Below are 57369 nucleotides of genomic sequence, written 5' to 3'. Positions count from 1 at the left end.
CTGTTTGAAGAGCTGAGCAAGAAAGACTGACCCTCGCCATTCCGGCCCTTTCGGGGTAGGGGAGGGATATGCAGATTTTCGACAATATCCTGACCGACCGTGGCTCAAAATACGCGGTGTCGGGTGGCCCCGTTGCGTCGCGCGCCGAGGCGCAGGATTTTATCAAGCAACTTTGCAAGCAAAAGAAATTCGCGAAGGCGACCCATAACACATGGGCCGTGCTGCTGGGGGACACCCCGCTAAAAAACGATGACGGAGAATCCGGCTCCGGGATGATTATTCTGCGGATGCTGGAGCGTGAGGGCCTGCAAAACCACATCATCGTCGTCACCCGCTGGTACGGAGGCAAGCATCTGGGCGGAGATCGCTTTCGCCACGTGCAGGAGGCGGTACGGCACTATCTGGAAAACAGGACGGGCTAAGCATACCCGGCCAAACGCCCCACCTAGCTTCAAAGTAGCCCAAGGCCCGCCCACGCCCCCCACGGGGGCGGGCCTATGCTCTGACTGTGTCAGATCATTTTTCTACTTTCAGTAAATCGGCTTGTGAGAGGATTGGTACTTGAAGTCCATTAACATTGATCCACTCGCAATTTGATAGCGAAGTTTCAAACGAAAGTGGTTCTAGCGAAAATAGTATGTCTATTTTTGTCTGTTCGTTGATTCTTAACAATTGGTTCTTGTCATCTATAACTGACACATCTGTGTCGGGAAACATGATCTGTGTTTTTTCCGTCAAACAAAATGGCTGTGCAATGGGTCGCGCGGTGCGGTTGGAAAATCGTGAAGACCACTTCTCAAGCGCGCTCTTAACAGTCGAGTTTTGTGAGTTATCTGTGGGCATCCAGATGTCAAGATCACGAGAAGTCGTACCAAGATAGTGCGATCTGGCTTGACCACCGATTAAAAGGAATGGAGTTGAAAGGTTATCTAGGTGTCTCAAAAATTCGAGATGGTACCAAGTTAGATTCAAACAACCCGACCCCACAAATCATACTCACTCGCCTCATCAACTTCAACGCGAACGATATCCCCCGGCTTCAACTCCTCAAACCCTTCATCGATGAACAGGTTGCCGTCGATCTCTGGTGCGTCGGCTTTTGTGCGGCATGTGGCGGCTTCATCGTCCACTTCGTCGACAATTACCTCCAGCCGCGAGCCAACCTTTGCGGCTAGTTTTGCCGCCGAAATCGCCTGACTTCTTTCCATAAACCGATGCCAGCGCTCTTCTTTCACCTCTTCGGCCACATGGTCCGGCAGCGCGTTTGACCGCGCGCCATCGACGTTCTCGTATTTAAAACATCCAACCCGGTCGAGCTGCGCTTCATCCAGCCAGTCGAGCAATGTCTGGAACTCTTCCTCCGTCTCGCCGGGGTAGCCAACGATGAAGGTCGAGCGCAGCGTGATATCGGGGCAGACATTCCGCCACGCCGCGATTTCATCCAGCGTTTTTGAACCCGCCGCAGGCCGCGCCATCCGGCGCAGCACATCAGGGTGGGCGTGTTGAAACGGGATGTCGAGGTAGGGCAGCACCAGCCCATCCGCCATAAGCGGGATAAGGTCGCGCACATGCGGGTAGGGGTAGACGTAATGCAGGCGTATCCATGCGTCCATGCCGCCAAGTTCGCGCGCAAGGTCGGTGATATGGCTGCGCACCTCGCGGTCTTTCCAGGGGTTCAGGTCATATTTCCGGTCAAGCCCATAGGCGCTTGTATCCTGCGATATCACCAGCAGTTCGCGCACCCCGGCCTCGACCAGCTTTTCCGCCTCGCGCAGCACCGCGTGGGCCGGACGGCTGGCAAGCTTGCCTCGCATATCCGGGATGATGCAGAACTTGCACTTGTGATTGCAGCCTTCTGAAATTTTCAGATAGCTGTAGTGGCGCGGGGTCAGGCTGATGCCCCGTGCCGGCAGCAGGTCCATAAAGGGGTCAGGGCTGGGCGGCACCGCCTGATGCACGGCATCAAGCACCTGTTCGTACTGATGCGGGCCAGTCACCGCCAGCACGCTTGGGTGGGTGCCGCGAATATAATCTTCCTCAGCGCCCAGGCAGCCCGTCACGATGACACGGCCGTTTTCATTCAACGCCTCGCCAATCGCTTCAAGGCTTTCGGCCTTGGCAGAATCAAGAAACCCGCAGGTGTTCACGATCACCGCATCGGCCCCGGCGTAATCTGGCGAAATCGCGTAACCTTCGGCTCGAAGCCGCGTTAGAATGCGCTCACTGTCCACCAGCGCCTTGGGGCAGCCAAGGCTGACCATGCCGATTTTCGGCTGACCGTCGCGCACGTCTACGCGGTCATTTGCGTCAATCTTCGCCTTTGGGGCGAGGTCGGGGCGGAGGTTTGGCGGGTTCAGGCTCATCCGCGGGATATAGCTGAGCCTTGCGCGCAACAAAAGGGGTGTCGCGTTCTACTTGTTGTTCGCCCGCGAAGTCCTTAGATTCCAAACTAACCATTCTGCCCGGAGGTTTGTGGTGCGCTGGATTATCCGCTTTATTCTGACACTTATTGTTCTGGTGGCCCTTCTGGTAGGCGTCTTGTTCATTGTCCCGGGAGAGCGGATTGCCGCCATCGCCGCGCGTGAGTTTGAAACTGCAACTGGGCGGGCGATGAAAATTGAGGGCGAGGTTCGCGCCTCGATCTACCCAAAACTGGGCGTACGCACCGGGCCAATTGAAATTGCCAATGCCGATTGGTCTGATGCCGGACCGATGCTGAAAGCCGAAGGGATGCGCGTGGGCGTTGACCTGATGTCGCTTCTGAGTGGCAATATTAAGATTGATCAGGTCGAGGCGATCGCGCCTGATATCCTGCTTGAGGTTGCAAAGGACGGGCGCGCGAACTGGGAATTTGAGCTTGCGTCTGAAACACCTGCCGCAACGGACCAGGCCGTGCCTGAAAGCGCAGGGGGGATTCCTGCGTTTACCCTTGACCACGGGTTAGCGACGGGTGGTTCATTGCGGTTCCTTGATCATAGCGGTGGAACTGACATTGTCCTGACCGAGATGGATCTTGATCTCAGGGTGCCGGATTTCAACGGCACCTCGCAAATCGAGCTTTCTGCGCGCATGAACGGTCAGGTTAATCAGGTTTCTGCGGAAGTGAGCAATTTCAGCACCCTTCTTGCAGGTGACATCGTTGGGTTTGAGGTAACCGCAAAAAGTGGTGGCTCAAACATAGGCCTGTCTGGCCGTGGCGGGTATGAACCACTTACCTTTGACGGGCAGTTGGATGCTGATCTGAAAGACATGGCTGCGCTGTTTACGACCATCGGTCAGACGGTACCGGATGTGTCCGAAGGGCTCGGCCAGCAGGCCAGCCTGTCTGGAAAAGTGACCTACACCGCCGAAGGGACGGCGCATTTGCGCGATGGAATTATTCAGCTGGATCAGAACACGTTGAACGGCGAAGCCGACCTTGATCTTTCGGGAGACAGGCCAAAGCTGAACGCGCAGTTTACTGCTGAAGCCCTTGATTTTTCATCACTCGCAGCCAGTGCAGACGGCAACAGCGGCTCTGGCAGCGCCGGTTCTGGCACGGGTTGGTCTAAGGATATGATCGATGCCAGCGGGTTTGGTTTGCTTGATGCGCAAATCGCGTTCAGGGCGGCCTCCATTGATCTTGGAACGCTGAAGCTTGGCACATCGCGGGTATTGGCAACGCTGGATCGGTCTCGTTTGGTTTTCGAAATGAGAGAAATAAATGCCTATCGGGGCCTCGTAACCGGCAGCTTTGTAATGAACAATCGCAACGGTCTTTCGGTGGGCGGCGATCTGAGTGCGCGGGGCATGGCGATGCAGCCTATGCTAATCGACCTTGCAGATTACGAACGGCTGATTGGTCTGGCGGATGTTGACCTGCAATTTCTGGGTGTTGGGAACACAGTTGATGCGATTATGCACAGCCTGTCAGGGCAGGGGGCATTCAGTATTGGATCGGGCGAGCTTTTGGGCCTCGATCTGGTGGGAATGCTGCGAAACTTTGATGCCTCCTATCAGGGGGAGGGCAGCAAAACGATTTTTGATTCGATCAACGCAACATTCCAGATCGCAAACGGCGTACTGACAAATGATGATTTGGTTTTTCTGGGGCCGCTGGTGCGGGCAACTGGGGCGGGGCAAGTTGGCATAGGCGAGCAAACCCTGAACTACCGTGTAACGCCTGTTGCGCTTAGCAACGAAGACGGAACAGGCGGTATCACCGTACCCGTTCTGATCACGGGAACATGGGCTGATCCGAAATTCCGCCCTGATCTTCAGGCGCTGATCGATCAGAACCTTGCAGAAGAACGCGCTGCAATCGAGGCGCGGATTGAGGCAGAACGCGATGAAGCAGAAGAACGGCTGCGCCAGCAAGCAGAAGAACGCCTTGGTGTAACGCGTGAAGAAGGTGAAAGTGCGGAGGATGCCTTGAAGCGTCGTCTGCAAGAAGAAGCCACCCAAGGATTGCGTAATCTTCTGGGCGGCAACTAGCGAGGGTTTCCGAGCAGAGCGGGCAGCGCCTACATTTCCAAACTGGTAAAGTCCATATCCTGCCGTTCCACGAGAAGTTGGAAGGAGTAGTGAGTTCGCCGACTATTACGTTGTTTTGTTGGTTGTTCAGTAAGCCTTATAAACGCTTGGGACTGCCAGCAATCGAGCAGTGGTGATTTTGGCTTCTTCAAAGAACGTTTTGGTATGAGGTGCGTGAATTTTTTTAGCCGTTTTCACAAAATTTCGTGCGGGAGCGAATTGCCTTCTCTACAATTCTAGATAGAGTAACAGGAAACCTTTTATAGTAGATTTTCACGTGAAAACAGCTGGTAGATATATTCTTTTTTGGGTTTGGCTGTTTACGCTAGCCTTCGTTCCTTTGAGCCTGTCCGGTGTTGCAAGTGCGGAAGAACAAACGATTACCTTCCAAAACGCCTGCGAAGGAACCGAGTTTAAACCACCTTTAGAAATTGTTCACTGGATGGAAAACGATAACTTCTTCAACATTAACTATACGGAGTTTGGCTGGCTTGATTGGGTTCCCAAGCTAGAAGAAGATCTTGGTTTACGACGAACTGCAGGCCCTAGGTTGAGTGGTGCCGTCCCAGTCTTGGGTTTTCACGACATCCTTTATGACCAACTGGCGTGGATAGAAGCAGACATAAATGCCGACGAAATACCTGACAGAGTGGTTGTGACTACATTCTTGCAAGGAGCTAGCTATAACCACCACACACTATATGCGTTTTGCGGAGAACCGACAAGGGACGAGTCGAACGGTGCGTTTAGCTTTTGCGGTGCGATAAGTTATGGCCTGGAAGCTTCTGTTCCTAGCCAAGCACCAAACTCCGATGGATCTGTCTCCACACGTAGGAATGAGGCGGTAGCACGCCATTCAAGTCGAGTTTTCGTTTTGCTCAGACCCGTGGATGGCAAGAGTGCCATTGCAGTTGTGAGCTCTGTAAAGGATGAGACGGGTCATCGAACCTATTTTGGCGATGTCTGGAGATTTTACGAAACGGGTTTCGCATATTCAAGGCTATGTAAATAAACATTAAAACCGTTATATAGGGGACTATCCGATGGCTATCACAAATATTCATGGGCTTTAAAGCGGCTCTTATTCTTGCACTAAGTGTTTTAGGAGTTACTCAAGCAAACGGACGGGAAGTCGACAACAAGCATATGCAGAGTTGCGATTTGTCAGATGAGTGTCCAATCCCTTATGTTCGACTTGCTGGTATAGAAACGACGCCGTTTTTGTGGCGTGGGCAGGTATTGCCTGACACAAGCCAATACCCGAAATCCAGAGCGACTATTCGCCGTTATCGGCGCGCATTGGCGCGTTTTCCGGACGTTTTAAGGTGCTTGAATCCTAACGAGCGGCAAAAAGATGCACCTGACTTACGAAACATTGATTGGAGGCGAATTGGCTCGAAAGAACAAGTTGAGGTTTGCATGTTTTGGGTTTTTTCAAGCTACGGGAACTTGGAGCGGTCACTCCTGTGGTTCGAGGCGCAAGGAATGAGTAATGTTCGAAACCGTCAAATTCGAGTGCGAATTGATTTTACGAGCAACGAGCGACGCGATTTGACAGTCACTCAGGCTGGTAACATTGTGGGTGAAACAGGACGTGTTTTTGGCACTTTCGGAGAAAGAGGCACTCTTTTTTCCAGGTTACTTTTCCATGGTGAATCCTTCTCGGTCACTCGGCTTGAAGACGGCTCCATACATGGGACAAACTACGAACAATCCGCATTTTAGCCCAACTTCCGGAGCACAACATGCAAACCATTCGTCTTGCTGCCAATTGTATCGACTCAACAAATTACTTGCACACCGATCCAAACGGACTTCTGTAAGAAGAACCATGCCATTGAAATCAAGCCGTATTGTCCCTTCCCACTGAAATGGGAAGGGACCTGTACTGTTAGATTTAGAGAGTTTATCGGCGTCTGTCCCGGCGCGAAGACATCGGCTGGAACGCAACGCCCACATGGGCTTCGCAGTAAGGTTTGCCCGGTTGCGAGGCGAGGCCACAGAACCAGAACTCCTCTGTTGCGGGGTCACCGATTGGCCATTTGCAGGTCCGTTCTGTCAGCTCCATCAACGACAATTTCTTCGCGGTCTTTTCAACTTCGCGAACAGAGGCCAGCGCCTCCGGGCTGATTTCGTTGGCAGAGGGTTGCGGAGGCAGCGGCTGACCCGCAGGAATAATGGCTTTGCGCGCAGGGCTTTGGTGCGCGGCAAGCGGGCTTGTTGTTTCTGGTCTTGGTTTTGCAGGCGCGGACGGTTTTGCAGCCACTTTAGGTTTGGCTGCTGGTTTAGCGGCAGCTTTATCCTTGGCTGCTGGTTTCGCGGCAGTGCCGGCACGGTTCGACAAACCAAGGCGATGCACTTTGCCAATCACAGCATTGCGGGTCACACCACCCAGCTCTTTTGCGATCTGGCTGGCCGACTGGCCTTCGCCCCACATCTTCTTCAGAACTTCGACGCGATCTTCGGTCCAGGACATCTGGTTTCCTTACTTGAAGCAGCGAACGGGCGCGTGACCCGAAAATATTTTACAGCCGCATGAGAGAAATTAACTGACCCCCTATTTTATACATGGGAGAGCAGGATACAAGGACCCCGTTGCAGGCTGCATAAAAAAGCCTGTAACAGGTGCACAGAGGTGGGACATGCAGAGTTTTGACGAAATGGGATCGCGTCGCTTTAGTGGGGTGAACTGGCTGGGGCTTTACACGCTTGCTTTGCGGGAAGTGCAGCGTTTTCTGGTGGTCTGGACACAGACATTGCTTGCACCATTGGTAACGGCCGGGCTGTTCCTTGCGATTTTCACGCTTGCCATCGGGGCGCGGCGCGGCGACGTGATGGGGGTGCCTTTCCTTCATTTTCTCGCGCCCGGTATCCTTATGATGACGGTGATCCAAAACGCATTTGCCAATACGTCTTCGTCCATCGTGATCGCTAAGGTGCAGGGCAATATTGTTGACACTCTGATGCCACCGCTTTCCCCACTGGAACTTGTGCTTGGCTATATTGCAGGTGGTTTGCTGCGCGGTGTTATGGTGGCGCTGGCCCTTGGGACTGTTATGGTCCTGGTGCTTGGAATAAGCATCGCACACCCTGTCTGGGCCCTGATATTCGTTGTACTGGGCGGATCCTTCATGGCAGCGCTTGGGGTGCTTGCGGGCGTCTATGCCAACAAGTTTGACCAGATGGCGGCAATCACGAATTTTATCGTGACACCTTTGTCATTCTTGTCTGGAACCTTCTATTCCATCGAAAACCTGCCTCCTGCCATGCAGATAATTTCTCGCATGAATCCAATATTTTACCTTATTGACGGTGTCAGATACGGGGTGATTGGCCAATCAGATTCTTCACCATGGCTGGGCATGTTGGTCTGTGTGTCAGCCGTTGCATTTGTGACGTATCTTGCTTGGTTCCTGTTTCAACGCGGATATAGGTTGAAACCCTGAAACTGCGGCAAACGAGAGTTTCTAAGCGATACGTCTATGGCATCGGCTGTCCAAGGTTCCGCAAAGGCGAAGTGCTGACCAAGGTTGAACGAGGCCAGATAGAGCCTGCTTTTAGAAAACGGGTGTTTCTTACATTGATTTCGGGTGCTGCTTTTTGACGATTATGTAGGAGTAACGCTGCGAAATGATCATTGTGAGCCCCATTTTCATGGCCACAAATGAACTGTCGCGGGTACCAAGCCAGATGGGTTTGCCGGAACGACCCGCCGATCTAATTAACGGCTGACGGTGCAGGTGTTCTGCAGTAGGATTACCACATGACGCAAGATCGGTTTATCGCCAAAGGGGCCGCGAGCTTTAACATCAGCTATGATGCCCCGCCGAAAGATTTTTACTTTCTGCTGCTGCCTAAACTGACAATGTTGGCTTTTAGCGCAGCTGTGGAACCTTTGCGTATTGCCAATCAGGTTACGAAGAAAAACCTCTATCGCTGGTACACGATGACAGAGGACGGAGAGCCGATCAGTTGCTCTAACGGGGTAAGAATCATCCCAGACATGGCGCTTGAGCCGTTACCTGCCAGCGCGAATGCATTTGTATGCGCAGGGGTGGAGCCACGGGATGCCGCGAGTGATGTTACTCTGAACTGGCTGCGGCGTCAGCGCGCCTTTGGCAGTACCGTAGGTGGCATATGTACCGGGGCCTTCGCCTTGGCTGAAACCGGCATGCTGAAGAACCGCAGGTTCACATTGCACTGGGAAAATCAGCCCGCCTTTCAGGAATATTATCCTGACCTTGAGCCGACACCGAACCTCTATGAAGTGGACGACAAGCTGTTGACTTGTGGCGGGGGCAGTGCCGCGACAGACATGATGCTTGGCTTGATCGAGGCGGATCATGGCAAGGATCTTGCGATCATCGTGGCCGATATGTGTATTCACGGGCGCAGCGGCAGTCAGCAAGCCCCACAAAAATCTGTGTTTTCCGTGGCAATTGGCAGCCGGAACCAGCGGTTGATAAATGCAATACAGATCATGCAGGCCAATATTGAAGACCCGATGGAAATTTCGGAACTATCTGAACAGATCGATATCTCAAGACGCCAGCTTGAGCGGTTGTTCAAAACCTATGTCGGGATGTCACCCAACCAGTATTACCTTGATCTGCGCGTCGCTCGTGCGCACGCCTTATTGATTGAAACCAATCTCGCCATCTCCGAAATTGCTGTCGCAACGGGGTTTGGCAGCACGACGCAGCTTGCTGCAAAGTTTCGCAAGAAGTTTGGGGTTTCTCCGCAGCTGTTTCGTAAAAGCTGGAGCACGGGCAGTTGATGGCCCTTGCCTGACCCTTTGGACCCCCCTAGACAGGCCCCGTTATCTCCCCTAAACGCAACTTATGAACAAGAGTCGCCATATCGCTGCAATGACCCGACGCCGACGCATCCGCGCCTGACGTCCGTTCGCCTGTTCTTTTGCACCATGTGGCGCACCCCCCTTTCAATACATTGACCTGCCCCCGCCGCTCTGGCACCACTTGGGGCTTCTGATAAGGAAACCTGACATGATCCCGTCTGTTCTGCCGACATATGCCCGTGCACCGCTTACCTTCGTTAAAGGCGAAGGCAGCTGGCTGATCGAGGCTGATGGCCGACGTTTTCTGGATCTTGGTGCCGGAATCGCCGTGAATGTGCTGGGCCATGCGAACCCAACGCTGGTTGCGGCGTTAAATGAACAGGCGTCAGCGCTTTGGCATGTTTCGAACCTCTACAACATTCCACAGCAACAGGCTTTGGCGGACAAGCTCGTGGATGCGACTTTTGCCGATACGGTGTTCTTTACGAATTCTGGCACCGAAGCGTGCGAACTGGCCGTCAAAATGGCGCGTAAATATTGGTACGAAAAAGGCGCGCCGGAACGCGTGAATATCATTACCTTTGACGGCTCGTTTCATGGCCGGTCTGCTGCTGGCATCGCCGCCGCCGGGTCCGAAAAGATGACGAAAGGGTTTGGTCCGCTTTTGCCGGGGTTTGTGCATTTGACCTTCGGTGACCTTGATGGTGTGACCAATGCGATTGACGCTGAAACCGCCGCGATCCTGATAGAGCCGATACAGGGCGAAGGTGGTATTCGCCCCGTGCCTGACGCAGAGCTTAAGGCCCTGCGCCAGATTTGTGATGACACGGGCATCTTGTTGATACTCGATGAGGTTCAATGCGGTGTTGCCCGTACTGGTAAGCTGTTTGCCCATGAATGGGCAAACGTGACGCCAGACATCATGATGGTGGCCAAAGGTATTGGCGGGGGTTTTCCGCTCGGTGCGGTCCTCGCAACAGAAGAGGCCGCTGCGGGTATGACTACCGGCACTCACGGCTCGACCTATGGCGGCAACCCGTTAGCCTGCGCTGTCGGATGTGCGGTTATGGATACGGTCAACACACCGGAATTCCTGGCAGATGTGAACCGTAAGGCCGGAATGCTGCGTCAGAAGCTCGAGGGTTTGATCGCGGCCCATCCGGATGTTTTTGAAGAAGTGCGGGGCACGGGCCTGATGCTCGGGCTGAAATGCAAAGCGCTGAATGCAGATGTTGTTGCCGCGAGTTACGCAAATGAGTTGCTGGTCGTACCTGCGGCGGACAATGTTATCCGTTTGCTGCCCGCACTCAACATCACCGACGAAGACTTAGCCGAGGCCGTTACGCGCCTTGATCACGCGGCAATGGCCGTGGCCAAAGGATAATTGAGATGAGCCATTTTCTGGATATTCACAAAACTGACCCGGCAGATTTACGCGGCATGATCGACAATGCAGCGACTATGAAAAAGTCACGCAATGGCCGCCCAAAGGGTGCGCTTGACGATGAATTGCCCCTTAAAGACCACATGGTTGCGCTGATTTTTGAAAAACCCTCAACCAGGACGCGCGTCAGCTTTGACGTTGGTGTGCGCCAGATGGGCGGCCAGACGATGCTACTGTCCGGGGTGGACATGCAGCTTGGTCACGGCGAAACCATTGCCGATACCGCGCGTGTGCTTAGCCGGTATGTCGATCTGATCATGATCCGCACGTTTGAAGAACAAACCCTGCTGGAACTCGCTGAATATGCAACTGTGCCAGTGATCAACGGCCTGACAGACCGCACACACCCTTGCCAGATCATGGCGGACATTCTGACGTTCGAGGAACACAACGGCCCGATCAAAGGCAAAAAGGTCGTCTGGTCTGGCGATGGGAACAACGTATGTGCAAGTTTTATCCATGCAGCCGGCCAGTTCGGGTTTGATTTGACGTTCACAGGCCCCGAGACGCTGGACCCCGAGCAGGGGTTCATCGATCTTGCGCGCTCAAAAGGTGTAAATATCGAGATTGAGCGCAACGCGCAAAAAGCTGCCGAAGGGGCTGACCTGATCGTGACGGACACCTGGGTGTCGATGCATGACCCGCAATCCGCGCGGGAGCGCCGCCACAACCAGTTGCGCGGCTATCAGGTGAACGAAGAGCTGATGTCGCATGCAAAACCAGATGCCCTGTTCATGCACTGCCTGCCTGCCCACCGCGACGAAGAAGCGACAAGCGTCGTTATGGACGGTCCGCAATCGGTAATCTTTGACGAGGCTGAAAACCGTCTCCATGCGCAAAAGGCGATTATGCGCTGGTGCTTGGGGCGCTAGCGTCTTGTGGCCTGTCCAGCCCTCGATAAATTACGCGTTCACAATCACGTGCATTCCTGCCGACATAGGGCGGGAGTGTGATCTGGGCTTGTATCTTCCTCAGCAAAGCCTACGCTTATTGCAAAAAGTGGGGTGACAATGACAAAGACTAATATCGGGCTGGTTGGGCTGGGAACCATGGGCAGCGCCCTGACTTTGAACATCGCTGAAAAGGGCTATCCAATCGCGGTGACGACGAGGCTCGCGTCGCGCACTGATGAGTTTCTGGAAAAGGCACGCAAAGAATTGGGCGATGCCGCCGACAAGATTACCGGGTGTGGCGATTCAGCCGAAGAATTGGTCAAGGCACTCAGCACACCCCGAACAATCATTTTTATGGTGCCAGCCGGGCAGATCGTTGATGACCTGATCGAACAATATAAACCCTTGCTTGCGCCCGGTGATACGCTGGTTGACGCAGGCAATGCCAACTTCCACAACACCCGCAGGCGCGGCGAGGAAATGGCCGCCTCTGGTATGCACTTCATTGGTATGGGTGTGTCAGGTGGCGAAGACGGCGCGCGCCACGGCCCCTCCATCATGGTGGGGGGAGACCCCGAAAGCTATGCGCATGTACGCGAAATGGTGGAAGCCATTTCAGCGAAATTCGAAGGCGCGCCATGTGCCGAACATCTTGGCCCTGACGGTGCCGGCCATTTTGTGAAGACGGTGCATAACGGTATCGAATACGCTGATATGCAACTGATTGCAGAGGTTTATGGCCTGCTGCGCGACGGTGAAGGCAAGAGCGTTAGCGAAATTGGCGCCTTGTTTGAAGGCTGGAGCAATGGCCCACTTAATTCCTATCTGGTTGAAATAACGGCCAAGGTTTTAGCGGCCATAGATTCAAAGACGGGCGATCCCGCAGTCGACGTCATTCTGGACCGTGCCGGACAAAAGGGAACGGGGCGCTGGACTGTGATTGAGGCACTTCAGCTTGGCCAATCCGCCTCCACGATAGAGGCCGCCGTTGGTGCGCGGTCGTGGTCGTCTGACATTGAAGCCCGCAAGACAGGAACCGAACTGCTGGGCGGGGACATCAAGGATGGTACAACTCTTTCAGAGCCCATTCTTGAATCTGCTCTGCTTGTTTCACGTATTCTGGCCTATGCGCAGGGGTTCCAGATACTGTCGGCGGCATCGGACAAATACGATTGGAACGTAGATATGGCGCGCGTTGCTGAAATCTGGCGCGCGGGTTGTATCATTCGTTCAGCCTTGCTCGATGATATTTCGGCGGCATTTCGTGCCGACCTCGCTCATGGAAACCTTTTGTTTGCCCCGGCCTTTGCGGTCCGCCTTGAAAACGGGGTGAAGGCACTTCGTGCGCTTGTCGCGTCTGCTGTTTTGCGTGGCATCCCTGTGCCTGCGTTTAGCGCGGCTCTGGCGTGGTTTGACACAATGAGGCAAGCACGTGGAACTACCAATCTTGTGCAGGCGCAGCGTGATTTCTTTGGCGCGCATGGGTTTGAAAGGCTGGACGCTGAAGGTGCGCACCACGGCCCGTGGTGGGACTGAGAAAACTCAGCTTGGTAATGTGTTCGGGATCAGGAAGATAACCGCTGAAATCGCAGCGGCCGCAGGAACGGTGGTGAACCAGACCGCAACGATCGTCATGAAATGTGACCTGGTTGCAGGCTAGCGTCGCTAACGCTCTTTCCGCGCAATTGGCAACTGCGAAAAATTGGTTGTCGCATATTTGAACTGGGAAATCTTTTCAGGTCTTTATCGAGTGGTTTCTACCAATTCCCCTTGCGCCAGTCGTCGCAGTGCGCGCCGCTTTTGAACTTCTAAAAATTGTCCAGAATATTGCGCAAACCCGGCTCGTCGACCAGATTGGCAGCCTCAACAGGTGTCATCCATTTGCGAGTACGCTGGTGGGCCTCTGGAAAGGTATCTTCCAGTTTTTCAACTTCGACCGCAAATACCTCTGTTACGCAGGTGGCATGGCGGCCAGTGTCGAGTTCTTTCACATAGTCAAAGCTGCCAACTGCGTCCTTGTTGATAGTGCCTTCGCGCACACCAGCTTCTTCCCAGGCTTCCCGCATCGCGGTACTGCTGGCGTCCAGACCTTCGATGGGCCAGCCTTTGGGCAGAATCCACCGACCGGTATCCCGGCTGGTAATCATCAGAACGTCTTTGTTGGTGCCGTTTTTGCGATAGCAAAGTGCTGCGACTTGTAACAGCCTTGGGTGCGGCAACAGCGGTCGAACCAGTTCGGCCCATGCCCGCTTCGATGCGTCTGTCATTTAACCTGCTCACGTTTCGCGTTTTTATATGCGCCCAGATATAGGTTCTTTTGCTGAAAAAGCCAAATTGCAGAGGAATCGATCCAAAATTGAGGCGCCGGCGGCGCCACTATTTCTGGCACTTCGTGCGGTTTTGCGCTTCGCGCGGGGATATTTAAGGGATAAAGAAACAGCTCGGTTTCATAAATCGGCTTGTTTAGTCACCGCGCCTTTTTGCACGCAATGTTGGATTTGCTTTGGTTGGGTCTTCGGGCCAGGGGTGGCGTGGGTAGCGCCCCCGCATGTCTTTTCGCACATCGCTGTAGGACGCTGCCCAAAAGCCGGGCAGATCCATTGTGACCTGGACTGGACGGCGGGCGGGGGAAAGGAGTGTGATGCGAAGCGGCGTTCTGTTGGGTCCGACTGTTGGATGCCGGGTGAGACCAAAGAGTTCCTGTAAACGGATTTCTATAGAGGGGTCTTCACCGCTGTAGTCCACCGGAATGCGATTGCCGAGGGGCGTGGTGAAATGAGACGGGGCGAGTTGATCCAGCAATTTTGTCTGATCCCAGTCAAGGCGCGCTTTGAGGGCAGGGAGCAGATCAATAGATTTGATGTCTTCGGCAGTTCTGGCTTTACCAAGATGAGGAAGCAGCCAATCGTCCAGAGCATCCATCAACGCCGTGTCAGACATATCAGGAAGGCGATCACTACCCGCACGCACGAGTTCTGCACGCGCTTGAAATCTGCGCGCTGTCGTGTTGAAAGGCAGTCCAAGGTCCGCGATACCATCAAGCGCAGCGCGTGCGACCTGATTGTCCGGAGCATCGCGCCAAAGCCTGTCACTGAGGATGAGCGCACCAAGGCGTTCCTGTTCGCGCGCAACCACGCGCCGGTCGCGTTTTGACCATTCGCAGAACCGATGCCATTGAATTTGTTCGCCCAAAAGCGCGCGAATCTCTGCTTCTGTGATTTCTATCGCCTGTCGGATTTTGGCTTCGCGCGTGTCACCATCAAGGTCGGTCGCAACGATAAACCTTGCCCCGGCGAGCGGATCGTCTTCGCTCATGGCGGCACCTTTGCCTCCTGAGAGAACCCAGCGGGGTGCCTCGCCTTTTCGGCGCTGGCCAATACGGTCCGGGTAGGCGAGCGCGGCCTGTTCCGCGAGGCTCAGCACCTCTGTTTGTGTCGGCTTGGTGAGTGACGCGAGCCGACGCGCCTCGGCCTTGATGCGTTCAATCGTGCCACGGTTTGCACTGTGGCCGCGTGTTGCCTGGAAGTGGTCGGGGTCGCGCAGGGCTTCAGCGCGCAATGTGAGATCAACAGGGGCGTTGCGCGCCAATGGGTCGCGATCAGCGAGGAGAGCCGCCAAAAGCGCAGCATCTCGTCCGGCACGTGCAAGCATATGCGCAAGTCGTGGGTGAAGCGGCAGGGTTGCGAGCCTGCGTCCGTGAGGTGTGATGCGCCCCTTTGTGTCAAGTGCACCAAGGTTTTGCAGCAATGACTGCGCTTCGGCATAGGCGCCGGGGTTTGGTGCGGTCAGGAACGCCATTTCAGAAGGGTCCGCCGTTCCCCAGAGCGCGAGTTCCAGAACAAACCCGCTAAGGTCAGCCGATTGGATCTCGGCGGGTGGAAAGGGTTGCAACCCGCCTTCTTCGCCTTTGGTCCAGTGTCTGTAACACTGACCCTTGGCAACGCGCCCGGCGCGGCCCTTTCGCTGTTCGGCCTCGGCCTTTGTCACCCGTTCCGTGACGAGCCGTGACATGCCGGAGCCCGCGTCAAACCTCGCCCGGCGCGCGCGACCGCCGTCAACAACCACGCGTATATCCTCTATCGTCAGTGAGGTTTCGGCAATTGCTGTGGCCAGCACGATTTTGCGACCTTCACGCACTGGTGCAATCGCCTTGCGCTGGGCGGCAAAACTCATTGCGCCAAACAGGGGATGAACCGTGCATTCATTGGGTAAACGGCCCTTGAGCCGAGCTTCGACCTGACGGATTTCACCTTCGCCCGGTAGAAAGACCAGCACGCCGCCGGTTGTTTCAGCCACCGCCTGTTCAACAAGCGCAGCAACGCTGGCGTCAAACCGCGTTCCCTTGGATATTGGCCGATCAAGCCAATAGGTTTCGACCGGAAAGGCGCGCCCTTCGGATGTTATGACCGGGGCATTGGCCATCATCTTTGCCACGGGTTCTGCATCAAGTGTTGCTGACATCACGAGCAAGATAAGATCTTCGCGCAAAGCGCTGCGCAATTCCCAGGCAAGCGCGAGCCCAAGATCTGCATTCAGGGAACGTTCGTGAAATTCATCGAAAATTACCGCGCCGACACCGTTAAGTTCGGAGTCAGACTGGATCATCCGGGTCAGGATGCCTTCGGTTACAACTTCAATCCGGGTTGCGGGGGAAACCTTCGATTCACCCCTGATCCGGTAGCCGACAGTTTGCCCAACCTTCTCGCCCAAAGTTTGTGCCATGCGTTCAGCGGCGGCGCGTGTTGCAAGGCGGCGTGGCTCCAGCATCAGGATGCGACCTTTACACAGCTCGGCTTTATGCATTGCCAGGGGAACACGCGTTGTTTTACCTGCGCCGGGTGGGGCTTGCAGCACTGCACGCCCATCGGCGCGAAGGGCGGAAATGAGCGCTGGAAGCGCCTCGTCTATCGGTAATTCCTGTATCACGTGTCCCTTATCGGTGATCATTCACCACACCAACAGACCAAAAGCGGTCTTTTGCACCAGTCTTTCTGTTTGTGGGCACTAGACATAACCCCCCCGGACAAGGCAAGACACCAGCCAAATCGCCAATTCTTCTGGCACGACCTTTAAAAGGGCCGAAAGCGTAATGGACATACAAGAACTCGCAGAAAAGGTACTTGCTGGCGAACGTCGCGCGCTGGCACGGGCAATCACTTTGATAGAAAGCCGACGCCCTGACCATCGCGCAGAAGCTGCCGAATTGCTTGATGTTGTCAAGCGAAGCGACAGGCAGGCATTGCGGATTGGTCTGTCGGGCACACCTGGTGTCGGGAAATCCACATTTATCGAATCTTTCGGTATGATGCTGACGGCAAAAGGTTTGCGTGTGGCGGTACTGGCGGTTGATCCGTCTTCAGCCCGATCAGGAGGATCAATTCTGGGTGACAAAACCCGGATGGAGCGGCTGAGTCGTGATCCGCGCGCCTTTATCAGGCCATCCCCAAGCCAGAGCGAACTTGGTGGTGTCGCAAGACGCACGCGCGAAGCTGTAGCGCTTTGCGAGGCAGCGGGGTACGACGTGGTGCTGATTGAGACCGTTGGGGTAGGGCAATCTGAAACCGTTGTCGCGGAAATGTCAGATCTGTTTGTTCTTCTGCTTGCACCTGCGGGTGGGGATGAACTGCAGGGCGTGAAGCGCGGGATCATGGAAATCGCCGATATCATTCTGGTAAACAAGGCAGATGGCGAGCTTAAGCCAGCAGCCATGCGTACCTGCGCGGATTATGCCGGGGCGTTGCGCCTGCTGCGTAAGCGGCCGCAAGACCCTGACAATTTTCCAAAGGCAAGAACCGTATCCGCACTGCAAGAAGGTGGCCTGGAAGACGCCTGGGCTGATATGATAACTTTGTCTGACTGGCGCCGCGAAACGAGCCACTGGGACGCGCGCCGCGCAAGCCAGGCGCGACACTGGTTTGAGGAAGAAGTCCGCCTTGGTGCGCTTGCACGCCTGTCGCAGGACAAAGAGCTAAGCGCGTTGATGGATCAGCTTGGAACTGAAGTGGCCAAAGGTCTTACCTCGCCCCGGGCTGCCGCAGAGCGGGTAATTGCAAAGCTGAATGCTGTTTAAATATAGCAGCATGAATCGCTTGACGGCACGGGTGAATGGACGTAAACCGCAGCTTCAGAATTCAAGGTGCCGCGCTAGCGGTGCCTCTTTTACTTACCGAGGCCCGTTTGGGTTTCTTCGAGACGAGGACAAAATCATGTCGCGCCGCTGCGAATTGACCGGAAAAGGCCCTATGTCTGGCAACAACGTCAGCCATGCTAAAAACAGAACCCGTCGTCGGTTTCTGCCAAACCTGAATGATGTGACCCTGATGTCTGATGCTCTGGGTCGGTCTTTCAAACTGCGTATTTCCGCCGCTGCGCTGCGCACCATTGACCACCGTGGTGGTCTGGACGCGTTCCTGGCAAAAGCCAAAGACGTTGATCTTTCAGACGGAGCTCTGAAAATCAAAAAAGATATCGCAAAGGCACAGGCAACCGCCTAAGCCCTTTCACTGGACGGATTTGAACACGGCCTCGCCTTTTGGTGGGGCCGCTTCTTTTTGCCTGATGACACTCTGAAGAACGCCGCTTATATCAGGCATATGGTAAGGCTTCGATTCATATCGGCGATTGCACTGTCGCTGTTGATCGCGCTCACAAGTGCTTCGATGGCGGTTGCGCGCGGGCAAACCTTGGTTGCAGGTCAAATAGTGATCTGCACAGGATATGCCTATGTCACCATTGATGTTGATTCCGAAGGTCAGCCTGTTGGGCCTCGTCATGTTTGCCCGGATTGTGCGCTTTCGTTGCTGAACGCGCTAAACACGCCTTTCGTGTTTGAAATGCCCGAGTTTGAATTTGGACAAGCTTTTGTCGTCGAGGCAGAAATTGGAATGTCTGGTGCCGCGCTTTTTGCGCTGCAAGCCCGCGGCCCGCCCCGCATTGGTTAAGAAATCCATACTTTCCCAAAACCAAACTCAATAACAGGAGAGACAAATGTCTTTCAAATCTATCCTTATGGCCGCAATTGCTGCGGTAAGTTTAGCCCTGCCTTCCTTAGCGCATGACACTGGTACAATCGTTGTCGAAGATGCCTACGCCCGCGCTGCAGGTGCTAACGCCAAGGCGGGTGCCGCCTTTATGGAAATCAGCAACCACACACCCGACGACGACAGGCTGCTTTCAGTCACCTCTGATGTGGCGGCGCGTGTTGAATTGCACACCCACAAAGACATGGGCAGCGGTGTTATGCAGATGTCCCATGTCGAAGAAGGGTTCGTGATTCAGGCAGGTGAAACTCACATGCTGGAACGTGGTGGTGACCACGTCATGTTCATGGGGTTAAACCGCAGCCTGAATAACGGCGACGTTGTGACCGTTACCCTGACATTTGAAAAGGCGGGTGAAATGGTGGTGGAAATTCCGGTCGATCTGAACCGGTAAACCATTTCACACATTTAACAAAACGGGGTTGCGTCAAGGCGCAGCCTCTTTTCGTTTCGCGGGTTTCCCTGTTCTCCGGTCGTTGCGCGCATTAAGACTGCGTGTGTCGATCAGGAGCAAACCCAATGACGCATCGTGTTCTCTTTGTCTGCCTTGGAAATATCTGTCGCTCGCCTTCGGCTGAAGGGGTGTTTCGCACGCTCGCAAATAGCGCTGGGGTAACTGTTGACGTGGAAAGTGCTGGGACTGCTGGCTGGCACACTGATAATCCGCCCTACGGTCCAATGCAGGAGGCGGCGATTGCGCGCGGCTATGACCTTTCAGATTTACGTGCGCGACAGATTCACCCAACGGATTTCGCCCAATTCGACCTTATCATCGGAATGGACGGCAGCAACATCGCCGATATCGAAGCCTTGCGTCCAACTGGCAGTACAACTCCCGTTCGCCTGTTTCTGGATTATGCACCCGAAACAGGCCGCAAAGAGGTGCCGGACCCTTACTACACTCGTGATTTTAACGAAGCACTTGATTTGGTTGAGGCGGCGTCACGCGGCCTGATTGCTCAGTTGGGAGAGCAGTAAACCTCGGCCGCAGAGCCAAATTCCTTGTAGCGTTCCCAGAAGCGTTCATCGCTTCGCCGGTCTGACTGGCGAATTTCCTGCGCGCGGTGCGGCATCTGAAAAAAAGAGGCTGCCAGGCGCTGGTCCGTGCTGTTCAGCGTCAGGTTCGCAACGTCCTGAATACAGCCACACAAAGCGCGGCTTGCACCACGTCGATCAGACTGAAGACAGGCGCGCTCAATTGTACCCGCCTGAACAGCGGGTGCCGCAATTGCATAGATCAACAGACCCGCAAAAATTCGTTTCATGTTCTGCCTCGTACCTCTATCGGCGCCGGGGTTATCCCCCGTGTCATCCGAACAGGATTGCTCATTAGCGAAATCATGACTGAATTTTCAGCAGTTTTCAAATCACATATTGCGCAATTTGCTGTCTAAAACGAGTTTGCAGTTTTCAGGTCGCAGTTTGGGTCTTTCAGGCAGCTGCACGTGCCATTTTCGCAGCAACCGTTATAATGGCAACCGCATTCGGGCTCGTGTTCTCAACTCGCGCCTGAGTCAGGATTGCGTCCATCGTTGCGTCAAGTGCATCCAGCTTTTCAGCAACCCATTCTTGCGATTTCCGGATTTTCAGAATTTCTGTCGCGACGTTGATAATCCCGCCGCCGTTTGCAACAAAATCGGGTGCATAAAGAATGCCGCGTTCATGCAGTGCTGTGCCGTCCTCTACGCCCACCAGCTGGTTATTCGCGCCACCCGCAACGATACCAACTTTAAGCTGTGGAATGGTTTCGGGGTTCAGAATGCCACCAATCGCGCAAGGTGCGAAAACATCTGCAACAACCCCGTAGATCTGGTCCAGTTCAACAGCGGTCGCACCAAAGTCGCGCACGGCCTGCTCAACACGCGTTTTATTCACATCGGTGACAATCAGATGCGCGCCAGCGTTGGAAAGCAGTTGGCAGAGATGGAAGCCAACATTGCCAAGGCCCTGAACTGACACAACCACACCTGAAAGCGAGTCTGTTCCGTTTTTATGACGATGCGCTGTGCGGATCGCATTAAAGATGCCGCGTGCGGTGATGGGCGAGGGGTCGCCACTGGCAAACTCACCATCTGCCAAACCGGCGACATATTGCGTTTCAACGGCCAGCCGTGCCATATCGGCAGGGGTCAATCCCATGTCTTCAGCGGTCCAGTAACGGCCTGCCAAAGCGTTGATCGCTTGTCCAAAGCTTGCCAGCAGCTCCGGTGTTTTCTGCGTAAGCGGATCGCCAATAATCACGGCTTTACCGCCACCCAATGGCAAACCTGCGGCAGCGTTCTTGTAGGTCATACCTTCTGACAACCGTTCCACATCACGCAGTGCCTCTGCTTCGTGGGTATAGGGGCGCATCCGAAGCCCGCCTGCTGCGGGGCCAAGCTGTGTTGAGTGCAGCGCAATAAAACCAACCAGCCCGACAGAAGGATCTGCGACACGATAGATTTCCTCGTGCGTTTCAGACGGTATGGACGTGAGTTTCATTTGACGGGTCTCCCTTTGGCGCTATGTACCACTGTCAGATTGGAGATTTCAGCTAATCTGATCTTTTAAACCAGAAATTTTAGTGATAAACTCTAGATTATAACGAAAATTTAGTGAAAATATGGATTCTATCGACAGAAAAATTGTTGCCGCGCTTCAGGAAGATGGGCGGATAAAGCTGGTTGATTTGTCTGAAAAGGTTGGCCTTTCCCCAACACCCTGCGCCCGGCGCGTGGCAATTTTGGAAAAGTCCGGCGTCATTGCCGGATACACCGCGCGTATCGATCAGGCGAAACTTGGTTTGCCTGTCAGCATATTCATTGCTGTTGAGCTTGAGCGTCAGTCACGCGATGCGCTTGACGCCTTTGAAGACGCAGTTCGCAAGTTTGACGAAGTGATGGAATGCTTCCTGATGACCGGGTCGCGCGATATCCTGCTTCGCGTTGTTGCGCGTGACCTGACAGATTTTGACAGCTTCCTCGAACATCGGCTCATGCGGGTGCCGGGTATCCGGACCATGCGATCCAGCTTTACCTTGCGGACGATGATCCAGCGCCAGGCCCTGCCGATTGCGCGCTAGCAGACGGATTACTCCGCCGCAAGCTGGTCCGCCTCATATGGTTCTTGCACTTTCATCGTTTTCGCCTGCCCCAGCCTTGGGTGCAGCTTTCCGGCGATCATCCATGCACCAAACAGCCCGGCACCTGCCGCAACGAAGGACCCGGACAAGGGCGCGATCAATAAAACCAGCCAAACCGCACCGGGGGTCAGAATACCGGATACATCACGGAAGCTTGAATAAATTGCTGACATTTCGGTGCGTTCCGAAGGCTTCACCGCCATCAGGAACGGCAGGCCACCGCAGACGTCAAGCAGGATAAGGAAGAAGGACCCAAGCATCAGTAGGCCAACAACAACCAGCGCTGGCAAAGACAACACCCCGGCAAAGAAGAACAATGCCCCGGCTGTCATGAACCCCGCACGCACCGCATAGCGCACCGAATAGCGCTGTATCCAGCGCAGCATGAAGGGCGTCAGGAACAGCGCCCCATTTGTGATCGAAAGCATGATACCGCCGGTCTGTTCACCCAGCCCGTTTTCAACCGCATAAATTGGCAGATAAACCACATAGACCCACCATCCGCAGGATCGGACCACCGCAAACATCCACCCGGCAATCAGCCGAGGCTGCGCAAAGAACCGGCGCACAAAGGCAAGCGGATTCGGTGCGGGTTTATGCGCCCGGGTAATCAGCTTTCCATTTCCGAGCCGCATGACGAGGAATACAATCAACAAAGCAAGCGAAGCACCAGCCGCAATCAGAAATGGCAACGGGTCCCACCATCTCATCAGCATAACGCCGCAAACAGGCCCAAGGGTCCAGCCAAGCGCGCTGAAAAACATGCGCTGGGTTTCGGCTTTGCCAAGCTCGATCTTGGAAATGTAATCAAGGACGTAGGCGTTGAAGCAGACAAAGACGATGACAATAGAAATGGTGTTGAGCATCAACGCAGCAACCATCGCGACCGGCTCATTCAAAATCGCGAGACACGAGCCACAGAAATACATCGCCACACCGATTGAGTACACCCAGCGGCGCGGGATAAACCGGGTGAGCCAGGGTACCATAAGTCCGGTGATCAGAGAGGCGATCCCCACAAGGAAATAGACTTCGGATACAACGCTTGCGTCCTGCAACGCGCGGTACATCGCCAGCGGAAAAACCGACACCAGAATGCCCCGCGCAACTGCCTCTATTCCCGCAAGAATGGCAAAGCCCCGCACACTTGGGGCGGGTGCATGCCGAAGCCATTCGGGAATGCGGCGTTCTAACATCGAGGGCTCGCTCAGAAATGGGGCGACTCAAAGTCGCGTCTCCCCCAAAGCTGGCCCTCTCACAGATCGTATTCTGCGCCAGTTGCGACATTTTGGCATGTCGTTATTTTTGCTCAAATTTTCGTGATTACACACGACGGTAGCAGGCTGCAGGCGTAATGGCGATATGCAGTACGCTACATTTCCTTCATCACCGCAACCTCAAGCGTGCCGATTTCGACAAACGGACAGGCCTTTGCCATTTCAAGCGCGGCTTCCATACTGTCGGCACTTACAACCGAAAACCCGGTCAGCGCCTCTGGCCCGCCGTCGGTCATCACACCGCCAGCACTGACAAAGGTCGATTTCCCCAAGGGTGTTCCGGGGTTCACCACCGCATCGCCCAGATCGCTCAGCCACGTCCGCCACCGCTGCATATGCTTTGCCCCTTCTTCCGGGGTCTCAGGCTGTGCGCCGCCGTGATAGGCAAGGATGTAGTTTGGCATGGAATTTTCCTTCGACTTGTTCAGTTTGTAATTCTCGTCGTTGAAAGGCGTTCAATATTGCTCAAAACCCGCAGATAACCTTTCAATGCAGGGCTACAGGTTCAACCCCGCTTGACCAACCCTTAAAACCCAATCATATCCCCAATCATGACCGACCTTAGCAAAATCCGCAATTTCTCCATCGTGGCGCATATCGACCACGGTAAATCAACGCTGGCTGATCGTCTGATCCAGGAGACGGGTACGGTGAAAGACCGTGATATGAAAGCCCAGCTTCTGGACGCGATGGATATTGAACGCGAACGCGGCATCACCATCAAGGCGAACACCGTCCGGATTGACTACAAAGCGGATGATGGGCAGGACTATGTTCTGAACCTGATCGACACCCCCGGCCACGTCGATTTCGCCTATGAGGTCTCACGCTCCATGCGGGCGGTTGAAGGCTCTTTGCTGGTTGTCGACTCGACCCAAGGGGTTGAGGCGCAGACGCTGGCCAACGTCTATCAGGCGATTGACGCGGATCACGAGATTGTGCCGGTCCTGAACAAGATCGACCTGCCAGCCTCTGATTGTGACCGCGTGGCCGAGCAGATCGAGGACGTGATCGGGATAGACGCGACAGGCGCGCTTCAGGTCTCTGCCAAAACCGGGCAGGGCATCCGCGAAACGCTTGAAGCCATCGTCACCCAACTGCCACCCCCGAAAGGCGAGCGTGACGCACCGCTGAAGGCCATGCTGGTGGACAGCTGGTATGACAGCTACCTTGGCGTCATCGTGCTGGTGCGCATCATCGATGGTGTCCTGAAAAAGGGCGACCGTATTCGCATGATGTCAAACAACTCTGTCCACCCGGTCGAACGCATCGGCGTGTTCCGCCCGCAGATGGAAATGATCGACGAACTTGGCCCCGGAGAGATCGGCTTTCTGACGGCATCGATCAAACAGGTGCGCGACACCCGCGTGGGCGACACGATCACCACCGAAAAGAAAGGCTGTGAGGCGGCGCTTCCCGGTTTCAAACCCTCTCAGCCCGTTGTGTTCTGTGGCCTCTTCCCGGTGGATAATGCCGAATTCGAAGACCTGCGCGATGCCATCTCCAAACTCTCGCTCAACGACGCGTCCTTCAGCTCTGAAATGGAAACCTCTGCCGCGCTAGGGTTTGGTTTTCGCTGCGGCTTTCTTGGACTTTTGCATCTTGAGGTGATCCGCGACCGGCTCGAGCGCGAATATGACATCGACCTTATCACAACCGCGCCCTCGGTGATCTACCAGATCTACATGCGTGACGGCACGGTGCAGGAACTGCACAACCCCGCAGACATGCCTGACCTCACCTTTGTCGACCATATTGAAGAGCCGCGCATCAAGGCGACCATCCTTGTGCCCGACGAATACCTTGGTGACGTGCTGAAGCTGTGCCAGGACCGCCGGGGTATGCAGATAGACCTGACCTATGCAGGCAGCCGCGCAATGGTGGTTTACGACCTGCCGCTCAATGAGGTGGTGTTTGATTTCTACGACCGCCTCAAATCTGTGACCAAGGGCTATGCGTCGTTTGACTATCAGATGATCGGCTATCGCGAGGATCACCTTGTTAAAATGCAGGTGCTGGTGAATGACGAGCCGGTGGACGCGCTTTCCACCATGGTGCACCGCGACCGCGCCGAAACCCGTGGCCGCGCGATGGTCGAGAAACTGAAAGACCTGATCCCCCGCCATATGTTCAAAATCCCGATTCAGGCAGCGATCGGCGGCAAGGTCATCGCGCGCGAAACATTGTCAGCCATGCGCAAGGACGTGACGGCGAAATGTTACGGCGGGGACGTGAGCCGGAAGAAAAAGCTGCTTGATAAGCAGAAGGCTGGGAAAAAGAAGATGCGCCAGTTCGGGAAGGTGGATATTCCGCAGGAAGCGTTTATATCAGCGTTGAAGATGGATGGTTAGGTGGAACTATCGTAACCATTGTGTCGAGCGATGCGGCCCAAGATGCCCTTTGCAGTGATGTCTAGCTGTGAATGCTCTTTGTAGTCAGCTGGGGCAGTGAAATCCACGCGTTCGTTTGAAAGTAGCTTGTGTATTTTGTCTAAGCCTTTTTTTTCCTTTTGTTCATAGACTGCGACTGAAGTCCCGCCTTTATGTTTCAACATTTTCATTGTGGGAACGTCAGTATCGCCATCTCCAAAAAAAACCATATTTTCAAATGGAAGTGGCCTCTTGTTTTCTGGAGTAAACTTATTCAGGTCGTCGTCGTTCCAAGTATTTTCAATGCCTTTGTTTAGCCTAAACAGATACTGTGTTTTTGTGGTGTAATTGATAGCGACACATGGCCAAATAGCCGTTTCGTCAACATACATGTACTTTGAAGCGAATATCTTTTTAAAATAGCGAGAAATTGGACAACCGTTTATCATCTCGAGCGTTCCCGATGATAAGATGTAATGGTCGAGGTTTAGATCGTGTTCTTCAGCAAATTTGTTAGTCCGGTCAAACCAAGATCCATCAGCAAGTCCCGGAAACAATTCAACGCTTGAACCGTGTTTAGCTAGGGATTCCTTTGTGACAGCAATAACCGCATCCTTTGCTTTCTCAAGCATAAGCTGCATGTAGATCAAAATCTGATCAGCATCTTCTGTTTTAGTTCGGCTATCTTACCACGACTATACAACCCCTGCGCAAGTTGTCTTGCTTCACTTCTACCTTATCTAGGAAATAAAACTCTAAGCACTCGTCTTCCAGAATCGCACTCAGTACTAGTTGCTACGCAACTGCTCAGAAGCAAGAGGACCTAGAGTTTATAGCCCGTGCCACGCACGGGCAGCGCCCGACCCGCCCCCATGGGCGGGCGCTTTCAGCACCCACCCTCGTGCCGGGCGCTGCCCTTTGATAGGTATTGATCGTTTCCGGGACTACGCTCACGCCCCCAGATTTTGCCGCAACCCCCATCCATGTTATTCTTCCCGCACAATAAAAACTCGGGGGACAAAACTATGGATTCAGCAACACGCGCTGCGATTGCGCTGGGACGCGGCAATCATTTCTTCAACGTCATGCGCACCGCGCTTTTCGTGCTGTTTGGCACGCTCGTCCTGATCGCAACAACGGATACGGGGCCTTATGACCTTGCCCTTGGTGCGGTTATCGTTAGCGCAGCGCTTTACGGCGGGCTTGCGGGGGACTCTGCCCTGCGCGACCTGACCGCCATTAACAAGGACATGAACGAAGAAGACGCCGCCAGCAACTTTGGCCGCTCTGCCAATGGCGCCCCGATGATGCTTTACCGCGTGATTACCGCGCTGGTCTACATCGTCATGGCGCTGGCACAGCTGAACGCGCTCTGACAAAAGCAGGGGTCGCCTAGAACAACAGCGACCCCTTCATTATGTCTTTCATCAGGATCAGCGCCTTGCCGGGGCGGCGCCCTGTCTCTGGGTCTTTCGGGCCCAAAAGCTCGTCATCCACCTTGTCCTGAATGCGCCAGAAATCCTTCATCGGCACAAGGGCCGCCGACGGTTTGCCGTGCCGCGCGATGATCACCGACACCCCGCCATGTTCCGCCGCCCCCAGCAGTTTTGTCAGCTGTGGCCTGACATCTGTGACGTTGACCCGCATAAACATGAAAACCCCCTTTAAAGATCTCAAAATCAGGGGGTATTTTTGTTTAAAGAGTTTAAAGAAATCGTGTTGTGGGCGTTCGTTACCCCATCTGACGCAGATCAAAGACATCGGCTGTGCCCGTCATATGATCCGCCCGAAACGCGTATTTTGAACGGAGTATTATTTATGTTTCGCTTGGCTCTTTTCTTGTTTTCCATGGTCGCAACCAGCCTTGCGGGCACGGGTGTTATCATTGCGCTTGTATCTGGACATGACACATTAATGCCAATCCTCTACAGTGCGGCAGCCGGATTTATTGCTGCAATTCCAGTGACTTACGTTATCGCAAGGAAGATAACAGAGCTACGCTAGAAACGCCTGCATTGCGGCCTCGAACTCGCGTGGTTTATCTGCGTGAAGCCAGTGGCCCGCACCCGGTATTTTCGCGAATTTTGCGTTTGGAAACAGTGCCTTGATCTGTGGCCGATACTCTGGCCGTACATAGTCGGACTCTGCCCCGGACAAAAATAGCGTAACCCCCTGAAATGCCACGGTTGTTTCGGGAAAGCCAATGATTTTTGGCATTTCGGTTTCCAGTGTGTTCAGATTAAGACGCCATTTTTTCTCTTTAATATCAAGTGATTGTAGCAAGAAGGCGCGTATGCCAGCTTCGGGTATTTGTTCCGCTAGCATCTGGTCTGCGTCAGAGCGTTTTTCGACCCTCTCCAAATCCAGATCCCGCATCGGTTTGATGTATTGAATCTGTGTGTGAGAGTAGGCGACAGGGGAAATATCGGCGACGATCAACTTATTGATAAGATAGGGATATTTTAGCGCAAGGATCATAGATGCCTTGCCACCCATCGAATGGCCCACCACATCCATAGGCGCGCCGTGCGACTCTATCACCTCGGCCAGATCATCGGCCATATCGTGGTAGCTTTGCGTTTTAAACCAAGGGCTTAACCCATGGTTGCGCATGTCAACGCTAAGAACCTGCCGCCCTTCGGACATCCGTTTCGCAATCACACCCCAATTGCGCGCAGAACCATAAAGCCCATGCGCGATCAACAGCTTAGGTTTGTCAGTCTCAGAACCGGTCACAATCGTATTAAGCATGGTTTTTCATACCCTTTTGCGACTTTGGCTACCAGACCTATTGAGGCAAACCAATCCACACGCTAAACCTTGTGTGACAAAAGGGTGTAGTTATGGATATCGGGTCAGTTCAGGCCAAGGCAGACGAGATTTATGAGCTGATGGGCGAACGGTTGACCGCTCGCGGCAGTAATCTTGTTTCGCGCACCCAAAAAGCGGGCCGTTTGTTGCCGCGCCGCATCCGAAAGGAAGCGCTCTATCTTGGTGAAGCAGCCAAGCAGGCGGAGAATCCGAAGTTAATGAAAATCTTGGATTATCAGCGTGTTAACGTGGCATTTCGCGCCTGTTTGCATTATCTGAAATCGATCAACGTCGCTGCGCGTCGGCGGGAATTGTTGCTTGGTATTCTGGGTAGCATAGGGATAGCCGTGTTCGTTATTTCAGGTCTTGGGATATTTGTACTGACCTGGCGTGGCTATCTGTAACATCTTGGCAAAACCCGACCCCAACCGTTCTGGTTAGGGTCGGGAGAGCATTTAGAGGTTCGGGTACAATGGAAACTTCGCACACAGTTCTGCGACTTTTGTTTTGACGGCGTCCTCAGCGGCTGTGTTGTTGTCTTCGCCGTTGGCGGCAAGGCCGTCGACCACCTCGACAATCCAGTCAGCGATCAGGCGGAACTCGGCCTCGCCAAAGCCGCGGGTGGTGCCGGCGGGCGTGCCAAGGCGGATGCCTGACGTTACCATCGGTTTTTCCGGGTCAAACGGAATACCGTTCTTGTTGCAGGTGATCCGCGCGCGCTCCAGCGCCTTTTCGGTCGCGTTGCCCTTCACGCCTTTGGGACGCAGATCGACCAGCATCAAGTGAGTGTCGGTACCGCCTGTGACAATATCAAGCCCGCCCTTGCTCAGCTGATCCGCCAGCGCCACCGCATTGGCACGCACCTGTTTCTGGTAGGTCTTGAACTCAGGCCGCAGCGCCTCGCCAAAGGCCACCGCCTTGGCGGCAATCACATGCATCAGCGGGCCACCCTGAATGCCGGGGAAGATCGCAGAATTCACTTTCTTTGCGATATCTTCATCATTTGTCAGGATCATACCACCACGCGGGCCGCGCAGGGTTTTATGCGTCGTTGTGGTCGCCACATCGGCATAAGGAAAAGGAGAGGGATGTTCGCCGGCGGCAACAAGCCCGGCAAAATGCGCCATATCCACCATAAGGTAGGCGCCCACGCTGTCCGCAATCTCGCGGAAGCGGGCAAAATCAATCTGCCGCGGAATGGCAGAGCCACCGGCGATGATCAGCTTTGGCTGGTGTTCGCTCGCAAGCGCCTGAATCTGATCATAGTCGATCAGGTTATCCTCTTTGCGCACGCCATACTGAATGGCGTGGAACCATTTGCCAGACTGGTTCGGGGCCGCGCCATGGGTGAGGTGCCCGCCGCTGGCAAGGTTCATGCCCAGGATCGTGTCACCGGGTTTGATCAGCGCCTGAAACGCGCCCTGGTTGGCCTGGCTGCCGGAATTTGGCTGTACATTTGCGAACTCACAGCCAAACAACTGCGTCGCCCGGTCAATCGCCAGGGTCTCGGCCACGTCAACATACTGGCAGCCACCGTAGTAACGACGCCCGGGGTAGCCTTCGGCGTATTTGTTTGTCAGCACAGAGCCCTGCGCCTCCATCACCGCAGCCGAAACAATGTTCTCAGACGCGATCAGCTCAATCTCGTCGCGCTGACGGCCAAGCTCCGACGTGATCGACGCATAAAGCTCAGGATCACGGGAACTCAATGATTCAGTGAAAAAACCAGGGTTAGACATACAGACATCTCCTTGAGACGGGTCAAAAACTGGCTGCGTTGTAACTGAGTTGTTAACTAATCTGAACCACATAAAGCGACTGAAAGGGCGGTAGGGGCGTCATATTTCGTCATGGATGCGGTCTTGTGTTTCCAATCGGAGCGGGTGAAGACTGTAGAAAACAAAGGGCGCCGAAAATGACGGGTCATCTTAAAATCGCTTTTGCGGCGAACGATTCAGAGATTGCGCAGGATAGTTGTGCTCGGTTGTGTGAGCGCTACGGCAATAATTCTCCTGAAACAGCAGATGTGATTGTGGCCTTGGGGGGTGATGGTTTCATGCTGTCTACCTTGCATGAAACCCAACATCTGACAGTTCCCGTTTATGGAATGAACCGGGGAACTGTCGGATTTCTGATGAATGAATACCACGAAGATGACTTGCCTGAACGTCTGGAGACTGCGGAAGAAGAGGTCATCAACCCTTTAAGTATGCACGCAGAGTGCCGTAACGGTGATGTTCATGAGGCGTTGGCGATCAACGAAGTATCCCTGCTTCGGGCTGGTCCGCAGGCGGCCAAATTGCGCATTACGGTCGATGGTAAACTTCGCATGCCGGAACTTGTCTGTGATGGGGCGCTTTTATGTACACCGGCTGGATCAACCGCCTACAACTATTCGGCGCACGGCCCAATTCTGCCGATCGGCGCAGATGTGCTTGCGCTGACGGCAATGGCGGCTTTTCGACCACGGCGCTGGCGTGGCGCATTGCTGCCAAAAACCGCGAGGGTTAAGATTGAGGTATTGGAAGCCGCGAAACGCCCGGTCATGGCAGATGCTGACAGCCGCTCGGTCAGAGATGTTGTGATTGTTGATATTAAAAGCGAATCCAGTATCGAACACCGAATTTTGTTTGATCCCGGTCACGGGCTGGAGGAGCGTTTGATCCGTGAGCAGTTCGTCTGAGAGGTCTAGGTTTTAATTTTCTCCCAGGTTGCGATTTTCCGATAGAGCGTTGACGGCGAAACATCGAGCACCCGCGCGGCCTTTGGAATACTCCCCCCGTGCTGCTCAAGGGTTTCCTTGATTACGAGGTATTCTATTTCGCTCAGGGATTTTCCGATCAGGCCGTCCAGCATCACCGGTGGATTGCCAGGTTGTTCAGGCGCAGCCTTTGTAGGGTTCATAAGTTCTAGTTCATGGTGAATATCAACAGGCAGCATAGATCGGGTTACGATTTTTGCATCATTCAGAACGACGACATTCCGAACAACGTTCAGAAGCTGGCGTACATTTCCCGGCCAAACCATACGCCGGAACAACATTTTAACTTCCTCGGAAAAGGTCTCAAACGCGCGGTTTTCCTCTTTGGAGAACCTGTGCAATGCGTCATTTGCAATTTCGATCACGTCTTCGGCTCGTTCCCGCAACGGCGGAAGGTGAATTGGGACGACGTGCAAACGGTAATAGAGATCTTTACGAAACTCGCCTCGTTGAACCTGTTCCAGCGGGTCACGGTTCGTGGCGCAGACGATGCGAACATTGACTTTACGTGCCCTGACAGAACCAACCGGGTTAATCATTGAAGTTTGCAGAAACCTGAGCAGCTTTGTTTGAAGATTGAGGTCCATCTCGCAGATTTCGTCAAGGAACAATGTTCCACCATCGGCTGCAGCAGCAGCCCCCGGTTTATCTGCGATTGCACCCGTGAAAGACCCACGCAAATGGCCGAAGACTTCGGATTCCAGGAGATCAGAAGGAATAGCGCCACAATTTAGCGGAATAAACGGCCCTGAGGCGCGATCTGACAGGCTGTGAATGGCTTGGGCGCAGATTTCTTTACCGGTACCACTTTCACCCGAGATGAAAACTGTTGCCATCGAACCAGCGACTGTGCGGGTGTTGGAATAGACCTTCTTCATCGCCTCAGAAGTGCCGATAAAGCCATTGATCGGATCCAGATTTTTGGATGGAGCCGTTTCGGTTTTTTTCCGCGCCGCCTCGGCAAGGGCATTTTCAATTGCGTAAAGGAAACGCTGTTCGTTGAACGGTTTAAGAAGAAACTCATATGCACCTGCGCGCATTGCTTCAACAGCACGATTTATCGAACCATTGGCGGTTATGACAATAAATCTGGTTGTCGGGTTCGCAGCAAGGCAATCTTTCATCAGCTCGAGACCGTCACGGTCTGGCAGCAATAAATCAAGAAGAACCACGTTTGGCTTAAGTTTCAAGAAATTATCAAGTCCGCCCGCTGCGGTTTCTTCTGTCTGAACTTCGTAACCTGCGTTGCGCAGGACAGATTCATAGACCATCTGCAGGGACGGCGTGTCTTCGATAAGCAAAAGTGGTTTTTCCACTTTATGAACCCTTTTCTTTCGACATTTCCGAGGCGATCCGATCGATTAAGTGGTTCAAATTTCGTTCCGCTTCCTGACCCAATGCCAGAACAGCTGATTCATCTTGCAAATGTGCAGCCGAATTCAGGGCCTCGGCTTGTCTTTGCAAACGATCAGCGCCGACTGCGCCGGCTAAGGAAATTAAGACATGTGTCTGTCCACGTAGGTTTGGTAAATCCAGTTCCGGGACTGCATTGGAAAGCGCGTCACTGATGTTGCTGAGATCGCTGTGTAGCCTGTTAAGCAATTCCTTTGCACCCTCTGGACCAGAGATTTCCAATAGATGATTCAGGCGTGTCTCGTCCAGCGTTGGCCGTGCGACAGCTTGTTCGTCGATTGGAATGCTACCTTCTGCCAATCGTAACAGAGATGCAATGGATTGGCCGAATGTTTCGATGCTCAAAATTGGTTTCGCAAGTATGCGATTGGCACCTGCGTCATAGATTGCATCCCTGTTTGCGCGAAGCACAAACGCGGTGACAGCGAGTATCGGCAAATCTCGAAGTTCGGTCATCTGACTGCGAACGTGGCGCATTACATCAATGCCAGAGAGTCGCGGCATATCAATGTCAATCAGAGCAATGTCAAAACTTTCCCGCTCTAACCAGTTCAGAGCCTCAATTCCGTCAATTGCGATCTCGTATTCTGCACCCATTGTTTGCAACATCTGGGCAATGATCAGCTGATTGGTTTCGTTGTCTTCAGCGACCAGGACTCTAACGTTTGACAAGTCCGGCAGGGGGTATTCTCCCTGGACAGCCGTCGCATAGTGCCAGGCTTTGGCAGGCAGTTCCAGCGTCACAATCGCGCCATTCGATCCGTTTGAAACCTGAATGGTCCCACCCATACGGTCGGCTATGTCTTTGGCTATGTGAAGACCCAAGCCAGTGCCGGGTTTCTCTGTATTATAGGGGCGACCGTGCAGATTATAGAGCTTTGAAAGCGCTTCGTCAGAAAAGCCGGGCCCGTCGTCGTGCAACGAAAACCTTAGAATGTTCCCATCGGCCAATGACGTTTCCATTCGCACAACACCCTTGTCGGTGTACTTAAACGCATTGCTAAGAAGATTTGACAAAATACGTTCCAGACCCAACCTGTCAGTTGAAATCACTGCAGGAACGTCGGGATCAATACTCAGTGTAAATTCCAGACCCTTTGCTTTCGCACGCCCAGACCAGCGAAGCTCTACATCATTTAACAACCGATGCAGGTGCAGGTTTGCGAAAACCGATTCTGTCCCTGACAGTCCGTCGGTAACCAAGTTCAGGGCATCTTCGACTAATCGCGCCAGAATTTCACCAGAAGTTCGTATCCGTTCAAGCTGAAGACGGGTTTCTGGGTCGATCTTTGAGTGATCAACCAAGCGAAGCCCACCTATTACGTCAAACACTGCCGATCTGATGTCATGCGTAAGCAGGTTCAGCCGGGTCGCGCCGTCAGGGTCGGCGGCACCAAAAAAGGATTTGGCTTTTTGGCTATTGTCCGTCAACAAACCACTGCTTTCAAAATGAAGGTGGTGAACGACGGATCGATGTTTCCCTTTAGCAACATGAACACACTGATAAATCAGAACACAAGAGCATCCAACTAGTCTATAAGTCACCTTTAAATCAAGCCCGCGCGTTTAAACCCAGGCAATTGCGCGAAAAGTTACTTACTTTTTGAATAGCCCACAGTAACAAGAGCATCGCGAATCTCGTCCAAAATTACCGGGTCATCGATAGTTGCAGGCATTTTGAATTCTTCACCGTCAGCAATCTTGACCATCGTTGCGCGCAGGATTTTACCTGATCGCGTTTTGGGCAAACGATCCACGACAACAGCCAGTTTGAAGGCAGCGACTGGGCCTATCTTTTCGCGTACCAGTTTGACGCATTCAGAGACAACTTCGGCCTGATCACGTCCGGAACCGGTGTTCAGACATAAAAAACCCATGGGCAATTGCCCTTTGAGTTGGTCTGTAACTCCAATCACAGCGCATTCACCAACGTCGGGATGGCTGGCAAGGACTTCTTCCATTCCACCTGTCGATAGCCGATGTCCCGCAACGTTAATGACGTCGTCCGTACGCGCCATGATGTAAAGGTAGCCGTCTTCGTCTTTGTACCCAGCATCTCCTGTTTCATAGTACCCGGGGAAGGTGGTCAGATAAGATGAATGATACCGTGCCTCTGCGTTCCACAAAGTTGGCAAGGTTCCGGGTGGCAAGGGAAGCTTTACTGCAATGGCACCCATTTCGCCCACAGGCATTTCATTGCCACCTTCATCAAGTATCTGGACATCATAACCAGGCATTGCGACCGAAGGAGAGCCAAGTTTGATTGGCAATTCCTCGATTCCCACAGGGTTAGCCGCAATTGCCCAGCCTGTTTCTGTCTGCCACCAATGGTCGACCACGGGAACGCCAAGTTTTTCTTGTGCCCAGACAATCGTATCGGGGTCTGCGCGTTCGCCAGCCAGGAACAATGTCCTGAGCCCAGAGAGGTCGTATTTGTCGAGAAAATCGCCTGATGGGTCTTCACGCTTGATTGCTCGAAAGGCTGTTGGTGCTGTGAACAGCACCTTAACATCGTGATCCTGAATAACGCGCCAGAAAGTGCCCGCGTCAGGTGTGCCAACGGGTTTGCCTTCAAAAACGATTGTTGTGTTGCCATGAATTAAGGGCCCATAGCAAATATAGCTGTGTCCAACGACCCAACCCACATCAGAGGCTGCCCAGAACACTTCACCCGGTTCCATTCCATAGATGTTGCTCATAGTCCAGTTAAGGGCGACGAGCTGACCTGCAGTGTGGCGGATCACGCCTTTGGGCTGGCCAGTGGTACCAGAGGTATACAGAATGTAGGAAGGATGGTTGCCAGCGACAGGAACGCATTCCGCAGGATCAACGTCGTATTGGAAGGCGTGCCAGTCGAAGTCAAACCCTTCGTTAAGCTTTGCAACTTCCTGCTCGCGTTGGAAAATCACACAGAACTCGGGTTTGTGCTTTGCTTCAGCAACGGCACCCTCCAGCAAGGGTTTATAATGCACCACGCGCCCAGGTTCGATCCCGCAAGAGGCGGCAATTATGGCTTTTGGTTTGCAATCATCAATGCGCACTGCAAGCTCGTTCGCTGCAAAACCGCCAAATACAACAGAGTGCACTGCGCCAAGCCGCGCACATGCCAGCATAGCCTCAAGTGCTTCAGGAACCATCGGCATGTAGATGATGACCCGGTCACCTTTTTCGACACCCATGGCGCGTAGCGCACCGGCCAGAGACGCAACTCTGTCACGTAGTTCAAGGTAAGAGATTTCATGCTTGGTATGCGTAACAGGGCTATCGTAGATGATTGCGGTCCGGTCCCCATTTCCTGCTTCTACATGACGATCCACAGCATTCCAGCAGGTGTTTACTTCAGCGTCTGCAAACCATTCGTAGATCGGAGCTTTGTCATCAAACAACGCTTTGGAGGGAGGCTTCACCCAATCAATGTTTTGGGCGGCGTCCATCCAGAACCCTTCGGGGTCAGATTTCCATCCTTCGTAAACACTTCTGTAGGTCATTTTCTCTCCTCCGTATACGACTGCATGCCGTGCTTATGTGTTACGCGCACCCACTTGCCTGCAACAAGCCCGACTCCTGCGCCGCATTGACGCCGCTAGCGCTAAAGTCAAACCCAGCTAAGTAACAATATTGCTAAAAAACGTGCGCGCAATCCATGAAATTACGCAGAGACCTTGTTATCCGTAATGAGCGACAGGTGTTCCGGCAATTGCTGACATATTCAGCAGCCCTCGGGCTGTGATCGAAGGGGTTACAATATGGGCGCGATTCCCCATTCCCATAAGTATGGGGCCGACTTCCAGCCCGCCGCCTTTCATCTTCAGGATGTTGCGTGTTGCACTTGCGGCATCGGTATTCGCGAATATAAGCGCGTTAGCGGCACCCGATAGTCGGGAGTTTGGGAAAATCCTATTGCGAAGAGTCTCATCAAGGGCTGCGTCCGTATGCATTTCGCCTTCATAAGAAAAATCCAACTTCTGCGCATCCAATATCTTTAACGCCTCGCGCATTAAGTTGCCGGAAGTAGAGTCTAAATTGCCGAATTGAGAGTTGGAGCAAAGTGCCACTTTGGGTGCCAGTCCGAACCGTCGCACATGGCGTGCTGTTGCAATTATATTTTCGGCAATTTGCTTGGCTGTTGGTTCCGAATGAATATGTGTGTCCGCGATGAACAAGGGCCCATCCTCAAGCACCATCAGGGACAGCGCGCCGACCGGGTGCAGGTTTGTGTTCCCCAGCAATTGCTGGACGTAATTCAGGTGCCACAGGTATTGACCGAAAGTACCACAAATCATGCTGTCCGCTTCTTCGCGGTGAACCATAACGGCACCAATTGCGGTTGTGTTCGTGCGCAAGATTGCCTTGGCCAGGTCGGGTGTCACACCCTTCCTTTGCATTACTTCATGATAGGTATTCCAGTAATCCCGATAGCGCGGGTCACGTTCCGGGTTTACCAGATCAAAATCGCGGCCCGGACGGATTGACAGGCCCGCACGTTTGCAGCGGCGCTCGATAACATCTGGTCGCCCGATAAGGATCGGCTTGTCTGTCGTTTCTTCCAGCATCGCATTTGCTGCGCGTAGCACACGTTCGTCTTCACCTTCGGTAAAGACAATTTTGCGCATCGCGGTCGCTGCGGCCTCAAATACTGGCCGCATAATAAGTGCCGACCGGAAGACAGAGCCATCAAGTTTGGTTTTGTAAGCCTTCAGATCTTCCACAGGTCTTGTGGCAATGTCGGTTTCCATTGCAGCCTTTGCAACAGCGCTCGCAACCACACCCATCAATCTCGGATCAAAAGGTTTCGGGATCAGATAGTCCGCCCCGAAGGTCATTTGTTCGCCTTTGTAAGCTGCAGCGGCTTCTGCAGAAGTTGTGGCGCGGGCAAGAGCCGCAATTCCGTCAACGCAGGCGATTTGCATGTCGTCGTTGATTTCTGTTGCACCTACGTCGAGCGCGCCGCGGAATATGAACGGGAAGCACAGAACATTGTTAACCTGATTTGGATAGTCAGAACGCCCGGTTGCGATGATTGCATCCGGCGCAACTTTGCGCACGTCATCTGGCATAATTTCCGGCGTTGGGTTGGCAAGGGCAAAGACGATGGGGCGCTTGGCCATTTTAGCAACCATTTCGGGTTTTAGAACACCCGGACCGGAAAGGCCCAGAAAGAGATCTGCCCCTTCTATCGCCTCGGCCAATGTACGCAGCTCGGTTTTTTGAGCGTAGCACTCTTTTTGTGGTGTCATTTCTTCGGTCCGGCCTTCGTAAACCAGCCCTGCAATGTCGACCAGCCAGACGCTTTCCCGCTTTACCCCAAGTTTTAGCAGCATATTGAGACACGCGATCCCGGCGGCACCACCACCTGTGGAAACGATTTTAATATCTTCAAACTTTTTACCGGTAACCCTCAATGCATTTGTTGCAGCTGCCCCAACCACAATTGCTGTTCCGTGCTGATCATCATGGAAAACCGGTATGTTCATCCGTTCGCGGCAAATTTTTTCGACAATAAAACAATCCGGGGCTTTGATATCTTCTAGGTTTATTGCCCCAAAGGTTGGCTCCATTGCACAGACGATATCTGCCATTTTGTATGGATCTGGCTCGTTCAGCTCGATATCGAAGCAGTCGATATTTGCGAATTTTTTGAAGAGAACGGCCTTACCTTCCATGACTGGCTTTGACGCGAGACCACCAATGTTTCCAAGCCCCAAAACGGCCGTCCCGTTTGTAACGACGGCAACCAGATTTCCACGTGCCGTATAACGGCTTGCTGTTGTCGGGTCAGCTTTGATCTCCAGACAGGCTTCTGCAACGCCCGGTGAATAGGCGAGTGCTAGGTCGCGGCCGTTCGCCATTGGTTTCGTTGCTCTTACTTCCAGTTTTCCTGGTTTGGGAAATTCGTGATAGTTCAGTGCCGCCTGTTTGGTGTTGTCAATTCGCGAGTCTGGCATAGAAATTCTCTCCCCAAAAAAGATAGTTTAATATTAAACTAATCTGCAAGCGACTGCTAGTCCTCTGTTGTCCTAGCGCCTATTCGTGCATCTTGCAAATTTTCAAAGCAATGCGCATTCTGCCGCAAGCGTCAGGAGCATGCGTCGGAAGGAACCAGGATGGCAAAAATACGCGCAGAAATCAGATTGCCGACGCAAGAGCTGCGCGAGGATATCCCGTTTTTTACGAAAACGCTGAAAATGCGAATGGATATGATCTATCCTGCTGACAATCCGCAGGTCGCAGTTTTCTCTGGCCATGGTCTCAGGCTGCGGATTGAGAAAGATGCGCCAGAATCTCCCGGAACATTGCGAATACTGACTGACGATCCAAATGGTTTTGCTGAAGGAACGCGCCTATTGACTGCGCCAAACGGCACACGCGTGGAAATAGACGAACTCAATCCACCTCTTGTGATGCCAGAAACCGATCACGCCTTTGTTGTACGTCGGTTGGCCGATCAGGCGCCCTGGATCATTGGCCGTGCCGGGATGCAGTATCGTGATCTCATTCCATCGCGACTGGGTGGGTCGATCATTGCCAGTCATATCCGTATTCCCGATGGTGGCCCCGTTCCGGATATGGTCCATTTTCACAAGGTCGGCTTTCAGTTGATCTTCTGCATACGCGGATGGGTGGATGTGGTTTACGAAGATCAGGGGCCTCCTATTCGGTTGCGGGCCGGAGACTGCTTTATCCAACCTCCGGAAATCCGGCATCGGGTGCTTTATGCCAGCGACAATATCGAAGTTGTTGAAATAGGTGTCCCAGCCGAGCATGTGACCGAAATTGACCATGAGATGAAGCTTCCAACAATGCATTTGCGGCCAATGCGTGAATGGGATGGTCAGCGGTTCGTGTACAACGAAGCTGACAAAGCAGTTTGGGCACCATTCCGTCTGCCGGGCTTTGAAAGCCGCGACACGACGATTGCCGAAAACACAAAAAACGTTGCCGGTGTGCATGTCATAAGGCGTTCTGAAGGAGCGCCAGTCTGGGCGACACATGATTGCGATATACATTTCAGCTTTGTGATGTCTGGTACAATGACCCTGGAAGGCGAAGGAAAAGAGCCGTTCGACCTTTCAGCAGGGGACGCTTTTGTAATTCCTCCAGGAATGAAAACACGTTATTCCAACCCGTCACCGGATATTGAACTCATGGAAGTTTCGTTGCCCGGCGTATTTACAACTACGATGTGACGGGTTGCATCCGGCTGCGTCCGCAGGCAGATTTGACCAGACGTTAAAGGAGGCCAAAATGAATTTGCTAGACGCCGCAAACGCGGTGCGTGAAAACGCCTACGCGCCTTATTCAAAATTTAAGGTCGGGGCTGCTCTCAGAACCGGAAATGGCAATGTTTTTGTTGGCTGCAACGTTGAAAACGTCGCATCCCCAGAAGGCACCTGTGCGGAAGCGGGTGCAATTGCGGCAATGGTCGCCGCTGGCGAAGGGGTAATAAAGGAAATTACGGTTGTTGCCGATAGCCCATTACCAGTACCGCCCTGTGGTGGATGTCGTCAAAAAATCATGGAATTTGCCAGTCCAGAGGTTCCCGTAACCATGGCGACGGTCAGTGGTGAAACCCTGACCCTGAAAGTTTCAGTTCTGCTGCCGGGCAGTTTTGGCGCTGAACACGTGGTTCGCAGTTGATACATGGATGCACGCAGCATCATTACCGCATTGCGTTTTGGCCAACCCCTTTCGCGACCAGAAATCGAATGGTTTGCCAAAGGGCTTGCCTCGGGTGCTGTGACTGACGCCCAGGCTGGTGCATTCGCTATGGCTGTATGTCTGAACGGGTTGGGGGAACAGGGTCGTGTCGTGCTGACAGAAGCGATGCGCGACAGTGGCGATATTTTGAAATGGGACTTGCCCGGAACAGTGCTCGATAAGCATTCGACCGGCGGGGTTGGTGATAGCGTATCTTTAATGCTCGCTCCGGCGCTGGCAGCCTGCGGGGCCTATGTCCCGATGATTTCGGGGCGCGGATTGGGGCATACTGGCGGCACGCTTGATAAGTTAGAGGCGATACCGGGTTTAGCAACAGAAGTTGATGAACCAAGCCTGCGTAGGATGTTGGATGAATTCGGTTGCGCCATCGTTAGTGCGACGGGTCAGATTGCCCCTGCTGACAAGCGTCTTTATGCGGTCCGCGACGTCACGGCGACAGTCGAAAGCATTGATCTGATCACAGCTTCGATTTTGTCGAAAAAGCTGGCTGCGGGGCTGGAAGGATTGGTGCTTGATGTGAAATGCGGCTCTGGTGCCTTTATGAAATCAATGGAAGAGGCGCAGACGCTTTCCAAAGCGCTGGTTAGTACGGCAAACGGGGCGGGGTGCGCTGCGACTGCGCTGATCACCGACATGAACCAGCCGCTTGCAAGCACCGCTGGAAATGCGCTTGAGGTGTCTGAATGTATGACAGTGTTTGAGGGAATGCTGGAAAGCCCGCTTGCCGAACTGACTTGCATTCTTGGCGGAGCGCTGCTCGCATTGGGCGGGCTTGCCCCAAACGAACGCGTGGGACGCGAGATGATCCAAGGGTCAATCGCCAATGGGCAAGCAGGCGAACGCTTTGGTAAAATGGTTGCGTTTCTTGGTGGGCCAAGGGATTTCCTTGAAAACTGGCGCGCCTGTCTTCCTACCGCTCCCGTGGCCGTCGATGTTTTTGCTGAATTCTCTGGAATTGTTCAGGCGATTGACACACAGATAGTTGGCATGGCCGTTGTTCATTTAGGTGGCGGAAGGCTTAGAGGTGGTGACCGGATCGAGCCGGCAGTCGGTCTGTCTAACATCATAAGGCTGGGTGCATCCGTAGATTCAGAAACCCCGCTCGCACGTGTTCATGCGCTAAGCAAAGAAGATGCGCAGCGGGCCGCGAGTATAATTCGTGATGCGGTCGTCCTGGGAGATGCGCCGGTTCAGCCACCACCACTCATTTACGAAAGGATCGTTCAATGAGCCGGGCTTTCCTGGTTGTCCTGGATTCTGTGGGTTGCGGCGGCGCGCCGGACGCTACGGCCTTTGGCGATGAGGGGGCCAACACACTCGCACATATTGCTCAGGCTTGTGCCGCGGGGCAGGCGGAAGAGGGCCGCAGCGGGCCGCTGCACCTGCCAAACCTAGATGCGCTTGGGCTTGGGGCAGCCATCCGGCTTGCCTCGGGCGAGGAAACGCCGGGTTTGCAGGCAGAGCCAACAGGCCTTTGGGGCGCCGCAACTGAAGTGTCGAAAGGCAAAGATACGCCTTCCGGGCACTGGGAAATCGCGGGCGTTCCGGTGCCATGGGACTGGCACTACTTCCCCAGAACAGATCCGGTCTTTCCTGAAGAGTTACTGCTCGATATATGCGTTGCTGCGGGCGTTGGTGGCACCTTGGGCAACCGGCATGACGCGGGTACCGCGATCATCGCGGAACAGGGGGCTCGCCATATGAAAACGGGTTGGCCGATTTGTTATACATCTGCCGACAGCGTCTTGCAGATTGCAGCGCATGAGGAAATTTTTGGTTTGGAGCGATTGCTGAAGCTTTGTCAGGATATCGCCCCGCAGTTACATGCCATGAAAGTCGGCCGGGTGATTGCACGCCCGTTTATCGGGTCGCCTGACACTGGATTTACCCGCACGACAAATCGGCGCGACTTTGCGATACCCCCACCATCTCCAACGCTATGCAACTGGGTGCAAGACGCAGGGGGGCATGTGTATGCGATTGGAAAGATTGGTGATATTTTCTCCATGCAAGGCATTGATGAGGTGCGTAAAGGCAGTGACGAGGTGCTGATGAAACACCTGTTTGACCTGCTCGACGATGCCGAGGGCGGCAGCCTGACCTTTGCGAACTTTGTGGAGTTTGACAGCAAGTATGGCCACAGGCGGGATGTGTCTGGCTATGCACGTGCGCTCGAAGGGTTCGATGCACGGGTGCCGACAATAATCAGCAAGCTGCGGCCCGATGATTTGCTGTTGTTTACAGCGGATCACGGAAATGACCCGACCTGGCGGGGCACTGATCACACACGCGAGAGGGTGCTGGTGCTTGGTTATGGCGTTGGGTCAAAAGCAATTGGCCTTTGTGGTTTTTCCGACATTGGTGTCAGTGTAGCCACGCATCTGGGAGTTCAGGCCAAGGGACCAGGCCGGAGCTTTTTATGAGCGATTCTGCGTATGGTAATTTTCCGAAGGTCGAACTTCATCTTCATCTTGAGGGGGCCGCCCCACCAGCGTTTATCCGCGGGCTGGCAAAAGAAAAGAATATTGATATTCATCGAATATTTGACGATGCGGGCAACTACGCGTTTGGCAATTTCACGCAGTTTTTGCAGGTGTATGAAGCTACCGTCGAAACGTTGAAAACGCCGGAAGACTATCACCGGCTCACACTTGCCATGCTAGAGCAAAGCGCAGTACAGGGTGTGATTTACACCGAGACTTTTCTGTCACCTGATTTCTGTGGGGGCGGAGAGGTGGCCGCCTGGCGCGAATTCCTTCAGGCAATCAAAGAGGCGGCTGACATAGCCGAAACCCGCGACGGTATTATCATGCGCGGTATCGTGACAGCTGTGCGCCATCTCGGGCCAGACAAAGCGAAAGCCGCTGCATTATGTGCAGCGGAAACCGTTGGGGATTGGCTTGTCGGTTTTGGAATTGGCGGCGACGAGCGTATTGGAAGACTAAAGGATTTTTCATGGTCTTTTGATCTGGCTCGTGAGGCAAAACTCCACCTTACTGCTCACGCGGGAGAATGGGGTGGCCCCGAGTCGGTTAGGGACGCGCTCAGCCTTGGCGTTGAACGCATCGGTCACGGAGTGCGTGCAATAGAGGATTTGGCACTTGTCGATCATCTGGCGGAGAATGAAATTGTTCTTGAGGTTTGCCCGGGCTCAAACATCGCGCTTGGGCTTTATCCCGACTGGCAACATCACCCGATAGAACGATTGATGGAGCGTGGGGTTAAGGTTACAGTTTCAACAGATGACCCGCCATTTTTCCATACAACGATGAGCTATGAATTTGAACGTCTTGCCGATAGTTACGGTTGGGACGACGACGTTTTGAGAACCTTGAACGAAACTGCGACAGGCGTTGCCTTTTGCGATGAACCAACACGCGCGCGCCTGATGAAAAAACTGGAGCAATACCAATGACCAAACACCTGACAATCGTGAAACATCCACTGGTACAACACAAACTGACCTTGATGCGACAGGTTGATACACCGACAGCCGTGTTCCGCCAGTTGCTACGTGAGATCAGCCAGTTGCTCGCCTACGAAATTACGAGCGAACTGGATATGACTACAAAACATATAAACACTCCGCTTCAGGAAATGGATGCCCCGGTCCTTGCCGGCAAGAAGCTCGCGCTCATCTCTATCTTGCGTGCGGGGAATGGTCTGTTGGATGGTGTGCTGGAGCTTATACCTTCTGCGCGTGTCGGTTTTGTTGGGCTTTATCGGGATGAGAAAACACTTTTACCGATACAATATTACTTCAAAGTTCCTACAGAGCTTGAAGACAGGATAGTTATTACTGTTGACCCGATGTTGGCCACGGGAAATTCGTCGGTTGCGGCAATTGATCTGCTGAAAAAGGCTGGTGCGAACAACATCCGTTTCATGTGTTTGTTGGCTGCCCCCGAAGGTGTCCAGCGTATGAAAGAAGCACATCCGGACGTGCCGATCGTCACAGCAGCAGTAGATGAAAAGTTGAATGACCATGGATATATTGTACCCGGACTAGGGGATGCGGGTGACCGCATGTATGGTACTAAATAAGCGAACAATCCCTTTACTAATTATGCATTGTGCGGCATCCTTCCACAATATCTTGTGGGGCACACATGCAGGCATATTTTGTTCTCTTTGTAGCGGTCGTTTTTTCGACCTTTTTTGGCGTAAGTGCTGAAGCACAGTCTTTACGTGATTCAAATGGGCCGGCGGAGTACCCGCCTGCCAGCTACCAAGGTCGGCAGTATGTAGATAGCAAAGGTTGTGTTTTCGTGCGCGCCGGGGTTGGGGACGGCGTTAACTGGGTGCCGCGTGTAACGCGTGGCAGACAAGTTATTTGCGGCCAAACCCCAACATTGGCGCGGCGTACGCCTGCCGCGCAAGCGACCACCCCTGCAAGATCAGTAGAGACAAGAGCGCAGACGACAACATCCACACCTGTTGCTACGGCGACACCGACCAGACGCGTACAGGCTGTGCGACAACGCCAAGTTGTTCAGGTCGTTCCGGTTCGGGAAGCAACGCCAACATCGGTCCAAGCCAACGCGGCGGTAAATCAGGTGCCTCGGAGTATCAGTATTCCTCGAGGGTATCAGGCGGTTTGGGAAGATGACCGTCTGAACCCACTCAGAGGGGTTGGAACAGAGTTGGGGCAAGCGCAGATGGAGCGGGTTTGGACAAACACTGTTCCGCGAAGGCTTGTTAACCCGACATCGACAACCGGGCAAACTGTCGTTACACGCAGAGCGTCGAACATCGTGACAGCAGATGCATCGGTTTTGCATGCGTCGACCCGCAGAGTGCAAACACAACCCGCGTCGACAACAACGCAAAGCACCGAGGGGCGGGCATATCGATACGTACAAGTTGGCCGTTTTGTGACCGCACAAGATGCTCAGAGCGCTGCCTCACGTTTGCAAAGTTCAGGGTTGCCCGCGCGGATTGGCAGAACGCAGCGCGATGGCCAGACGTTACGCGTGGTTCTTGCAGGACCTTTTCAGGAAAGATCTGCCTTAAACGCAGCATTGCAGCGCGCGCAATCAATTGGTTTCAAAAACGCGTTTCCAAGACGTTAGGTTTCTGAATTTCTGCTTAGTTCACGTTCGGCGACAGTCCTATTCTTCGCAGATGTTCTGCAAACTTATCCAGTCTCCATCGCTCAGGACTGGTCGCGATGTGTTGCTGCGAAATGGGTCTGCTTCAATCAGCCCAATCGTGGTTTCCCCCGATACATCAACTGCATAAGCATATGGTGATGATCGAAGTTCGGCCGCTTCAAACAATGCAAGCAAGGCTTCATCCGGCAACTTCGATTTCGGGATCGTCAAAAATGTTTCCGCGTAGTTTGCCAGAGTTTCATTTGGAATGCTTCCGGTCGTTAACAAGCGAAAGCTTGTTATAGGGCCTGTCGCTTTCAGCAGCCGTTCCAAAGGATCTTCCAATTGGCTGCGAAGCGCTTCTGCCAGTATGTAGCCCGCAACAACCTCAGGATCTTCGTGATCCTCCACGAGCGCACGGTTCATCAGGATGTAGCCACCGGGCAGATGTTCTGACACTGAAACGCCAGACCGGACGACGACAAGCTTCCGACCTTCTGGCAACAGGCGCGCACGCAGTCTGTTTAGCGCTTGATCGCCAAGTTCAGAGCTACAGGTGTCCCCAGTCAGTCGGCGAATATTCGTCCGAAGGCGTTGGCCAATTTCGGCACGTTTTACGTCAGGCACAACAGCTGCCGCTTGACGTACCAAAGCACCGGGTAACCATAAAAACGCCAATGCCGACACGGTCGCAATGCTGACACCCAACGCGATCAGTCGCAGCCGGCCCGGGTGCGGCGTGTTTCGTGACAACGCGCGGCGAATTTTTTCGATCGCCTGGATCATTGTTTCGTCGTCCAGTTCCAGAATTTCAATAGCTTCTGGATCCGGAGAGAACATTGCAGGCCGTTTTCCGGGATTTAGCCGTGAAACGGCGGGCAGCGACCAATGTGCAAGCGCTGTTTCATTCTGGTCCGACAGCACCAATGTTGCATCCCCGAAAGAGACGACGACCTCGCGTTTTTGGTGCTCTGGCGATGCGCGCCAAAGCCCAGTGCTTTCCAATCGATCATATTTCGATAGCGCCGTCATGATGCCGGACGGGCCCTGCCTGTTGCTGCTTGATTACTAGGAAACAGACTACTCCAGAGTGCGCGGTTTCACAATGATCAGAGCGATTTAGCAGAGTTCCTGAGTTCAAATTTCTGAATCTTCCCAGTAGAAGTTTTGGGCAATTCTTTGAAAATCACTTTCTTCGGGGTTTTAAACCCTGCGAGCCGTTCCCGGGCGAATGCGATAATCTCTGCCTCATCTGCATCTGTGCCTTCTTTCAATTCGATAAAGGCGCAGGGGACTTCCCCCCATTTCTCGTCGGGTTTCGCGACAACTGCACAAAGCAGAACTGCGGGGTGGTGCATCAATGCGCCTTCAACTTCGACGGACGAAATGTTTTCACCCCCAGAAATAATAATATCCTTGGCGCGATCAGCAATTTGTAAAAAACCGTCCGGGTGTTGAACCGCAATATCACCGGACCGGAAATACCCGCCGGTAAAGGAGTCTTCTGTAGCTTCGGGATTTTTCAGGTAACCCTTCATAACTGAATTGCCGCGAACAGCGATTTCTCCCTGTGTTTTGCCGTCCATCGGTACTTGTCCAGTTTCCGGGTCAAGCACGGTGATATCTTCCATCATCGGCATCGCGACACCCTGGCGTGCCTTGATTGCTGCTTGTTCTGCCTGATCAAGATTATCCCAGGAATCATGGTTCCAAAGGCATTCTGTTATGTGGCCATAGGTTTCTGTCAGCCCGTAGACATGCACAACGCTAAAGCCGAGTTGTTCTATTTTTGAAAGCGTGGCGGCGGCCGGAGGAGCACCTGCTGTAAAGACATTCACAAGGTGATCAAAGCTGCGCCGTTCATCGTTTTTAGCATTGACCAACATATTCAGTACGATTGGGGCACCGCCGAAATGCGTGACCCCTTCATCAGCTATAGCGTCATAAATTGCCTTGGCTGATACGTCGCGGCAACAGACCAAAGTGCCGCCCACCAATGGCATCATCCAGGTGTGGTTCCAGCCATTGCAATGAAACAGGGGTACAATGGTTAAGTATCTGGGATAAAGTACCATTTTCCAACTGATCACGGTACCCATTGTCATAAGGTAAGCACCACGATGATGGTAGACGACACCTTTAGGTCGCCCTGTAGTGCCAGACGTATAATTCAGTGCAAGGCTTTCCCATTCATCCTCTGGCATGATCCATTCAAAGTCCGGGTCCCCGGAAGCAAGAAGATCTTCGTACTCTGTGTAGGTGCCCGAAGCAGGTAAGCCCGCTTGCTCATCTGCGATTTCGATGATTGTAGGAGCCGGGCCTTCCATTGCTTCGCATGCCGAGACGGCGAGCGACAAGAACTGAGGATCCACCAGCACAACCCGTGCGCCGCCATGATCGAAAATGTAGGAAACCGTATCAACCTCAAGTCGGGTGTTGATCGTGTTAAGAATGGCCCCACAAGCAGGTACGCCAAAATGAGCTTCGGCCTGTGCAGGTAAATTCGGGATCAGTGTGGCAACCACATCACCGGGCTTTACACCCAGCTTTTGCAGAGCAGAGGCGAGCCGTGTCGCGCGCTCATAATATTCGCGATAGCTAAAGCGGCGGTTACCGTAGACGACAGCCTCGCGGTCAGAGAAGACTTTCGCAGCGCGCCTGAGATGTGACAACGGTGTCAGCGGCACATAGTTTGCCGCACACTTACCCAGCCCACTTTCGTCTTGCATCCAACCCATGGTCTCCCCCCTCAAGTTAGCTTTCGCCTTAGTAATGCGCTCGTTCCAGCAATTTGCAATGGGTAACAACGCGAATCTTTAAATGTCAGACAATTGAGGTTCTGCCAATAGTTTTCTTGCTGCTGTTTGAAAATGCGTTGCCGGGGCAATCTGACCTCGTTAGCTGTTTCTATACGATATCTTTTAAGGGTGAGTATGGAACAGCAACAGACATTGAAAGCGGCAGGTGCAGTTCTGGTCGCTATGGCTGTTCTCGGCATTATCGACAATTATGTAACCGTCATCGCGGAAGATGCAGGGTTGTGGCAGTTCCATGCCCTCCGCACGTCGATGGCGCTACCCGCCTTGTGGATATTGGCAATGTTTCAAAGGCAATCACTCTGCCCCGAACGAATAGGCCCGGTTGCTGTCCGCAGTTTTCTGACGGGAACCGGGCTATTGATTTATTTTGGGTGTCTTGGGTTTTTGTCGGTCAGTCAGGCGGCAGCAGGCGTCTTTACGGCGCCGATTTTTGTTCTGGTTTTTTCGGTTCTGTTTCTGAAAATGCGTATTGGTTTTTGGCATATAGTTGCGATGGCCATCGGCTTTTCCGGTGTTCTTTTGGTTTTGCGCCCTGATCTGACGACAGGGTCTTTCACGACACTTATACCGGTTGCTGCGGGTGCTCTATACGCACTGGGTATGATGGTCACGCGGCAGAAATGCGCACAGGAAAACACATTAACACTGTTGGCGGGCTTCTTCCTTGTTCTAGGCATTTGGGGCGTTTTGGGGCTTGTCGCTGTTTCGTTTTTCCCGGTTGCCGACGCGCCGGAAACTGCGGCATTTGTCACACGAGGCTGGGATGAAATAACACCCAGATTTCTGTTCTGGACCTTTGTGCAGGCTATCGGGTCAATTTTTGCCGTTGGGCTAATCACTTGGGGGTATCAGAAAGGCGAGACATCTTATGTTGCGATATTTGAGTATTCGCTGCTCATTTTCGCAGCAATATGGGGCTGGCTGCTTTGGGGGCAAACTCTTGATACATTGGGTCTTGTTGGAATTGCGATGATCATTATCTCGGGTGCCGTGATTGCGCTGCGCGCGCGCTAGCTTTTGTTCTTTTATTTCGCTAGCACTCATTCATGATTATTTCGCGCGGTAGACGCTATATATTTATCCATATCCCCAAGACCGGTGGCACCTCTATGGCGCTGGCACTTGAGACGCGCGCGATGAAAGATGACATCATGCTGGGGGATACGCCAAAGGCGGTAAAGCGGCGTCATCGGGTAAAAGGGGTGCCTACTTCAGGGCGACTTTGGAAACACTCTCGGCTGGCAGGCATCTACGGGCTGGTAACGCAGGAAGATGTTGAAAATTTCTATATCTTTACGATGGTGCGTAACCCCTGGGACAGATTGGTCAGCTATTATCGCTGGCTAAGGGTTCAGACTTTCAAGCACCCGGCGGTTACACTGGCAAAAGTCCATAATTTTTCGAATTTCTTAAACCACGCCGAAACGAAATCCAGCATCAGGCGCGAGCCTTACGGCTCCTACGTACGGGACGCGAATGGGGTAGAACGATGTGCGTTGTTCGTGCGGTTGGAGCACCTTGAGCAGGACTTGAATCCCTTGGAAAGCCACCTTGGCTTTGCGATGCGCCCTTTTCCCCAAACCAACGCATCTAAAAGGGAACAAGACTATCGAACAGTATACTCTGACCAAGATGCAGAGTTGGTTCAAACTCTTTGCAGTGAAGATATCAGGCGGTTTGGATACGCGTTTTGAAAGGGCCGAAGAAACCTCCGGCCCTATTCATTCTCAGGCTGCTTTTTGATTTGCGCCAAAACGCTCATAAAAGCTTTCATTCTTTGCAGCCATGTCGTGCAAAAGTTTGGGAGCCGTGAACCTTTCGCCGTGAGAGGCTGTGAGTGACTCGCAAATCTCTACCGCGCGGGGTGCTCCGATCATGTCGAGCCAGCTGAATGGCCCGCCGGACCACGGGGCAAACCCCCAACCTAGGATCGCGCCAACGTCACCTTCACGAATGTCCATCAGAACGCCTTCTTCCAGCGCCCGAACAGCCTCAAGCACCTGTGCGAACAGCAGGCGGTGCTGGACTTCTGTCAGGTCTGGCTGCGTGTCTGACAGCGAATATTTTTCACCAAGACCTTCCCACAGACCGGTGCGTTTGCCCTTGTCGTCATAGGCAAAAAAGCCTGCATTAGCCTTGCGCCCCAACCGGCCCGCGTCCGCCATCCAGAAAAGCACTTCGTCTACGGTGTCATTTGGATAATCTGCACCCATCGCTGCTTTGGTTGCTTTAGCAATTTTCACGCCCAGATCGATCGATGTTTCGTCGGTAAGCTGAAGCGGTCCAAGCGGCATCCCAACCATTTTGGCCGCATTTTCAATCAATGCCGGTGCAACGCCTTCCGTCACCAGACGAATACCTTCGTTGATGTAAGGAATGATGCAGCGGTTGGCGTAGAAGAACCGCGCATCGTTGACCACGATGGGGGTCTTGCGAATTTGCCGAACAAAGTCGAGCGCCTTGGCAACTGCGCGGTCGCCTGTTGCTTTGCCTTTGATGATTTCCACCAGCAACATCTTGTCGACGGGGCTGAAGAAATGGATGCCGATAAATTGTTCAGGGCGTTTTGACGCTTTGGCCAGATCTGTGATCGGCAATGTTGATGTGTTCGTGGCAAAAATTGTGTCTTCTCCAACGATTTCCTCAATCTTTTTAGTAACTTCTGCTTTAACGCCGATATCCTCGAACACTGCCTCGACGATCAGATCACAGCCCTTTAGGGCGCTATAATCGGTTGTCGCGTTGATCAGCGAAAGGACGACTTCTTTCTTTTCTTCGGTTGCCTTTTTACGGGCAATACCCTTGTCCATATAGGCAGTCGTGTAGGCTTTACCTTTGTCCGCTGCCTCTTGTTTAGCGTCAATCAGAACAACTTTGATCCCGGCAAGTGCCGAGACAAGCGCGATGCCTGCGCCCATCATACCCGCGCCAATCACGCCGACTTTGCTGACTTTTTCGTCAGCAACAGCAGGGCGGTTCGCGCCCTTTTCAAGCGCCTCTTTGTTGATGAAAAGGCTTCGGATCATCGCGCTTGAACTTGGGTTCATAAGCACATTTGTGAACCAGCGGGCCTCAATCTTGAGCGCTGTATCAAATGGCACCATCGACCCTTCGTATACCGCAGAAAGCAGGGATTTTGCCGCAGGGTAAACACCCATCGTTTTACCGTGTACCATGGCCGATGCACCAACAAAGGTCATGAAACCAGCAGGGTGATAGGGCGCGCCACCGGGCATTTTGTATCCCTTCGCGTCCCAGGGTTTCACGATGTCCGCATCTTTGGCGTTCAGAACCCATTCCTTCGCCCGTTCAAGCAATTGGTCGGCAGGGACGACCTCGTCCACAACGCCAGCAGCCTTGGCTTTCATCGGGTCATTCAGCTTACCTTCAAGCAAAAGAGGCGAGGCCCCCATCGCGCCAAGTTTGCGTGTAAGACGCATCGTGCCACCAGCACCCGGGAAAATACCAACCATAATCTCGGGCAGGCCGATCTTTGCTTTCTGATTGTCCGCCGCAATAATTCGGTGACAGGCCAGTGGAATTTCAAGACCAATACCAAGCGCTGTGCCGGGCAGGGCAGCGACAATTGGTTTGCCACCTTTCAGGGTTTTGGGGTCCATGCCGGCGCGTTCGATCTTACGCAGGATTGCGTGCATTCCCATTACACCTTCAAACAGGCCCTTCGCTGGGTTGTCACCTTCGCTCTCTTTCATCTTGGCGATGATGTTGAGGTCCATTCCACCTGCAAAGCTGCCTTCTTTACCAGATGTGATGATCACGCCTTTAACAGCATCATCAGCCAAAGCCGTATCAATATGCACTTCAAGGTCTAGAAAACCCTGCTGGTTCATCACGTTCATGGATTTGCCAACCGTGTCCCACGTAATGGTGGCAACACCGTCTGCGTCAACGGAATAAGTAAAATCGGTCATCTTTTCGTCTCCCTTAGTGGGGTCGTCATTCTTGTTTGCGCGAAATCGCGCGTGAAAATGCGAAACGTTTGCTACACGCGCTCGATGATTGTGGCTGCACCCATGCCGGACGCGATACAAAGGGTCGCAAGGCCGATTTCTTTGTCAGACCGCTCCATTTCATCCAGCAAAGTGCCGATGATAATTGCGCCTGTCGCACCGAGTGGATGGCCCATGGCGATGGCGCCGCCGTTTACGTTGACCTTGCTTTGATCCACATCGAACGCCTGCATAAAGCGCAGTACGACAGAGGCGAAAGCCTCGTTCACCTCAAACAGGTCAATGTCAGAGATCGCCATCCCATGATCGCGCAAAATCTTTTCTGTCACCGGCACCGGGCCGGTCAGCATGATGGTTGGGTCAGTCCCGATCTTTGCCGTCGCGCGAATGCGGGCGCGGGGTTTCAGGCCGTGCGCTTCGCCAAACTCCTTGCTGCCGATCAGAACAGCGGCCGAGCCATCGACGATACCAGACGAATTACCAGCGTGGTGAATATGTTTGATCTTTTCTAGATGGGGGTACTTCAGCAGCGCGACTTTATCAAAACCGGGCATCACCTCGCCCATTGCCTGAAAGGCTGGGTTAAGGGCACCGAGCGTCTGCATGTCTGTACCGGGACGCATGTATTCATCGTGATCCAGAATCTTGAGGCCATTCTGGTCCTTGATGGTGACAATAGACTTGTCAAATCGATGATCTTTCCATGCCACGTCAGCGCGATTTTGGGATTGAACTGCAAGGGCGTCAGCGTCATCGCGCGAAAACCCGTATTCGGTCGCGATAATATCGGCTGATATGCCCTGAGGCACAAAGTAGGTCTTCATCGCGAGCGATGGGTCGACAGCAATAGCTGCACCGTCACTGCCCATTGGCACCCGGCCCATCATTTCGACCCCACCCGCGACATAGGCTTGGCCTGCGCCACCTTTGATCTGGTTTGCGGCCAAGTTCACAGCTTCCATACCTGATGCGCAGAAGCGGTTGATCGCAAGGCCTGGAACCTGTTCGTCAAAGTCTGACGCCAGAACCGCAGAACGCGCCAAACAGCCGCCCTGTTCGCCCACTTGGGTAACATTGCCCCAGATCACGTCTTCGATAGACGTTGTATCAAGGTTATTGCGGTCCTTGATTGCGTTCAGAATTTGGGCAGAGAGGCTTACAGAAGTTACCTCGTGCAGGCTGCCATCTTTGCGGCCCTTGCCGCGAGGGGAACGCACAGCGTCATAGATGTAGGCTTCAGACATAGTCTTCCTTTCTTAAGCGCGATCCGCAGGGGAACCGGGCATCAGGTCATAGGGGTGTTTCCAGCCGGGCAGGGCCGCGATGCGGTCAAGCCAGGCGTCAATATTTGGCCAATCGGCGCGGTCAAAGCCGAAGGGTTCTGGGTAAAAGAGATAACCACAGCACGCGAGGTCAGCGATTGTAACACTGTCGCCGACCAGCCAGCTGCGCCCCTCTAGTGCCGCGTTCAACGTGGCATAGGCGGCTTTCAGGCGGGCTTGAAGAAAGGCGATTGCTTCAACCGGGCGTTTTTCTTCCGGTAAGAAATTCATCAAAAACCGGGTTGTGCCCGCTTGCGAAGACAGCTTGTGATTGTCCCACAAAACCCAACGCAGGATTTCACGACGTTGATTGGCAGAACGGCCACCCAGTTTGCCGGATTTTGAACTGACGTAATCCTGTATCATGCCAGATTGCGAGAGTGTCAGATCACCGTCAACCATGACCGGGACTTCACCCATATCATTGAGTTCGCGAAATTCGGGGGTGCGAGCTTCGCCGTTAAAGAAATCGACATAAACCGGCTCCCATTCCAATCCCGAGAGCTCCAAGGTCAGCGCTGCCTTATAGGCATTACCGCTTTCACCAAAACAGTAGAGTTTTATCATCTTTTGCTCCTTCCGAGCGTATTTTGGATCAGCGTTTTCGCGCTTCGAGTTCAGAGTTAAACAGACGCAAGCGGTGCGTTAGGTTGTCAGCGTCCATCACACTGTCGAAATTTTCAAAGAGGAACGAGAGAGCCTCGCCTTCATCCAGCCCAGCCTCACGGGCAAATCGTTTCAGGCGGCGATAGCCATCTTCAGTCATCGCAACAGGAAATCGGCGGGTCAGGCGCAGGCGTTTTGGCATCTCATTCTCCTTTAGGGATGGCCCGACCCATGCGTGGAACACACAGGCCTCTACCCCAATCTTAGAAGGCGTCAGCGTCAAGCGCCATAACGGTTTCGGCACCCGATTGAATGCGCGCCAGATGCATCCCCGTGGCTGGCAAAGCGCGCGCCATGTAGTAGCGCCCAGTTTTTATTTTCGTCTCATAGAAATTGGCGTCTTCAGCGCCGCCTTCAAGGGCCTCCATCGCGGCCTTGCTCATTCGCGCCCACATGAAACCAAGGCACGTATGACCAAAGAGATGCATGAAGTCATAGGATCCGGCGAGCGCTTCATTCGGGTTTTTCATGCCGTTTTGCATGAAGAACATTCCTGCCGCCTGCAAATCTTTTGATGCGGTTTTCAGCGGATCAAGAAAGTCCTTTTTCAAAGCCTCATTGTTTTCGTTTTCTTTGATGAAGCTTTTAATCATGTCAAAGAAGGCCATAACATGTTTGCCACCGTCTTGTGAAAGTTTTCGACCAACAAGATCAAGCGCTTGGACACCGTTTGCACCTTCGTAAATCTGGGTGATGCGCGCGTCGCGGGCAAATTGGCTCATGCCGTGTTCTTCGATGTAACCATGCCCCCCAAAGACTTGCTGGGCCTGTACGGCCATCTCAAACCCTTTGTCCGTCAGAAATCCCTTGATGACAGGGGTCATCAGGCTGACAAGACCTTCAGCAGCTTTGTCGTCAAGCTTGTGGCCCAGATCAATCAGACTTGCACCCCACAACACAAATGCGCGTGCGCCTTCTACAAATGATTTCTGATCCATCAGATTGCGGCGGATGTCAGGATGAACAATCAGCGGATCAGCCGGGCCATCCGGATTTTTTGAACCGGTTACATCGCGTCCCTGCAGGCGGTCTTTGGCATATTCAAGAGCGTTTTGATAAGCCGCTTCCGCTTGAGCGTAGCCCTGCAAGCCGACACCAAGCCGCGCTTCGTTCATCATTGTGAACATGGCGCGCATACCTTTGTGCTCTTCGCCCAGCAGGTAGCCCGTCGCCTCGTCGTAGTTCATCACGCAGGTCGAATTGCCATGGATGCCCATTTTGCGCTCTATATTACCGACCGAAACACCGTTGCGCGCACCAAGGCTGCCATCTTCATTCACAAGGAACTTAGGCACGATAAAAAGCGAAACTCCTTTGATGCCTTCCGGACCGCCAGCAATTTTTGCCAGGACCAGATGGATGATGTTGTCGGACAGGTCGTGATCACCGGCCGAGATGAATATTTTCTGGCCGGAAATCTTGTAAGTGCGGTCGCCCTGTGGCTCTGCCTTTGTGCGCATCAAGCCAAGGTCTGTGCCGCAATGTGGCTCCGTCAGGTTCATGGTACCGGTCCATTCGCAGGACACCATTTTTGGCAGGTAAGTTGATTTCTGAGCGTCAGTCCCATGGGCGTGGATCGCGGAGTAGGCCCCATGAGTCAGCCCCTGATACATGTTGAAGGCCATGTTTGCAGACACAAAGATTTCGCCAACAGCAGTTCCCAGAATGTAGGGCATACCTTGCCCGCCGTACTCAGGGTCACAATCCAAGGCTGTCCAGCCACCGTCTTTCATTTGCTGAAAGGCGTCCTTGAATCCTTTTGGTGTGTAGACAACACCATTTTCGAGACGACAACCTTCCTGATCACCGACAGCGTTCAGAGGGGCAAGAACATCCGAGGCAATTTTTCCGGCTTCTTCAAGCACGGCATTGGTGAAAACAGCCTCAAGCTCGCCGTATCCCGGGACAGCGGACCCAGAAACATTCAGTAGGTCATGTAGTAAAAACTGCATATCTTTTGTGGGGGCGGTGTAGCTCGGCATCCTGTAATTCCTTGCTCGTCTATTCTGGTTTCGTCATAGAAGCGAGCACCTGCTCGCCCCATTTCAACTGGTCTTGAAGGTCATGAATTGCCTCATCCAGTTCTGTTCGCTGGCCAATCATATCGTTCAGACGGTCCTGAGCGGCCTGGTAAACACTGCGCAATTGCATTAAATTCTGGTCTTCCATGCTGTAGAGATCCAAAAGCTGACGGATTTCTTCCAGACTGAAACCAAAGCGCTTACCACGCAGGATCAGCTTGAGACGCGCTCTGTCCCGTTTGGTATAAAGGCGCTTTTGTCCCTGTCGAATTGGGGACAATAGTTCTTTTGCCTCGTAAAACCGAAGCGTACGAGGCGTAACATCAAACGCTTCGCACATCTGACGAATTGTCATTTCCTCGTTCAACATTGCGATTTCCTTTACAAGCCGAGTCGCGCGATCAACTTATTTTACAGGATAACAGCCTGATTGACGTTAACGTAAATGTAACGTCACGTCACTTTTGGTTGTAACGGAACGTCACGCTTAACAAGCAATTCAGGTCAGCGAACTCTCGGTTTCGTCACGCAATTTCTGAAGATCGGAAATGGTGTCCGCCAGTTCATTTTTTTGTTGGTGTAAGGCTTCTAGCTGGCGGTCGGCAAGTTCAACCCAGGCATTAAGCTGCGCCTGTGTTCCATCTTTTTCGTAAATCAAAAGCCACTGGCGAATTTCTTCAAGGCTAAAGCCAAAGCGGCGGCCACGCAGGATCAGCACCATCCTTGCGCATTCCCTTGCAGAGTAGAACCGGCTGCGCTCCACCTTTCTAGGCTGAAGAAGTTCGATATATTCATAATATCGTAATGTGCGTGGCGTTACGTCAAAACGTGCACACATCTCTTTAAAGGTCAGTTCAGCGTTTTCGCTGGCGTCAGCCATTTTATCTACTTCTCTCTCTTCGGTTGAAACTTACGAGCTTAGAGTTCAGAGATCAATCATGCCTATTGTGGAATTCTGGTGCATTGGGTGGCGCGATGCTTAAAGCGGACAGTTAGGGGTTGCGGGGCTGAGCGTGACACCTAATAACTCGTGTAGATCACGAAAAGGTATCTGCATATGTCAGAGATTAACGCAAAACTTGCCCGGCAGTTCATAGAAGCGATACCGCATTCACGCGCGTTAGGGATGGTCGTCACCGGGATCGGTAATGGGATTGCTGAAATCGCGATGGAATATGACATCCGCTTTGTAGGAGATCCGGCAACAGGCGTCATACATGGCGGTGCTGTATCGGCATTAATGGATACCTGCTGCGGCGCCGCAGTGATGAGCCACCCGTCTTCACCCGCTGCAACAGCAACCATCGATCTCAGGATAG

Annotated in this window: 55 protein-coding genes (2 of these 55 running past the window's edge); 30 read left to right on the top strand and 25 right to left on the bottom strand. The window is 53.3% G+C overall.

Annotation, left to right across the window (positions count from 1 at the left end; all coding sequences use genetic code 11):
• On the top strand, positions 1 to 30 hold the 3' portion of the coding sequence (locus tag J4E70_RS09350) for a DUF6455 family protein (protein WP_213888840.1). Its footprint begins 231 nt before the window's first position; 30 of the gene's 261 nt are visible here — the last part of the coding sequence; the start codon falls outside the window, past its left edge; the stop codon is at positions 28 to 30.
• A 38-nt stretch (positions 31 to 68) separates the two neighbouring features.
• A complete protein-coding gene (locus tag J4E70_RS09345) occupies positions 69 to 422 on the top strand; it encodes a YigZ family protein (protein ID WP_213888839.1) in 354 nt (117 codons plus the stop codon).
• Between the two features lie 546 nt (positions 423 to 968).
• On the opposite strand, the gene rimO is transcribed toward J4E70_RS09345, so the two are convergent.
• The gene (gene rimO / locus J4E70_RS09340; protein WP_213888838.1) at positions 969 to 2363 is read right to left on the bottom strand and encodes a 30S ribosomal protein S12 methylthiotransferase RimO; all 1395 of its coding nucleotides are present in this window, start codon (positions 2361 to 2363) and stop codon (positions 969 to 971) included.
• A 112-nt stretch (positions 2364 to 2475) separates the two neighbouring features.
• Between rimO and J4E70_RS09335 the strand changes: the two genes are divergently transcribed.
• Complete coding sequence (locus J4E70_RS09335) at positions 2476 to 4473, top strand: AsmA family protein (protein WP_213888837.1); 1998 nt, start codon at positions 2476 to 2478, stop codon at positions 4471 to 4473.
• 316 nt (positions 4474 to 4789) lie between these two features.
• Positions 4790 to 5524 carry a hypothetical protein gene (locus J4E70_RS09330; protein ID WP_213888836.1) on the top strand — a complete coding sequence of 245 codons (735 nt, stop codon included), beginning with the start codon at positions 4790 to 4792 and terminating at the stop codon, positions 5522 to 5524.
• 894 nt (positions 5525 to 6418) lie between these two features.
• Here the strand turns inward: J4E70_RS09330 and J4E70_RS09325 are convergent.
• Positions 6419 to 6988 (bottom strand): GcrA family cell cycle regulator, encoded by a 570-nt coding sequence (locus J4E70_RS09325; protein ID WP_213888835.1) that lies wholly within the window; start codon positions 6986 to 6988, stop codon positions 6419 to 6421.
• 166 nt (positions 6989 to 7154) lie between these two features.
• Between J4E70_RS09325 and J4E70_RS09320 the strand changes: the two genes are divergently transcribed.
• From J4E70_RS09320 to gndA, 5 genes are all read left to right on the top strand, one after another.
• A complete protein-coding gene (locus tag J4E70_RS09320) occupies positions 7155 to 7958 on the top strand; it encodes an ABC transporter permease (protein ID WP_213888834.1) in 804 nt (267 codons plus the stop codon).
• Positions 7959 to 8275: 317 nt separating this feature from the next.
• Complete coding sequence (locus J4E70_RS09315; RefSeq protein ID WP_213888833.1) at positions 8276 to 9289, top strand: GlxA family transcriptional regulator; 1014 nt, start codon at positions 8276 to 8278, stop codon at positions 9287 to 9289.
• 229 nt (positions 9290 to 9518) lie between these two features.
• The gene (locus J4E70_RS09310; RefSeq protein ID WP_213888832.1) at positions 9519 to 10694 is read left to right on the top strand and encodes an aspartate aminotransferase family protein; all 1176 of its coding nucleotides are present in this window, start codon (positions 9519 to 9521) and stop codon (positions 10692 to 10694) included.
• A gap of 5 nt (positions 10695 to 10699) precedes the next feature.
• On the top strand, positions 10700 to 11626 hold the full coding sequence (argF, locus tag J4E70_RS09305; protein WP_213888831.1) for an ornithine carbamoyltransferase: 927 nt from the start codon (positions 10700 to 10702) through the stop codon (positions 11624 to 11626).
• Between the two features lie 138 nt (positions 11627 to 11764).
• Positions 11765 to 13183: an NADP-dependent phosphogluconate dehydrogenase gene (gene gndA / locus J4E70_RS09300; RefSeq protein ID WP_213888830.1), complete on the top strand. Its 1419-nt coding sequence runs from the start codon at positions 11765 to 11767 to the stop codon at positions 13181 to 13183.
• 272 nt (positions 13184 to 13455) lie between these two features.
• Here gndA and J4E70_RS09295 read toward each other — a convergent pair whose 3' ends face one another.
• Together J4E70_RS09295 and hrpB are read right to left on the bottom strand one after the other, a co-directional pair.
• Complete coding sequence (locus J4E70_RS09295; RefSeq protein ID WP_213888829.1) at positions 13456 to 13914, bottom strand: NUDIX hydrolase; 459 nt, start codon at positions 13912 to 13914, stop codon at positions 13456 to 13458.
• A 196-nt stretch (positions 13915 to 14110) separates the two neighbouring features.
• Complete coding sequence (hrpB, locus tag J4E70_RS09290; RefSeq protein WP_213888828.1) at positions 14111 to 16594, bottom strand: ATP-dependent helicase HrpB; 2484 nt, start codon at positions 16592 to 16594, stop codon at positions 14111 to 14113.
• A 142-nt stretch (positions 16595 to 16736) separates the two neighbouring features.
• Between hrpB and meaB the strand changes: the two genes are divergently transcribed.
• From meaB to J4E70_RS09265, 5 genes are all read left to right on the top strand, one after another.
• A complete protein-coding gene (gene meaB / locus J4E70_RS09285; RefSeq protein WP_213888827.1) occupies positions 16737 to 17717 on the top strand; it encodes a methylmalonyl Co-A mutase-associated GTPase MeaB in 981 nt (326 codons plus the stop codon).
• 136 nt (positions 17718 to 17853) lie between these two features.
• Positions 17854 to 18141 carry a 50S ribosomal protein L28 gene (rpmB, locus tag J4E70_RS09280; protein ID WP_213888826.1) on the top strand — a complete coding sequence of 96 codons (288 nt, stop codon included), beginning with the start codon at positions 17854 to 17856 and terminating at the stop codon, positions 18139 to 18141.
• Between the two features lie 57 nt (positions 18142 to 18198).
• Positions 18199 to 18588, top strand: coding sequence for a hypothetical protein (locus J4E70_RS09275; protein ID WP_213888825.1), 390 nt, complete (start codon positions 18199 to 18201; stop codon positions 18586 to 18588).
• A 46-nt stretch (positions 18589 to 18634) separates the two neighbouring features.
• Positions 18635 to 19081 (top strand): copper chaperone PCu(A)C, encoded by a 447-nt coding sequence (locus tag J4E70_RS09270; protein ID WP_213888824.1) that lies wholly within the window; start codon positions 18635 to 18637, stop codon positions 19079 to 19081.
• Positions 19082 to 19206: 125 nt separating this feature from the next.
• On the top strand, positions 19207 to 19665 hold the full coding sequence (locus tag J4E70_RS09265; protein ID WP_213888823.1) for a low molecular weight protein-tyrosine-phosphatase: 459 nt from the start codon (positions 19207 to 19209) through the stop codon (positions 19663 to 19665).
• On the opposite strand, the gene J4E70_RS09260 is transcribed toward J4E70_RS09265, so the two are convergent.
• Together J4E70_RS09260 and J4E70_RS09255 are read right to left on the bottom strand one after the other, a co-directional pair.
• A complete protein-coding gene (locus J4E70_RS09260; RefSeq protein WP_213888822.1) occupies positions 19647 to 19952 on the bottom strand; it encodes a hypothetical protein in 306 nt (101 codons plus the stop codon). The two genes, J4E70_RS09265 and J4E70_RS09260, sit on opposite strands and share 19 nt — an antisense overlap.
• Before the next feature lie 166 nt (positions 19953 to 20118).
• Positions 20119 to 21168 carry a Leu/Phe/Val dehydrogenase gene (locus tag J4E70_RS09255; RefSeq protein WP_213888821.1) on the bottom strand — a complete coding sequence of 350 codons (1050 nt, stop codon included), beginning with the start codon at positions 21166 to 21168 and terminating at the stop codon, positions 20119 to 20121.
• Between the two features lie 121 nt (positions 21169 to 21289).
• On the opposite strand from J4E70_RS09255, the gene J4E70_RS09250 reads away from it, so the two are divergent.
• Positions 21290 to 21748, top strand: coding sequence for an Lrp/AsnC family transcriptional regulator (locus J4E70_RS09250; RefSeq protein ID WP_213888820.1), 459 nt, complete (start codon positions 21290 to 21292; stop codon positions 21746 to 21748).
• A gap of 8 nt (positions 21749 to 21756) precedes the next feature.
• Here the strand turns inward: J4E70_RS09250 and J4E70_RS09245 are convergent, their stop codons facing one another.
• Both J4E70_RS09245 and J4E70_RS09240 read right to left on the bottom strand, forming a co-directional pair.
• The gene (locus J4E70_RS09245; RefSeq protein ID WP_213888819.1) at positions 21757 to 23004 is read right to left on the bottom strand and encodes an MFS transporter; all 1248 of its coding nucleotides are present in this window, start codon (positions 23002 to 23004) and stop codon (positions 21757 to 21759) included.
• A 176-nt stretch (positions 23005 to 23180) separates the two neighbouring features.
• Positions 23181 to 23489, bottom strand: a complete 309-nt coding sequence (locus J4E70_RS09240; RefSeq protein ID WP_213888818.1) for a YciI family protein — start codon at positions 23487 to 23489, stop codon at positions 23181 to 23183.
• A 147-nt stretch (positions 23490 to 23636) separates the two neighbouring features.
• Between J4E70_RS09240 and lepA the strand changes: the two genes are divergently transcribed.
• Positions 23637 to 25436 (top strand): translation elongation factor 4, encoded by a 1800-nt coding sequence (gene lepA, locus J4E70_RS09235; RefSeq protein ID WP_213888817.1) that lies wholly within the window; start codon positions 23637 to 23639, stop codon positions 25434 to 25436.
• On the opposite strand, the gene J4E70_RS09230 is transcribed toward lepA, so the two are convergent.
• The gene (locus J4E70_RS09230; protein WP_213888816.1) at positions 25433 to 26095 is read right to left on the bottom strand and encodes a haloacid dehalogenase-like hydrolase; all 663 of its coding nucleotides are present in this window, start codon (positions 26093 to 26095) and stop codon (positions 25433 to 25435) included. The two genes, lepA and J4E70_RS09230, sit on opposite strands and share 4 nt — an antisense overlap.
• Before the next feature lie 384 nt (positions 26096 to 26479).
• On the opposite strand from J4E70_RS09230, the gene J4E70_RS09225 reads away from it, so the two are divergent.
• Positions 26480 to 26830: a hypothetical protein gene (locus tag J4E70_RS09225; protein WP_213888815.1), complete on the top strand. Its 351-nt coding sequence runs from the start codon at positions 26480 to 26482 to the stop codon at positions 26828 to 26830.
• A gap of 16 nt (positions 26831 to 26846) precedes the next feature.
• On the opposite strand, the gene J4E70_RS09220 is transcribed toward J4E70_RS09225, so the two are convergent.
• Entirely contained in the window at positions 26847 to 27107 is a 261-nt protein-coding gene (locus J4E70_RS09220) for a type II toxin-antitoxin system Phd/YefM family antitoxin (protein WP_213888814.1), read from the bottom strand.
• Positions 27108 to 27272: 165 nt separating this feature from the next.
• Here J4E70_RS09220 and J4E70_RS09215 point away from each other — a divergent pair, with 165 nt between their 5' ends.
• The gene (locus tag J4E70_RS09215) at positions 27273 to 27458 is read left to right on the top strand and encodes a CTP synthetase (RefSeq protein ID WP_213888813.1); all 186 of its coding nucleotides are present in this window, start codon (positions 27273 to 27275) and stop codon (positions 27456 to 27458) included.
• On the opposite strand, the gene J4E70_RS09210 is transcribed toward J4E70_RS09215, so the two are convergent.
• A complete protein-coding gene (locus tag J4E70_RS09210) occupies positions 27450 to 28205 on the bottom strand; it encodes an alpha/beta fold hydrolase (RefSeq protein ID WP_213888812.1) in 756 nt (251 codons plus the stop codon). The two genes, J4E70_RS09215 and J4E70_RS09210, sit on opposite strands and share 9 nt — an antisense overlap.
• Positions 28206 to 28297: 92 nt before the next feature.
• Here J4E70_RS09210 and J4E70_RS09205 point away from each other — a divergent pair, with 92 nt between their 5' ends.
• Entirely contained in the window at positions 28298 to 28669 is a 372-nt protein-coding gene (locus J4E70_RS09205) for a hypothetical protein (protein WP_213888811.1), read from the top strand.
• A gap of 51 nt (positions 28670 to 28720) precedes the next feature.
• Here J4E70_RS09205 and glyA read toward each other — a convergent pair whose 3' ends face one another.
• A complete protein-coding gene (glyA, locus tag J4E70_RS09200) occupies positions 28721 to 30004 on the bottom strand; it encodes a serine hydroxymethyltransferase (RefSeq protein WP_213888810.1) in 1284 nt (427 codons plus the stop codon).
• Between the two features lie 176 nt (positions 30005 to 30180).
• Here glyA and J4E70_RS09195 point away from each other — a divergent pair, with 176 nt between their 5' ends.
• Positions 30181 to 30948, top strand: coding sequence for an NAD kinase (locus J4E70_RS09195; RefSeq protein WP_213888809.1), 768 nt, complete (start codon positions 30181 to 30183; stop codon positions 30946 to 30948).
• A gap of 5 nt (positions 30949 to 30953) precedes the next feature.
• Here the strand turns inward: J4E70_RS09195 and J4E70_RS09190 are convergent, their stop codons facing one another.
• The 4 genes from J4E70_RS09190 to J4E70_RS09175 all read right to left on the bottom strand — a co-directional run bounded on the left by J4E70_RS09190 (position 30954) and on the right by J4E70_RS09175 (position 38384).
• Positions 30954 to 32342, bottom strand: coding sequence for a sigma-54-dependent transcriptional regulator (locus J4E70_RS09190; protein ID WP_247078937.1), 1389 nt, complete (start codon positions 32340 to 32342; stop codon positions 30954 to 30956).
• A 1-nt stretch (position 32343) separates the two neighbouring features.
• A complete protein-coding gene (locus J4E70_RS09185) occupies positions 32344 to 33870 on the bottom strand; it encodes an ATP-binding protein (protein ID WP_213888808.1) in 1527 nt (508 codons plus the stop codon).
• A 161-nt stretch (positions 33871 to 34031) separates the two neighbouring features.
• Complete coding sequence (prpE, locus tag J4E70_RS09180) at positions 34032 to 35927, bottom strand: propionate-CoA ligase PrpE (protein ID WP_213888807.1); 1896 nt, start codon at positions 35925 to 35927, stop codon at positions 34032 to 34034.
• Between the two features lie 177 nt (positions 35928 to 36104).
• A complete protein-coding gene (locus tag J4E70_RS09175; protein WP_213888806.1) occupies positions 36105 to 38384 on the bottom strand; it encodes an NADP-dependent malic enzyme in 2280 nt (759 codons plus the stop codon).
• 159 nt (positions 38385 to 38543) lie between these two features.
• Between J4E70_RS09175 and J4E70_RS09170 the strand changes: the two genes are divergently transcribed.
• The 7 genes from J4E70_RS09170 (at position 38544) to J4E70_RS09140 (ending at position 45230) form a co-directional block, all read left to right on the top strand.
• Complete coding sequence (locus tag J4E70_RS09170) at positions 38544 to 39626, top strand: cupin domain-containing protein (RefSeq protein WP_213888805.1); 1083 nt, start codon at positions 38544 to 38546, stop codon at positions 39624 to 39626.
• A 58-nt stretch (positions 39627 to 39684) separates the two neighbouring features.
• The gene (locus tag J4E70_RS09165; protein ID WP_213888804.1) at positions 39685 to 40077 is read left to right on the top strand and encodes a cytidine deaminase; all 393 of its coding nucleotides are present in this window, start codon (positions 39685 to 39687) and stop codon (positions 40075 to 40077) included.
• Positions 40078 to 40080: 3 nt separating this feature from the next.
• Complete coding sequence (locus J4E70_RS09160) at positions 40081 to 41388, top strand: thymidine phosphorylase (RefSeq protein ID WP_213888803.1); 1308 nt, start codon at positions 40081 to 40083, stop codon at positions 41386 to 41388.
• A complete protein-coding gene (locus J4E70_RS09155) occupies positions 41385 to 42581 on the top strand; it encodes a phosphopentomutase (RefSeq protein WP_213888802.1) in 1197 nt (398 codons plus the stop codon). The genes J4E70_RS09160 and J4E70_RS09155 overlap by 4 nt, the downstream gene beginning before the upstream one ends.
• Positions 42578 to 43573: an adenosine deaminase gene (locus J4E70_RS09150; protein WP_213888801.1), complete on the top strand. Its 996-nt coding sequence runs from the start codon at positions 42578 to 42580 to the stop codon at positions 43571 to 43573. The genes J4E70_RS09155 and J4E70_RS09150 overlap by 4 nt, the downstream gene beginning before the upstream one ends.
• Complete coding sequence (gene upp / locus J4E70_RS09145; protein WP_213888800.1) at positions 43570 to 44202, top strand: uracil phosphoribosyltransferase; 633 nt, start codon at positions 43570 to 43572, stop codon at positions 44200 to 44202. The genes J4E70_RS09150 and upp overlap by 4 nt, the downstream gene beginning before the upstream one ends.
• Positions 44203 to 44267: 65 nt before the next feature.
• Positions 44268 to 45230: an SPOR domain-containing protein gene (locus tag J4E70_RS09140; RefSeq protein WP_213888799.1), complete on the top strand. Its 963-nt coding sequence runs from the start codon at positions 44268 to 44270 to the stop codon at positions 45228 to 45230.
• A gap of 39 nt (positions 45231 to 45269) precedes the next feature.
• Here the strand turns inward: J4E70_RS09140 and J4E70_RS09135 are convergent, their stop codons facing one another.
• Both J4E70_RS09135 and J4E70_RS09130 read right to left on the bottom strand, forming a co-directional pair.
• Positions 45270 to 46283, bottom strand: a complete 1014-nt coding sequence (locus J4E70_RS09135; protein WP_213888798.1) for a hypothetical protein — start codon at positions 46281 to 46283, stop codon at positions 45270 to 45272.
• 77 nt (positions 46284 to 46360) lie between these two features.
• A complete protein-coding gene (locus J4E70_RS09130) occupies positions 46361 to 47989 on the bottom strand; it encodes a long-chain-fatty-acid--CoA ligase (protein ID WP_213888797.1) in 1629 nt (542 codons plus the stop codon).
• A gap of 195 nt (positions 47990 to 48184) precedes the next feature.
• Between J4E70_RS09130 and J4E70_RS09125 the strand changes: the two genes are divergently transcribed.
• The gene (locus J4E70_RS09125; protein ID WP_246531683.1) at positions 48185 to 49084 is read left to right on the top strand and encodes a DMT family transporter; all 900 of its coding nucleotides are present in this window, start codon (positions 48185 to 48187) and stop codon (positions 49082 to 49084) included.
• Between the two features lie 32 nt (positions 49085 to 49116).
• The gene (locus tag J4E70_RS09120) at positions 49117 to 49764 is read left to right on the top strand and encodes a sulfotransferase family 2 domain-containing protein (RefSeq protein WP_213888795.1); all 648 of its coding nucleotides are present in this window, start codon (positions 49117 to 49119) and stop codon (positions 49762 to 49764) included.
• 33 nt (positions 49765 to 49797) lie between these two features.
• Here J4E70_RS09120 and J4E70_RS09115 read toward each other — a convergent pair whose 3' ends face one another.
• The 7 genes from J4E70_RS09115 to J4E70_RS09085 form a co-directional block, all read right to left on the bottom strand.
• Positions 49798 to 52002: a 3-hydroxyacyl-CoA dehydrogenase NAD-binding domain-containing protein gene (locus tag J4E70_RS09115; protein WP_213888794.1), complete on the bottom strand. Its 2205-nt coding sequence runs from the start codon at positions 52000 to 52002 to the stop codon at positions 49798 to 49800.
• Positions 52003 to 52073: 71 nt separating this feature from the next.
• On the bottom strand, positions 52074 to 53285 hold the full coding sequence (locus J4E70_RS09110) for an acetyl-CoA C-acetyltransferase (RefSeq protein ID WP_213888793.1): 1212 nt from the start codon (positions 53283 to 53285) through the stop codon (positions 52074 to 52076).
• Positions 53286 to 53297: 12 nt separating this feature from the next.
• Positions 53298 to 53930, bottom strand: a complete 633-nt coding sequence (locus tag J4E70_RS09105; RefSeq protein WP_213888792.1) for a glutathione S-transferase family protein — start codon at positions 53928 to 53930, stop codon at positions 53298 to 53300.
• 28 nt (positions 53931 to 53958) lie between these two features.
• Positions 53959 to 54171 (bottom strand): hypothetical protein, encoded by a 213-nt coding sequence (locus tag J4E70_RS09100; protein ID WP_213888791.1) that lies wholly within the window; start codon positions 54169 to 54171, stop codon positions 53959 to 53961.
• Between the two features lie 61 nt (positions 54172 to 54232).
• Positions 54233 to 56011: an acyl-CoA dehydrogenase C-terminal domain-containing protein gene (locus tag J4E70_RS09095; protein ID WP_213888790.1), complete on the bottom strand. Its 1779-nt coding sequence runs from the start codon at positions 56009 to 56011 to the stop codon at positions 54233 to 54235.
• 19 nt (positions 56012 to 56030) lie between these two features.
• The gene (locus tag J4E70_RS09090; RefSeq protein ID WP_213888789.1) at positions 56031 to 56420 is read right to left on the bottom strand and encodes a MerR family transcriptional regulator; all 390 of its coding nucleotides are present in this window, start codon (positions 56418 to 56420) and stop codon (positions 56031 to 56033) included.
• Positions 56421 to 56549: 129 nt separating this feature from the next.
• Positions 56550 to 56930 carry a MerR family transcriptional regulator gene (locus tag J4E70_RS09085; protein WP_213888788.1) on the bottom strand — a complete coding sequence of 127 codons (381 nt, stop codon included), beginning with the start codon at positions 56928 to 56930 and terminating at the stop codon, positions 56550 to 56552.
• A 177-nt stretch (positions 56931 to 57107) separates the two neighbouring features.
• On the opposite strand from J4E70_RS09085, the gene J4E70_RS09080 reads away from it, so the two are divergent.
• Positions 57108 to 57369, top strand: the 5' portion of a protein-coding gene (locus tag J4E70_RS09080) for a PaaI family thioesterase (protein ID WP_213888787.1). Its footprint extends 185 nt past the window's final position; 262 of the gene's 447 nt are visible here — the first part of the coding sequence; its start codon is at positions 57108 to 57110; its stop codon lies beyond the right edge, outside the window.

Source organism: Pseudohalocynthiibacter aestuariivivens (assembly GCF_018457175.1).
In the GTDB taxonomy this organism is placed as follows: domain Bacteria; phylum Pseudomonadota; class Alphaproteobacteria; order Rhodobacterales; family Rhodobacteraceae; genus Pseudohalocynthiibacter; species Pseudohalocynthiibacter aestuariivivens.
The sequence above is the reverse complement of the archived record's forward strand: the minus strand, read 5'-3'. Positions and strand labels throughout refer to the sequence as shown.

Coding starts and splice junctions, on each gene's coding strand:
- J4E70_RS09205 (WP_213888811.1), top strand. CDS start 28,298: ATGGATATCGGGTCAGTTCAGGCCAAGGCAGACGAGATTTATGAGCTG.
- J4E70_RS09255 (WP_213888821.1), bottom strand. CDS start 21,168: ATGAAACTCACGTCCATACCGTCTGAAACGCACGAGGAAATCTATCGT.
- J4E70_RS09135 (WP_213888798.1), bottom strand. CDS start 46,283: ATGACGGCGCTATCGAAATATGATCGATTGGAAAGCACTGGGCTTTGG.
- J4E70_RS09260 (WP_213888822.1), bottom strand. CDS start 19,952: ATGAAACGAATTTTTGCGGGTCTGTTGATCTATGCAATTGCGGCACCC.
- J4E70_RS09295 (WP_213888829.1), bottom strand. CDS start 13,914: ATGACAGACGCATCGAAGCGGGCATGGGCCGAACTGGTTCGACCGCTG.
- J4E70_RS09095 (WP_213888790.1), bottom strand. CDS start 56,011: ATGCCGAGCTACACCGCCCCCACAAAAGATATGCAGTTTTTACTACAT.
- hrpB (WP_213888828.1), bottom strand. CDS start 16,594: ATGATCACCGATAAGGGACACGTGATACAGGAATTACCGATAGACGAG.
- J4E70_RS09270 (WP_213888824.1), top strand. CDS start 18,635: ATGTCTTTCAAATCTATCCTTATGGCCGCAATTGCTGCGGTAAGTTTA.
- J4E70_RS09170 (WP_213888805.1), top strand. CDS start 38,544: ATGGCAAAAATACGCGCAGAAATCAGATTGCCGACGCAAGAGCTGCGC.
- prpE (WP_213888807.1), bottom strand. CDS start 35,927: ATGACCTACAGAAGTGTTTACGAAGGATGGAAATCTGACCCCGAAGGG.
- J4E70_RS09195 (WP_213888809.1), top strand. CDS start 30,181: ATGACGGGTCATCTTAAAATCGCTTTTGCGGCGAACGATTCAGAGATT.
- J4E70_RS09155 (WP_213888802.1), top strand. CDS start 41,385: ATGAGCCGGGCTTTCCTGGTTGTCCTGGATTCTGTGGGTTGCGGCGGC.
- J4E70_RS09100 (WP_213888791.1), bottom strand. CDS start 54,171: ATGCCAAAACGCCTGCGCCTGACCCGCCGATTTCCTGTTGCGATGACT.
- J4E70_RS09325 (WP_213888835.1), bottom strand. CDS start 6,988: ATGTCCTGGACCGAAGATCGCGTCGAAGTTCTGAAGAAGATGTGGGGC.
- glyA (WP_213888810.1), bottom strand. CDS start 30,004: ATGTCTAACCCTGGTTTTTTCACTGAATCATTGAGTTCCCGTGATCCT.
- meaB (WP_213888827.1), top strand. CDS start 16,737: ATGGACATACAAGAACTCGCAGAAAAGGTACTTGCTGGCGAACGTCGC.
- J4E70_RS09105 (WP_213888792.1), bottom strand. CDS start 53,930: ATGATAAAACTCTACTGTTTTGGTGAAAGCGGTAATGCCTATAAGGCA.
- J4E70_RS09225 (WP_213888815.1), top strand. CDS start 26,480: ATGGATTCAGCAACACGCGCTGCGATTGCGCTGGGACGCGGCAATCAT.
- J4E70_RS09230 (WP_213888816.1), bottom strand. CDS start 26,095: ATGCAGCTTATGCTTGAGAAAGCAAAGGATGCGGTTATTGCTGTCACA.
- J4E70_RS09245 (WP_213888819.1), bottom strand. CDS start 23,004: ATGTTAGAACGCCGCATTCCCGAATGGCTTCGGCATGCACCCGCCCCA.
- J4E70_RS09320 (WP_213888834.1), top strand. CDS start 7,155: ATGCAGAGTTTTGACGAAATGGGATCGCGTCGCTTTAGTGGGGTGAAC.
- J4E70_RS09085 (WP_213888788.1), bottom strand. CDS start 56,930: ATGGCTGACGCCAGCGAAAACGCTGAACTGACCTTTAAAGAGATGTGT.
- gndA (WP_213888830.1), top strand. CDS start 11,765: ATGACAAAGACTAATATCGGGCTGGTTGGGCTGGGAACCATGGGCAGC.
- J4E70_RS09150 (WP_213888801.1), top strand. CDS start 42,578: ATGAGCGATTCTGCGTATGGTAATTTTCCGAAGGTCGAACTTCATCTT.
- lepA (WP_213888817.1), top strand. CDS start 23,637: ATGACCGACCTTAGCAAAATCCGCAATTTCTCCATCGTGGCGCATATC.
- J4E70_RS09215 (WP_213888813.1), top strand. CDS start 27,273: ATGTTTCGCTTGGCTCTTTTCTTGTTTTCCATGGTCGCAACCAGCCTT.
- J4E70_RS09130 (WP_213888797.1), bottom strand. CDS start 47,989: ATGGGTTGGATGCAAGACGAAAGTGGGCTGGGTAAGTGTGCGGCAAAC.
- J4E70_RS09120 (WP_213888795.1), top strand. CDS start 49,117: ATGATTATTTCGCGCGGTAGACGCTATATATTTATCCATATCCCCAAG.
- J4E70_RS09250 (WP_213888820.1), top strand. CDS start 21,290: ATGGATTCTATCGACAGAAAAATTGTTGCCGCGCTTCAGGAAGATGGG.
- upp (WP_213888800.1), top strand. CDS start 43,570: ATGACCAAACACCTGACAATCGTGAAACATCCACTGGTACAACACAAA.
- J4E70_RS09090 (WP_213888789.1), bottom strand. CDS start 56,420: ATGTTGAACGAGGAAATGACAATTCGTCAGATGTGCGAAGCGTTTGAT.
- J4E70_RS09175 (WP_213888806.1), bottom strand. CDS start 38,384: ATGCCAGACTCGCGAATTGACAACACCAAACAGGCGGCACTGAACTAT.
- rimO (WP_213888838.1), bottom strand. CDS start 2,363: ATGAGCCTGAACCCGCCAAACCTCCGCCCCGACCTCGCCCCAAAGGCG.
- J4E70_RS09140 (WP_213888799.1), top strand. CDS start 44,268: ATGCAGGCATATTTTGTTCTCTTTGTAGCGGTCGTTTTTTCGACCTTT.
- J4E70_RS09110 (WP_213888793.1), bottom strand. CDS start 53,285: ATGTCTGAAGCCTACATCTATGACGCTGTGCGTTCCCCTCGCGGCAAG.
- J4E70_RS09220 (WP_213888814.1), bottom strand. CDS start 27,107: ATGTTTATGCGGGTCAACGTCACAGATGTCAGGCCACAGCTGACAAAA.
- J4E70_RS09345 (WP_213888839.1), top strand. CDS start 69: ATGCAGATTTTCGACAATATCCTGACCGACCGTGGCTCAAAATACGCG.
- argF (WP_213888831.1), top strand. CDS start 10,700: ATGAGCCATTTTCTGGATATTCACAAAACTGACCCGGCAGATTTACGC.
- rpmB (WP_213888826.1), top strand. CDS start 17,854: ATGTCGCGCCGCTGCGAATTGACCGGAAAAGGCCCTATGTCTGGCAAC.
- J4E70_RS09115 (WP_213888794.1), bottom strand. CDS start 52,002: ATGACCGATTTTACTTATTCCGTTGACGCAGACGGTGTTGCCACCATT.
- J4E70_RS09160 (WP_213888803.1), top strand. CDS start 40,081: ATGGATGCACGCAGCATCATTACCGCATTGCGTTTTGGCCAACCCCTT.
- J4E70_RS09310 (WP_213888832.1), top strand. CDS start 9,519: ATGATCCCGTCTGTTCTGCCGACATATGCCCGTGCACCGCTTACCTTC.
- J4E70_RS09125 (WP_246531683.1), top strand. CDS start 48,185: ATGGAACAGCAACAGACATTGAAAGCGGCAGGTGCAGTTCTGGTCGCT.
- J4E70_RS09165 (WP_213888804.1), top strand. CDS start 39,685: ATGAATTTGCTAGACGCCGCAAACGCGGTGCGTGAAAACGCCTACGCG.
- J4E70_RS09210 (WP_213888812.1), bottom strand. CDS start 28,205: ATGCTTAATACGATTGTGACCGGTTCTGAGACTGACAAACCTAAGCTG.
- J4E70_RS09240 (WP_213888818.1), bottom strand. CDS start 23,489: ATGCCAAACTACATCCTTGCCTATCACGGCGGCGCACAGCCTGAGACC.
- J4E70_RS09315 (WP_213888833.1), top strand. CDS start 8,276: ATGACGCAAGATCGGTTTATCGCCAAAGGGGCCGCGAGCTTTAACATC.
- J4E70_RS09265 (WP_213888823.1), top strand. CDS start 19,207: ATGACGCATCGTGTTCTCTTTGTCTGCCTTGGAAATATCTGTCGCTCG.